The sequence below is a fragment of the Paenibacillus sp. J31R120 genome (genome assembly GCF_056269225.1).
Window position 1 is genome coordinate 1 of sequence record NZ_JBWDNN010000011.1, and the last position, 55,937, is coordinate 55,937.

General features: G+C 51.4%; 63 protein-coding genes (1 of these 63 running past the window's edge). 46 read left to right on the forward strand and 17 right to left on the reverse strand.

The annotated features are described in order from the left end of the window. Both AC0YNW_RS26125 and AC0YNW_RS26130 read right to left on the reverse strand, forming a co-directional pair. Positions 1-871: hypothetical protein (locus AC0YNW_RS26125; protein WP_475834408.1), on the reverse strand; the 871-nt coding region annotated here is incomplete at its 3' end. Positions 872-936: 65 nt separating this feature from the next. Beyond that, complete coding sequence (locus AC0YNW_RS26130) at positions 937-1,176, reverse strand: hypothetical protein (RefSeq protein ID WP_475834409.1); 240 nt, start codon at positions 1,174-1,176, stop codon at positions 937-939. Positions 1,177-1,788: 612 nt separating this feature from the next. On the opposite strand from AC0YNW_RS26130, the gene AC0YNW_RS26135 reads away from it, so the two are divergent. The 9 genes from AC0YNW_RS26135 (at position 1,789) to AC0YNW_RS26175 (ending at position 9,946) form a co-directional block, all read left to right on the forward strand. Continuing rightward, the gene (locus AC0YNW_RS26135; protein ID WP_475834410.1) at positions 1,789-2,613 is read left to right on the forward strand and encodes a MerR family transcriptional regulator; all 825 of its coding nucleotides are present in this window, start codon (positions 1,789-1,791) and stop codon (positions 2,611-2,613) included. A gap of 115 nt (positions 2,614-2,728) precedes the next feature. Continuing rightward, on the forward strand, positions 2,729-3,157 hold the full coding sequence (locus tag AC0YNW_RS26140) for an NfeD family protein (RefSeq protein WP_475834411.1): 429 nt from the start codon (positions 2,729-2,731) through the stop codon (positions 3,155-3,157). Between the two features lie 3 nt (positions 3,158-3,160). Beyond that, complete coding sequence (locus tag AC0YNW_RS26145) at positions 3,161-4,090, forward strand: SPFH domain-containing protein (RefSeq protein ID WP_475834412.1); 930 nt, start codon at positions 3,161-3,163, stop codon at positions 4,088-4,090. A 222-nt stretch (positions 4,091-4,312) separates the two neighbouring features. Then, a complete protein-coding gene (gene hflK / locus AC0YNW_RS26150; protein ID WP_387470508.1) occupies positions 4,313-5,368 on the forward strand; it encodes an FtsH protease activity modulator HflK in 1,056 nt (351 codons plus the stop codon). After that, positions 5,365-6,231 carry a protease modulator HflC gene (hflC, locus tag AC0YNW_RS26155; protein WP_387469059.1) on the forward strand — a complete coding sequence of 289 codons (867 nt, stop codon included), beginning with the start codon at positions 5,365-5,367 and terminating at the stop codon, positions 6,229-6,231. The genes hflK and hflC overlap by 4 nt, the downstream gene beginning before the upstream one ends. A gap of 111 nt (positions 6,232-6,342) precedes the next feature. Further along, positions 6,343-7,116, forward strand: a complete 774-nt coding sequence (locus AC0YNW_RS26160; protein WP_475834413.1) for a YheC/YheD family protein — start codon at positions 6,343-6,345, stop codon at positions 7,114-7,116. Positions 7,117-7,246: 130 nt separating this feature from the next. Beyond that, positions 7,247-7,981 (forward strand): MBL fold metallo-hydrolase, encoded by a 735-nt coding sequence (locus AC0YNW_RS26165; protein ID WP_475834414.1) that lies wholly within the window; start codon positions 7,247-7,249, stop codon positions 7,979-7,981. Beyond that, positions 7,971-8,540 (forward strand): TetR/AcrR family transcriptional regulator, encoded by a 570-nt coding sequence (locus AC0YNW_RS26170; protein WP_475834415.1) that lies wholly within the window; start codon positions 7,971-7,973, stop codon positions 8,538-8,540. Before AC0YNW_RS26165 ends, AC0YNW_RS26170 begins: the two co-directional genes overlap by 11 nt. A 131-nt stretch (positions 8,541-8,671) precedes the next feature. Beyond that, the gene (locus tag AC0YNW_RS26175) at positions 8,672-9,946 is read left to right on the forward strand and encodes an MFS transporter (RefSeq protein ID WP_475834416.1); all 1,275 of its coding nucleotides are present in this window, start codon (positions 8,672-8,674) and stop codon (positions 9,944-9,946) included. Between the two features lie 72 nt (positions 9,947-10,018). Here AC0YNW_RS26175 and AC0YNW_RS26180 read toward each other — a convergent pair whose 3' ends face one another. Next, entirely contained in the window at positions 10,019-10,246 is a 228-nt protein-coding gene (locus tag AC0YNW_RS26180; protein WP_387469049.1) for a 3-dehydroquinate dehydratase, read from the reverse strand. Between the two features lie 380 nt (positions 10,247-10,626). Here AC0YNW_RS26180 and AC0YNW_RS26185 point away from each other — a divergent pair, with 380 nt between their 5' ends. The 4 genes from AC0YNW_RS26185 (at position 10,627) to AC0YNW_RS26200 (ending at position 14,231) form a co-directional block, all read left to right on the forward strand. Next, positions 10,627-11,403, forward strand: a complete 777-nt coding sequence (locus AC0YNW_RS26185; protein ID WP_387469047.1) for a sugar phosphate isomerase/epimerase family protein — start codon at positions 10,627-10,629, stop codon at positions 11,401-11,403. A 17-nt stretch (positions 11,404-11,420) separates the two neighbouring features. Then, entirely contained in the window at positions 11,421-12,446 is a 1,026-nt protein-coding gene (locus tag AC0YNW_RS26190) for a Gfo/Idh/MocA family protein (protein WP_475834417.1), read from the forward strand. 245 nt (positions 12,447-12,691) lie between these two features. Further along, complete coding sequence (locus AC0YNW_RS26195; RefSeq protein WP_387469043.1) at positions 12,692-13,498, forward strand: CAP domain-containing protein; 807 nt, start codon at positions 12,692-12,694, stop codon at positions 13,496-13,498. An 88-nt stretch (positions 13,499-13,586) separates the two neighbouring features. Then, complete coding sequence (locus AC0YNW_RS26200; protein WP_475834418.1) at positions 13,587-14,231, forward strand: 3D domain-containing protein; 645 nt, start codon at positions 13,587-13,589, stop codon at positions 14,229-14,231. 3 nt (positions 14,232-14,234) lie between these two features. Here AC0YNW_RS26200 and AC0YNW_RS26205 read toward each other — a convergent pair whose 3' ends face one another. Beyond that, entirely contained in the window at positions 14,235-15,182 is a 948-nt protein-coding gene (locus AC0YNW_RS26205) for a polysaccharide deacetylase family protein (RefSeq protein ID WP_475834419.1), read from the reverse strand. 150 nt (positions 15,183-15,332) lie between these two features. Beyond that, complete coding sequence (locus AC0YNW_RS26210; RefSeq protein WP_475834501.1) at positions 15,333-16,595, reverse strand: methyl-accepting chemotaxis protein; 1,263 nt, start codon at positions 16,593-16,595, stop codon at positions 15,333-15,335. A gap of 269 nt (positions 16,596-16,864) precedes the next feature. Between AC0YNW_RS26210 and AC0YNW_RS26215 the strand changes: the two genes are divergently transcribed. Next, a complete protein-coding gene (locus AC0YNW_RS26215) occupies positions 16,865-17,278 on the forward strand; it encodes an O-methyltransferase (protein WP_387469037.1) in 414 nt (137 codons plus the stop codon). Positions 17,279-17,423: 145 nt separating this feature from the next. On the opposite strand, the gene AC0YNW_RS26220 is transcribed toward AC0YNW_RS26215, so the two are convergent. Continuing rightward, entirely contained in the window at positions 17,424-17,663 is a 240-nt protein-coding gene (locus tag AC0YNW_RS26220; protein WP_475834502.1) for a permease, read from the reverse strand. A 41-nt stretch (positions 17,664-17,704) separates the two neighbouring features. After that, the gene (locus tag AC0YNW_RS26225; protein WP_387469035.1) at positions 17,705-17,905 is read right to left on the reverse strand and encodes a hypothetical protein; all 201 of its coding nucleotides are present in this window, start codon (positions 17,903-17,905) and stop codon (positions 17,705-17,707) included. 140 nt (positions 17,906-18,045) lie between these two features. Between AC0YNW_RS26225 and AC0YNW_RS26230 the strand changes: the two genes are divergently transcribed. Continuing rightward, on the forward strand, positions 18,046-18,255 hold the full coding sequence (locus AC0YNW_RS26230) for an alpha/beta-type small acid-soluble spore protein (RefSeq protein WP_387469033.1): 210 nt from the start codon (positions 18,046-18,048) through the stop codon (positions 18,253-18,255). A gap of 127 nt (positions 18,256-18,382) precedes the next feature. Here the strand turns inward: AC0YNW_RS26230 and AC0YNW_RS26235 are convergent, their stop codons facing one another. Then, complete coding sequence (locus AC0YNW_RS26235) at positions 18,383-19,369, reverse strand: metal-dependent hydrolase (protein ID WP_475834420.1); 987 nt, start codon at positions 19,367-19,369, stop codon at positions 18,383-18,385. 93 nt (positions 19,370-19,462) lie between these two features. Between AC0YNW_RS26235 and AC0YNW_RS26240 the strand changes: the two genes are divergently transcribed. Continuing rightward, a complete protein-coding gene (locus tag AC0YNW_RS26240) occupies positions 19,463-19,759 on the forward strand; it encodes a hypothetical protein (protein WP_475834421.1) in 297 nt (98 codons plus the stop codon). A 12-nt stretch (positions 19,760-19,771) separates the two neighbouring features. Here AC0YNW_RS26240 and gerQ read toward each other — a convergent pair whose 3' ends face one another. Beyond that, the gene (gerQ, locus tag AC0YNW_RS26245) at positions 19,772-20,227 is read right to left on the reverse strand and encodes a spore coat protein GerQ (RefSeq protein ID WP_475834503.1); all 456 of its coding nucleotides are present in this window, start codon (positions 20,225-20,227) and stop codon (positions 19,772-19,774) included. A gap of 103 nt (positions 20,228-20,330) precedes the next feature. Beyond that, a complete protein-coding gene (locus tag AC0YNW_RS26250; protein ID WP_387469025.1) occupies positions 20,331-20,753 on the reverse strand; it encodes a cell wall hydrolase in 423 nt (140 codons plus the stop codon). A 234-nt stretch (positions 20,754-20,987) separates the two neighbouring features. On the opposite strand from AC0YNW_RS26250, the gene cyoE reads away from it, so the two are divergent. Further along, the gene (gene cyoE / locus AC0YNW_RS26255; protein WP_387470504.1) at positions 20,988-21,866 is read left to right on the forward strand and encodes a heme o synthase; all 879 of its coding nucleotides are present in this window, start codon (positions 20,988-20,990) and stop codon (positions 21,864-21,866) included. A 46-nt stretch (positions 21,867-21,912) separates the two neighbouring features. Beyond that, on the forward strand, positions 21,913-22,521 hold the full coding sequence (locus AC0YNW_RS26260; RefSeq protein ID WP_475834422.1) for an SCO family protein: 609 nt from the start codon (positions 21,913-21,915) through the stop codon (positions 22,519-22,521). On the opposite strand, the gene AC0YNW_RS26265 is transcribed toward AC0YNW_RS26260, so the two are convergent. Both AC0YNW_RS26265 and AC0YNW_RS26270 read right to left on the reverse strand, forming a co-directional pair. After that, the gene (locus AC0YNW_RS26265; protein ID WP_387469021.1) at positions 22,518-22,889 is read right to left on the reverse strand and encodes a toprim domain-containing protein; all 372 of its coding nucleotides are present in this window, start codon (positions 22,887-22,889) and stop codon (positions 22,518-22,520) included. The two genes, AC0YNW_RS26260 and AC0YNW_RS26265, sit on opposite strands and share 4 nt — an antisense overlap. Before the next feature lie 332 nt (positions 22,890-23,221). Next, complete coding sequence (locus AC0YNW_RS26270) at positions 23,222-24,400, reverse strand: MFS transporter (RefSeq protein WP_475834423.1); 1,179 nt, start codon at positions 24,398-24,400, stop codon at positions 23,222-23,224. A gap of 161 nt (positions 24,401-24,561) precedes the next feature. Here AC0YNW_RS26270 and AC0YNW_RS26275 point away from each other — a divergent pair, with 161 nt between their 5' ends. The 16 genes from AC0YNW_RS26275 to AC0YNW_RS26350 all read left to right on the forward strand — a co-directional run bounded on the left by AC0YNW_RS26275 (position 24,562) and on the right by AC0YNW_RS26350 (position 41,408). Further along, positions 24,562-25,011, forward strand: a complete 450-nt coding sequence (locus tag AC0YNW_RS26275) for a hypothetical protein (RefSeq protein ID WP_475834424.1) — start codon at positions 24,562-24,564, stop codon at positions 25,009-25,011. 42 nt (positions 25,012-25,053) lie between these two features. Further along, on the forward strand, positions 25,054-27,126 hold the full coding sequence (locus AC0YNW_RS26280; protein ID WP_475834425.1) for a peptidoglycan D,D-transpeptidase FtsI family protein: 2,073 nt from the start codon (positions 25,054-25,056) through the stop codon (positions 27,124-27,126). A 229-nt stretch (positions 27,127-27,355) separates the two neighbouring features. Further along, positions 27,356-28,318: a metal ABC transporter solute-binding protein, Zn/Mn family gene (locus AC0YNW_RS26285; protein WP_475834426.1), complete on the forward strand. Its 963-nt coding sequence runs from the start codon at positions 27,356-27,358 to the stop codon at positions 28,316-28,318. A 38-nt stretch (positions 28,319-28,356) separates the two neighbouring features. Further along, positions 28,357-29,142: a metal ABC transporter ATP-binding protein gene (locus AC0YNW_RS26290; RefSeq protein WP_387469011.1), complete on the forward strand. Its 786-nt coding sequence runs from the start codon at positions 28,357-28,359 to the stop codon at positions 29,140-29,142. Further along, on the forward strand, positions 29,139-30,077 hold the full coding sequence (locus tag AC0YNW_RS26295) for a metal ABC transporter permease (protein ID WP_475834427.1): 939 nt from the start codon (positions 29,139-29,141) through the stop codon (positions 30,075-30,077). Before AC0YNW_RS26290 ends, AC0YNW_RS26295 begins: the two co-directional genes overlap by 4 nt. Continuing rightward, complete coding sequence (locus AC0YNW_RS26300) at positions 30,074-30,958, forward strand: metal ABC transporter permease (protein WP_387469007.1); 885 nt, start codon at positions 30,074-30,076, stop codon at positions 30,956-30,958. Before AC0YNW_RS26295 ends, AC0YNW_RS26300 begins: the two co-directional genes overlap by 4 nt. A 133-nt stretch (positions 30,959-31,091) precedes the next feature. Continuing rightward, entirely contained in the window at positions 31,092-31,838 is a 747-nt protein-coding gene (locus tag AC0YNW_RS26305; protein WP_475834428.1) for a Cof-type HAD-IIB family hydrolase, read from the forward strand. Between the two features lie 81 nt (positions 31,839-31,919). Further along, on the forward strand, positions 31,920-32,405 hold the full coding sequence (locus tag AC0YNW_RS26310; protein ID WP_387470502.1) for a DUF456 domain-containing protein: 486 nt from the start codon (positions 31,920-31,922) through the stop codon (positions 32,403-32,405). A gap of 46 nt (positions 32,406-32,451) precedes the next feature. Continuing rightward, a complete protein-coding gene (locus AC0YNW_RS26315; protein ID WP_387469003.1) occupies positions 32,452-33,177 on the forward strand; it encodes a ThuA domain-containing protein in 726 nt (241 codons plus the stop codon). Positions 33,178-33,195: 18 nt separating this feature from the next. Further along, positions 33,196-34,875, forward strand: coding sequence for a putative polysaccharide biosynthesis protein (locus tag AC0YNW_RS26320; RefSeq protein WP_475834429.1), 1,680 nt, complete (start codon positions 33,196-33,198; stop codon positions 34,873-34,875). Between the two features lie 130 nt (positions 34,876-35,005). After that, positions 35,006-36,619 (forward strand): copper amine oxidase N-terminal domain-containing protein, encoded by a 1,614-nt coding sequence (locus AC0YNW_RS26325; protein ID WP_475834430.1) that lies wholly within the window; start codon positions 35,006-35,008, stop codon positions 36,617-36,619. 24 nt (positions 36,620-36,643) lie between these two features. Then, a complete protein-coding gene (locus AC0YNW_RS26330; protein WP_387468998.1) occupies positions 36,644-36,991 on the forward strand; it encodes a thioredoxin family protein in 348 nt (115 codons plus the stop codon). 175 nt (positions 36,992-37,166) lie between these two features. After that, complete coding sequence (locus AC0YNW_RS26335; RefSeq protein ID WP_387468996.1) at positions 37,167-38,105, forward strand: COX15/CtaA family protein; 939 nt, start codon at positions 37,167-37,169, stop codon at positions 38,103-38,105. Further along, the gene (locus AC0YNW_RS26340; protein ID WP_387468994.1) at positions 38,102-39,865 is read left to right on the forward strand and encodes a UbiD family decarboxylase; all 1,764 of its coding nucleotides are present in this window, start codon (positions 38,102-38,104) and stop codon (positions 39,863-39,865) included. The genes AC0YNW_RS26335 and AC0YNW_RS26340 overlap by 4 nt, the downstream gene beginning before the upstream one ends. A 25-nt stretch (positions 39,866-39,890) precedes the next feature. After that, positions 39,891-40,604, forward strand: a complete 714-nt coding sequence (locus tag AC0YNW_RS26345) for a Cthe_2314 family HEPN domain-containing protein (protein ID WP_387468992.1) — start codon at positions 39,891-39,893, stop codon at positions 40,602-40,604. Between the two features lie 27 nt (positions 40,605-40,631). Continuing rightward, a complete protein-coding gene (locus AC0YNW_RS26350; RefSeq protein ID WP_387470500.1) occupies positions 40,632-41,408 on the forward strand; it encodes an SDR family oxidoreductase in 777 nt (258 codons plus the stop codon). A gap of 57 nt (positions 41,409-41,465) precedes the next feature. On the opposite strand, the gene AC0YNW_RS26355 is transcribed toward AC0YNW_RS26350, so the two are convergent. Beyond that, positions 41,466-41,711: a NifU family protein gene (locus AC0YNW_RS26355; RefSeq protein ID WP_387468990.1), complete on the reverse strand. Its 246-nt coding sequence runs from the start codon at positions 41,709-41,711 to the stop codon at positions 41,466-41,468. 96 nt (positions 41,712-41,807) lie between these two features. On the opposite strand from AC0YNW_RS26355, the gene AC0YNW_RS26360 reads away from it, so the two are divergent. Further along, on the forward strand, positions 41,808-42,077 hold the full coding sequence (locus AC0YNW_RS26360; protein ID WP_119800677.1) for a YuzB family protein: 270 nt from the start codon (positions 41,808-41,810) through the stop codon (positions 42,075-42,077). A gap of 9 nt (positions 42,078-42,086) precedes the next feature. Here the strand turns inward: AC0YNW_RS26360 and AC0YNW_RS26365 are convergent, their stop codons facing one another. Next, a complete protein-coding gene (locus AC0YNW_RS26365) occupies positions 42,087-43,154 on the reverse strand; it encodes an NAD(P)/FAD-dependent oxidoreductase (RefSeq protein ID WP_387468988.1) in 1,068 nt (355 codons plus the stop codon). Positions 43,155-43,214: 60 nt separating this feature from the next. Beyond that, positions 43,215-44,318, reverse strand: coding sequence for an aminofutalosine synthase MqnE (gene mqnE, locus AC0YNW_RS26370; protein WP_387468986.1), 1,104 nt, complete (start codon positions 44,316-44,318; stop codon positions 43,215-43,217). A 274-nt stretch (positions 44,319-44,592) separates the two neighbouring features. Between mqnE and erpA the strand changes: the two genes are divergently transcribed. The 11 genes from erpA to AC0YNW_RS26425 all read left to right on the forward strand — a co-directional run bounded on the left by erpA (position 44,593) and on the right by AC0YNW_RS26425 (position 54,061). Continuing rightward, entirely contained in the window at positions 44,593-44,955 is a 363-nt protein-coding gene (erpA, locus tag AC0YNW_RS26375; protein WP_475834431.1) for an iron-sulfur cluster insertion protein ErpA, read from the forward strand. 231 nt (positions 44,956-45,186) lie between these two features. Continuing rightward, positions 45,187-45,636: a GAF domain-containing protein gene (locus AC0YNW_RS26380; protein ID WP_387468982.1), complete on the forward strand. Its 450-nt coding sequence runs from the start codon at positions 45,187-45,189 to the stop codon at positions 45,634-45,636. A gap of 68 nt (positions 45,637-45,704) precedes the next feature. Next, positions 45,705-46,361 carry a response regulator transcription factor gene (locus AC0YNW_RS26385; protein WP_475834432.1) on the forward strand — a complete coding sequence of 219 codons (657 nt, stop codon included), beginning with the start codon at positions 45,705-45,707 and terminating at the stop codon, positions 46,359-46,361. After that, positions 46,354-47,463 (forward strand): PAS domain-containing sensor histidine kinase, encoded by a 1,110-nt coding sequence (locus tag AC0YNW_RS26390; RefSeq protein ID WP_475834433.1) that lies wholly within the window; start codon positions 46,354-46,356, stop codon positions 47,461-47,463. The genes AC0YNW_RS26385 and AC0YNW_RS26390 overlap by 8 nt, the downstream gene beginning before the upstream one ends. 92 nt (positions 47,464-47,555) lie before the next feature. Next, a complete protein-coding gene (locus AC0YNW_RS26395; RefSeq protein WP_475834434.1) occupies positions 47,556-48,104 on the forward strand; it encodes a DoxX family protein in 549 nt (182 codons plus the stop codon). Positions 48,105-48,118: 14 nt separating this feature from the next. After that, on the forward strand, positions 48,119-48,421 hold the full coding sequence (locus AC0YNW_RS26400; protein WP_387468974.1) for a hypothetical protein: 303 nt from the start codon (positions 48,119-48,121) through the stop codon (positions 48,419-48,421). A 333-nt stretch (positions 48,422-48,754) separates the two neighbouring features. Further along, positions 48,755-49,285, forward strand: a complete 531-nt coding sequence (locus tag AC0YNW_RS26405; protein ID WP_475834435.1) for a DoxX family protein — start codon at positions 48,755-48,757, stop codon at positions 49,283-49,285. An 89-nt stretch (positions 49,286-49,374) separates the two neighbouring features. Next, the gene (locus AC0YNW_RS26410) at positions 49,375-50,115 is read left to right on the forward strand and encodes a response regulator transcription factor (protein WP_475834436.1); all 741 of its coding nucleotides are present in this window, start codon (positions 49,375-49,377) and stop codon (positions 50,113-50,115) included. After that, positions 50,112-51,245, forward strand: a complete 1,134-nt coding sequence (locus AC0YNW_RS26415) for a sensor histidine kinase (RefSeq protein ID WP_475834437.1) — start codon at positions 50,112-50,114, stop codon at positions 51,243-51,245. The genes AC0YNW_RS26410 and AC0YNW_RS26415 overlap by 4 nt, the downstream gene beginning before the upstream one ends. A gap of 88 nt (positions 51,246-51,333) precedes the next feature. Next, on the forward strand, positions 51,334-52,110 hold the full coding sequence (locus tag AC0YNW_RS26420) for an ABC transporter ATP-binding protein (RefSeq protein ID WP_387468965.1): 777 nt from the start codon (positions 51,334-51,336) through the stop codon (positions 52,108-52,110). Further along, entirely contained in the window at positions 52,085-54,061 is a 1,977-nt protein-coding gene (locus AC0YNW_RS26425; RefSeq protein ID WP_475834438.1) for an ABC transporter permease, read from the forward strand. Before AC0YNW_RS26420 ends, AC0YNW_RS26425 begins: the two co-directional genes overlap by 26 nt. A 76-nt stretch (positions 54,062-54,137) precedes the next feature. Here the strand turns inward: AC0YNW_RS26425 and AC0YNW_RS26430 are convergent, their stop codons facing one another. Beyond that, a complete protein-coding gene (locus AC0YNW_RS26430) occupies positions 54,138-54,881 on the reverse strand; it encodes a metallophosphoesterase family protein (RefSeq protein ID WP_475834439.1) in 744 nt (247 codons plus the stop codon). Positions 54,882-54,890: 9 nt separating this feature from the next. Next, positions 54,891-55,937: the 3' portion of an ABC transporter ATP-binding protein gene (locus AC0YNW_RS26435; RefSeq protein WP_475834440.1), read on the reverse strand. It continues 87 nt past the right edge of the window; 1,047 of the gene's 1,134 nt are visible here — the last part of the coding sequence; the start codon falls outside the window, past its right edge — the gene reads right to left on this strand; it ends in the stop codon at positions 54,891-54,893.

Consider the following 55,937-nt stretch of genomic DNA (forward strand, 5'->3'; position numbering starts at 1 on the left):
CAGAGGGCCCTGTTGGTCCAGTCGCGCCAGTCAGACCGGTCGGTCCTGTGGAGCCAGTCAGCCCTGTTGGCCCAGTCGCGCCAGTCAGACCAGTCGGTCCTGTAGAGCCAGTCGTCCCCGTTGGTCCAGTCGCGCCAGTCAGACCGGTCGGTCCTGTGGAGCCAGACGGCCCTGTTGGTCCAGTCGCGCCAGTCAGACCGGTCGGTCCTGTGGAGCCAGACGGCCCTGTTGGCCCAGTCGCGCCAGTCAGACCAGTCGGTCCTGTAGAGCCAGTCGTCCCCGTTGGCCCAGTCGCGCCAGTCAGACCGGTCGGTCCAGTGGAGCCAGTCGTCCCCGTTGGTCCCGTCGCGCCAGTCAGACCGGTCGGTCCAGTGAAACCAGTCGTCCCTGTTGGCCCAGTCGCGCCAGTCAGACCGGTCGGTCCTGTGGAGCCAGACGGCCCTGTTGGTCCAGTCGCGCCAGTCAGACCGGTCGGTCCAGTGGAGCCAGTCGTCCCCGTTGGTCCAGTCGTGCCAGTCAGACCGGTCGGTCCAGTGGAGCCAGTCGTCCCCGTTGGTCCAGTGACGCCAGTCAGACCGGTCGGTCCAGTGGAGCCAGTCGTCCCCGTTGGTCCAGTGGAGCCAGTCGTCCCCGTTGGTCCAGTGGAGCCAGTCAAACCAGTCGGTCCAGTGGAGCCAGTCGTCCCCGTTGGTCCAGTGGAGCCAGTCAGACCGGTCGGTCCTGTGGAGCCAGTCGTCCCCGTTGGTCCAGTCGCGCCAGTCAGACCGGTCGGTCCAGTGGAGCCAGTGGTCCCCGTTGGTCCAGTCGCGCCAGTCAGACCGGTCGGTCCAGTGGAGCCAGTCGTCCCCGTTGGTCCAGTGGAGCCAGTCAAACCAGTCGGTCCAGTAGCTCCAGACAGCCCAGTAGCTCCAGACAGCCCAGTAGCACCCTTTGGTCCTATTGCTCCGGGAATTCCTCTCTTTCCATCATTGCCCTTTTTTCCTCGGGGCCCTCTTTCTCCTCTTTCTCCTCTTTCTCCTCTTTCTCCTCTTTCTCCCCGTTCTCCTCGTTCTCCTCGTTCTCCTTTACTTCCAGTCGGCCCTGTCGCTCCATCATATCCTTTAGGCCCACGACATCCTTTAGGTCCACGACACCCTTTAGGTCCTCTAAGTGCTTTGAAAACAATTTTTTTATCATTCTTTTTCTTAATGACGATCGCTACTCTCTTTCGTTTGCTTGGGCAGAGTGAAGATCTAGTAACTTTATGTTTTTTGTTTGATTTATATTTACGGTTTGATAAGTGGCTCAAAAGTGGCACCTCCTTATGCTAATAATATAGAGTATTAAAACAGGTATTTAATTGCATGGGCATTGCTAGGTAGAAAGAGGTAATTTTAAGTATTTATATTTTAGAGGTAGAGAGAAGCGTTGCTTGACCTAATAAAAGGCTGCTGCCAACAGTCGAGTAATAGCAAATCTACAATTCAAAGGGACTTATGAGACATTCGAATTTCTCCCCCACTTTTGTGCTTGAGAATAATCCACATTTAGCAAACGGTCCATTTGTATACTCTTTACTACTACATTAGCAATGGAACAAGCTCTTTAATAGGAAGCGATTATTTTTTGGATATAAACTTAACCGACTCTGGAAAAAAAGCTTGATTTGAAGAGCATAACTCTTAATGGCATTTACAATATTGAGGCTTTATGTAAAATTAAGAAGATTAATAGCGGAAAACAGAAAAACGGTTGACACTTCCGTTACGTAAGAGTGTACATTGGCTCGTGAAAGGGGATGGAAACGCCATGAAGATGAAAGAAGTAAGCAAGCAAACGGGCCTAACGGAACGGACGATCCGCTACTATGTGGAGGAGGGGCTTGTCTCGCCCGAGGTTTCGGTCCGCAACGGGCGGGAGTACCGCGAGTATTCGGCGAAGGATGTGGAAGACCTGCACACGATCGCCGGACTTCGAAAGCTGTTTTTTACCATTGATGAAATCAAGGATATGCAGCAGCGGCCGGAACGTATCCAAGAGGTGCTATCTGCTTACAAGTTAAAGCTGGCCAATGATGCGAAAGCCAAGGCGGCAATTGTGGATGCGCTGAACGGTATTGCTCCGGGCGAACTGCGGGATGTGGCAAGCATAGCAAGCAAGCTAAGGGATATGTCCGAGAAGCTGCCGTTGCCGCAGAGAGACATTAATCCGAACTTCGGGAAATTCGAGCAAGGAACGAAGACGGAACGCGAGCAGGAATACGGCCGGTTCGTTGAACGGCAGGCGAAGCAATTTAAGCGGGGGAAAATGATAGTCTACTCAATCGCGATATTAAATATATTAATGGCGGTTTTTTCGTTTTTCTTGAATTTCAATATCTTATCGCTAATCATTCAGATTATACTGGCCATATGCTTGATCTCAGGGGTAACATGGGTACGCTATTTGTTCGCTGTCGGTGCGGCGCTGGCGGTATTCTTAAGTGTACAGCTGCTCGTATTGAGTGTAAGTGAAGGACTTATTGGTTTTATCATCTATTCGATAGTTGTAATTGCCTACTCCGGAATAAGCAGCTTCCTTCTCTTCAAGAGCGAGGCGGTAAGCGAGTTTCTATATGCGCAGAAGAATGGCTGACACTCTCCTCTGGAGAGTGTTTTTTTATTTCTCTTTTTTTCGACATTTCCCGGGTAATTCAGCAGGTCTTAGCCTCTTTCATGCCGAATACACTTATTTGAAGGGGAGGGATAAGATGGACTTGTGGTTAATTTGGCTCATCGTAGCGGGAGTGCTTATTGTAGTTGAAATGCTTACGCTGACCTTTTATCTCTTATGGCTGGGCGTCGGCGCATTGGCCGCGGCAATTGTCGATGTCATTTATCCGGATGCTTGGCTTCTTGAAGTCATAGTTGGATGCGTCGTCGCATTGCTGCTTACCGTATTTACGAAGCCGCTCACCCGCCGATTCCAAGTCGGGAAAGGGTTCCGGGATGCTGTCGATGAATTGGTCGGAATGCAAGGAACCGTGCTTGAAGCGATTGATCCGGATACGCCGGGCATTGTAAAGATCGGCAGCGAGACGTGGAGCGCCAAGTCGAACGAATCGATCGAAAAAGGCGAGGCAATTATTGTCATCAGCCGCGGAAGTGCCTTTTTGCAAGTAAACAAATGGGGAGGTTAAACTATGGGTTGGACTGTAACGATTGTTATTGTTGTGATCGCGGTTGTATTCATCGCGATGTCGGTGAAGATTATTCCGCAGCAGAGAGTCGGCGTTGTTGAACGTCTGGGCAAATTCAGCAAACTGCTGACGCCTGGCATCAATATTCTGATTCCGATTATCGACCATGTGCGAACGTACCACGACTTGCGTATTCAGCAAGCTAACGTACCGCCGCAAACGGTTATTACGAAGGATAATGTTCAGGTCAAAATCGATACGATCATCTTTTATCAGGTGACGGGACCTGAGCAAGCTACATACGGAATTTCCGATTATGTATACGGCGTGCGGAACATCAGTACTGCAACGATGAGGCAGATTATCGGCAAGATGGAGCTCGACGAGACACTGTCGGGCCGGGAGAAAATCTCTTCGGATATTCGGATTGCGCTGGATGAAGCGACGGAGAAGTGGGGCGTCCGGATTGAACGTGTTGAGGTTATTGATATTCAGCCGCCAACCGATATCCAGGATGCGATGGATAAGCAGATGAAGGCGGAGCGTAGCAAGCGCGCCTTGGTTCTGGAAGCGGAAGCTGCGAAGCAGGACATGATTCTTCGCGCGGAAGGCGACAAGCAGAGTAAAATTCTGAAGGCGGAGGGCGAGAAGGAAGCCCGTATCCGTCAAGCCGAAGGTCAACGACAAGCCCAGGAGCTGGAGGCGCTTGGCGAGGCGAAGGCGATTCAATCCATCGCCGAAGCGGAGAAAAACCGGATTGAGCTGCTTCGCTCTGCGGGTCTTGATGAGCAAGTACTTACGTATCGTTCCCTGGAGGCACTTTCCGACATAGCGAATGGAGCGGCCAATAAGGTATTTATCCCGACGCGTGCTGTGGAGACGCTTGGCAGCATTGGAGCAATCGGCGAGATGCTGAAGGAGAGCAAAAAGTAAGAATGCCATTACAAACAGCTTCCCTCCAAGACGGCCAGCCTTGGAGGGAGGCTGTTTTCGCTGACGGATTATTTGATAAAAATCGAGGAATTTCCGCAATCTGATATCCTTATTCGAACATTCACCTTAAAACAACCTTAAAAAAGTGTGACCAAAGACGGAAATAAACGTATATCCCTGTATGAGCAACACATATTGAAAGGAGAGAGTGTTTTGAACTTTATGAACCAGGACCCGAACGGCCAGCCGGCTCCGAATCCCAATCGCAAGCCGCCTGAGCTGAAGCCGGGAACCGTCAAGAAGATCGCGATCGGTGTAGTAGCAGCCGTTGTGCTGTTTTATCTGGGATCGACATCCTTTTACACGGTACAGGAGCAGGAGCGCGCGGCTATACTGACGTTCGGCAAGTATGATCGCGAGACATCTTCCGGCTTGCATTTCAAATGGCCTTCGCCAATTCAGGAGGTTCGAATTGTTCCTGCTGAGCTGACTCAGCATATTACAATCGGTTACCGTGAGAACGGCAATACGGTTACATCGGTAGATGAAGAGTCTATGATGATTACGGGAGACGAAAATATCGTATCAGCCGATGCGGTCGTAACTTGGAAGATTAGCAATATCCGCAATTATTTGCATAATATCAGCAATCCGGAGCAGTTTCTTCGGAACTCGGCCAGTGCGTCGATCCGTTCCGTCATCGGGGCGCAGAAGCTGGACTACGCGATTACGGACGGCAAGACCGCCATCCAGGATCAGGTTCGCGAGAAGCTGATCGAGCTGCAGAACAAATACGAGACTGGCATTCAAATTATTGATTTGAAATTCCAGGATATCGAACCACCGGGCGGAGAGGTTGAAGATGCGTTCCGTGCCGTCACCAATGCCCGCGAGGAGAAGAATACAAAGATCAATAATGCATCCAAATATGAAAATGATCGCATTCCGAAAGCGCGCGGCGAAGCGCAAGCGCTTATCGAGAAGGCAGAAGGGGAGAAAAAATCCCGTATTCTGAACGCGCAGGGCGATGTGGCGAAATTCAATGCCATCTATTCTGAATATGCGAAGAACCCGGGCGTAACCGAGAGCAGACTTATTCTGGAGACGCTGGAGAAAATCCTGCCAAATGCCCAAATCTTCATTACGAACTCGGGCAGCGATACCGTCAACTATTTGCCGCTTAACGAGCTTCTGAAAGGAAGCGGATCTTCATCCTCAAGCAGCAACAATAACAACAATAATGCTAATCAACAACCGCAAGGAGGTGACGGACAATGAAGCCAAAGCACTGGATAGGTATTATTGGCGCCGTCGTCGTGCTTATGATTGTCGCAGGTTCTCTCTTTGTTGTTAAGGAAGGCGAATACAAGGTTGTGCTCCGCTTCGGAGAAGCAAAGAGATCAGTTATGGAGCCTGGACTTAATTTCAAGATTCCGTTTATCGAAAGCACAACGACACTGCCTAAGTATCAAATGACGCTGGAGAGCAAAACGGGCCAAATTATGACGAAAGACAAAAAGCCGATCTTGGTAGATAACTACACGATTTGGCGTATCCAGAATCCGGGGAAGTTTTACCGCAACTTGTACGCAGTAAGCGGGGGCTCGCAAAGGATTGAAGAGTTTGTCTATAACTCTGTCAGAAGAAAGCTTTCAGAAGTTGATTATGATGTCATTATTAGTGAAAACTCGGCAAGAGGAAATATCAATGACGAAATTACGAACGATGTTTCGCTTGCATTGGAGCGTGCTGATTACGGCATCGAGATTATAGACGTCCGTATTAAGCGTACGGACCTGCCGGATAGCAATAAGCAGAGCGTATACAACCGTATGATCTCCGACCGTCAATCCATTGCGGCACGTTATCTGTCCGAGGGCGACGAGGAGTCCCGGAAAATTACGTCCAAAGCAGATCGGACCGCTATGGAGCTGATGGCACAAGCGGAAGCTGATGCGAAGAAGATCATTGCCGAAGGCGAGCAGGAAGCAGCTCAGATTTATAATAGTGCTTACGGCAAGGACGCTCAATTCTACAGCCTGTATCGAACGCTGGAAAGCTATGTAGTGACATTGAAGGATAATCCAGTCATCATGTTGCCGATCGATTCGCCTTATGCGAAAATTTTGTTAGGAAAATAATGAAATCCATTTTGCCGACGCTAGCAATCTCTCAAAAATATGCGGTTGTCCCTGGTTAAGCGTACACGAGTGTCATAGATTCTCTTCATAGGTTATATAGAGGTGAATCGATTGGCCAAAAACTACGCAAGCCGCAATATTAGAGGGAAGCTGCGCGTCTGCAATTACTTGCTGAAGGATGCCGAACTGCGCCAATACGTGCCCAGGACGGTGTCCTTCAGTCGTTCCAACTTGCAAATGATGACAGATGCCTATTCATCCATATATGTGAAGCCGGATATTGGATCATTAGGGATCGGCGTATGCAAAGTGAAGCGAAAAGGAAAAGGTTATGAATTGAAAGCGGTAGATGGCAAGCGGCAATGGAGCGCCCGCTACGATAGCTTCTCGGGACTGTACCAGAAGTTATCCGGCATGAAAGGGAAGCTTATTATTCAGCAAGGCATCAAGCTGGATCGCGTGAACGGCCGTCCTTACGATATAAGAGCCATGGCGCAGCGGAGACCGGGAGGCAATTGGGTCTGTACAGGCTATATGGTAAAGGTAGGGGCTGCGAAAAAAATTGTCACGAACTACTATCAAGGCGGCAAGGTCTATACGCTCGGCAAGCTGCACCGGAAGCTCGGCCTGTCAGTGGATGAGGCAAGCCGCAGAGAACGGACGTTGTCATCCGCATCCTTGCGGATCGCAAGATCACTTAGCCGCAGAAGGTCGGGCATGAACGAAGTAGGCATCGATTTTGCCCGTGATTCGTCTGGCAGTCTATGGGTGCTAGAGGTGAATTCCAATCATCCTCAGTTCCATCCGCTGAGAAATATTGACCCGGAGGCTTATCAGAAAATGAAACGGTATGCGTCTTATTATGGCAGACGGACTGCCAAATAGCGGAGGATTAAAGATCGGGAGATTATCCTGGTCTTTTTTCATGTGCGATCATGTTTGGGGTTGAAAAACTAATGGTATTAGTTTATATTAAAACTAACGACATTAGTTTTAGAAAAAAGGACGTGGCTTAATGAGAAAAATTCATCAACAATCGGTTATTCAACTCACCTATCTGCCTAATTTGTTTCCAGTCAACTGTTATCTCGTAGAGGAGAAAGACAGCCTAACGTTAGTTGATGCCGCTCTTCCCGCCAATGCACCGGCTATTCTGAAGGCGGCTGAGGAGATAGGCAAACCGATTACCCGGATCGTCTTGACGCATGCGCATGGCGATCATGTCGGTTCGCTTGATGCATTGAAGAAACAGCTGCCGGATGTTACCGTCTATATTTCGGACCGAGACGCAAGGCTTCTTCGAGGGGATACAGCGCTGTTGGAAGGGGAGGAGCAGCTGCCGATTCGCGGAGATGTTCCGAAGAACATCGAGACATTACCGGATGTACGGCTTCAAGATGGCGATCGTGTCGGCTCGCTTCTTGTGTTGTCTACTCCTGGCCATACGCCAGGCTCCATGTCCTTCTATGATGATCGGACAGGTGTGTTGATCGCAGGTGATGCTTTCGCGGCACGGGGCGGACTGGCGGTAGCCGGACATATGAAGCTTAGCTTTCCGTTTCCGGCCCTTGCGACATGGAGTCCGCTAGCCAGTCTTGACAGTGCGCGCAAGCTCGCCGATATGAGCCCAGCCTGGCTGGCTGTGGGACATGGCAACATGATCGCTCAGCCTGAGCAAGCCATGAGGAAGTCGATTGCCGAATGTGAACACCGTCTTCTTAAGAAAGGGGTGTTCAAGCATGTCACCTAGAGCCGGATTGGATTTGACACAAATCGTAGTGACGGCGGCGCAGCTTGCCGATACGGAAGGGGTAGAAGCGGTAACGCTAGCTTCCCTCGCCCAGAAGCTGGGAGTCAGGTCCCCTTCACTCTACAACCACATTAATGGGTTGCCTGCGCTTCGTTCTCATCTGGTGCTGTATGGTTTAGAGCAATTGAATGATGCTCTTCGGGAAGCTTCAGGACAGCGGCAAGGAGAAGAGGCGGTGATGGATATCGCGAATGCTTACATGTCATTTGCGAGAAATCACCCCGGACTGTATTCATTAACGCTACGTTCCCCCTCCCATGAGCATCAGGAGCATGTAAAGCTTGGCGGCGAGCTTGTAGAGCGGCTGTTGACGGCATTAAAGCCATATGAGTTGTCGCAGGAGCAAGGCATTCATGCTGTGCGGGGATTACGAAGTCTGCTCCATGGCTTCGCCTCGATTGAAGCGGAGGGAGGGTTCGGCATGCCCCTGGAAGTGACCGAGAGCTTCCGCTTCGCGCTGGGACGATTTTTGGCAGGATTGGCACAGCCGAACCTTTAGTTAACTTTAACTGTACATTTTCGAATCGCTGTAGTAATATCCAATCAAATGACGTGATGAGTGAGGATCCTTCGCCTTGTGCGAAGGGTCCTCCGTCCGTTCACATCCAAGACAAAGAAGGTATCGATGACATGTTGGGACGTATGTCCAAAGCAAGCTCTCACGTCGTAAAGTTCGGTATGCCGATGACAGCCCGGGTATGGCGGAATGCCCGCATTGACCTCGGGGCCTCCTGTTTGTTCGGTCTATTCAATGTTGTCATGAATCAATTCTATGTAGCGTTTGCGATACAACAAGGAGCTAGCAACCTTCAGGTTGGATTGCTTACCGCGGCGCCTGCTGTCGGTCTGATCTTTTCGCCTATATGGGCGAACTGGATTGAGAAGTCTCGCAACCCGAAGCCGTTCGTCATTATTCCAAATGCGATCGGCAGGCTGCTCTTGCTGCTCCCTGCGTTTTTTAGCTATCCATCTGTTTATGTCGTAGCCGCACTGCTGTTCCAATTGCTGATGGGGATTCAATCGCCAGCGTACGCTGCGCTTGTATCCCGCATGTACCCCACGGACATTCGCGGTCGGCTCATGGGCTATGTCCGGGTAGCTATGGGCATTCTCATGATTCCTCTCGCTTATATGGTCGGCGGATGGTCGGAAGCTTTCGGCCCTTCCGGACCGCTTATTGCAGCTTCTATTGCGGGGGTATTGTCCATTGGTTTATTCAATACGCTCAAGCTCTCTAAGAAAGTGGAGCGCAGCTCTCATCCCGCAATGAAAGCGGATGCGGAACCGGATCGGAAGCGACAGAAGTTTTCGATGCGGGAGCAATGGGAGCTTGTCGTATCGAATCGAACACTTGCCGTATTTCTTGCGGCAACGACATTCGCCGGCTTCGGCAACATGCTGGCCAGTCCGCTTTACCAAATTACACAGGTCGACGTGCTTGAGTTATCCAATGTGCAGATCGGATATGCGCGTGTCGCTTACTTTACGGCCTTACTTCTCACGTTCTGGATTGCGGGTCTGATGATTGACCGATTCCATATCAAATATACGCTTATGATCGGTATCGGGGCGTATGCCGTTGTACCGATGCTGTACGGCGTATGGGGGACCTATAGCGCTGTTATTGCGGGCAATGCGATTCAAGGCATTGGCGAAGCGATATGGGATATCGGTATTCTGGCTTTTGTATTCCGGCTGGTGCCGGGCCGTGAGGCTATGGTATTCGGCATTCATCTCATGCTATTTGGTGTACGGGGAACGGTCGGGCCGCTGCTGAGCTCATCGCTGACATCGAGCCTGTCGCTAAGTACGCTCCTGATTGCAGCCTCCATCTGTGGATGGATCGGCACGGCGCTGTTCGTGTTCGGCAACAGGAACCAAAAAGGGCTGGCAGGCTCATCATAGCTAAAACAAAAAAGAGGACATTCTCATTGCTTGCAGCAATGGAGGATGTCCTCTCTTGTTAGATCAGGCAGCTTAATATAACGATATCGTCAGCGTGTCCCGCTCGTAGTACGAATGAAGCGTAGCTTCGCTGCCTACGATCTCGACGCTTATAAGAGAAGTGATACATTTCTTCAAGGCATTTTTCCCGGTAGTGAGCTTACGGTTTAATACAGTGGACAGCTTGTCCAGCGCTTGTTTGTTTGTATCCGTTAAGTATACGGGTATCGTTTTATTTTGGAACATCAGCATAGTTTTCATGGTTTTGACCTCCACCCTACGAAGGATTTTTTTCTAGTCTAACGGATAAATATTAAATAAGTCTTAAAAAACAGTGAGCAAAAGGTTACAAAATCGTCACTTTTCAGTATTCATGCATGATTGCGGGGCCGATCCTCGCCTTAAGCTGTAATTAGTATACTGCAAAGTGATTGGATTGCAAGCTGTTTTTCCCGATCCCGCAAAAAAGAAACAGACGGGGCAACCGAATCAGACATTGAGGCATCAGAGCAAAATTGCATAAAAAGAAACTAATAAGACAACTGTTTTCCGGCAAGGAGGATCGATATAATGGAACTCGTAAGGCAAAATACGACACAACATAAGTAAGCAGAATATAACGAAAAAGGAGTGCGGCTTCTATGACACGGATGGGCATTGGTTTACAGATGTATACCCTGAGGGATGTTACGGCTGTCGATTTCGAAGGCACCCTGCGCAAGGTTGCGGAATTAGGCTATGAAGGCGTTGAATTTGCAGGCTACGGTGGTATTGAGGCGGAGCGTATGCGCGACCTGTTGCAGGAGCTTGGATTGAAAGCAATCGGAAGCCATATCGGCTTGCATCTGCTGGAAGGCAATCTGGAGAATGAAATCGCTTACCTGAAAACAATCGGGGCGAAATATGCAATATGTCCATGGCTGCCTCACGAGGCACGCGATGCGGAAGCATGGCGCGGCCATCTGGTGAAGTTCGAGCAATACGGCAAGCGTTTCCGCGAGGAAGGCATTGCTTTCGCATATCATAATCATGAGTTCGAATTCGAGGTTGAGCTGGACGGCCAGGTCGTATTCGACGCTTTGTACGAGCGGATTTCCCCGGAATATTTGCAAGTTGAGATGGACATTGGCTGGGTACAATATTCGGGTATTGATCCGGTGAGCTACGTGAAGAAATACGCAGGCAGATTGCCGCTGCTTCATCTGAAGGATTTCCGCGGCGGGGAAAAAGGCAAACAGATCGATACGGTTGAGCTTGGCAGAGGCGATTTGCCGCTGGATGCCGTTATTGCTGCTGCTTCTGAGTCGTCCGTGGAATGGATTATCGTCGAGCAGGACGTATGCGCGAATCCGCCGCTCGAATCGGTTGCCACAAGCATGGCGTGGCTGAAAGAAAATTATTTATCCAAATTTGAATAAAGGCAGGGGAATTCTATATGTCTAAAGTAAGAATTGCTGTAATTGGTTGCGGATCGATCTCGAAACATCGTCATATTCCGGAGTATGCTGCGAGCCCGAATGCTGAGCTGGTCGCATTTGTTGATCCGGTTATTGAGCGTGCGCAGCAATTTGCGGATACGTACGGCGCTAAGGCTTATTCCGATTATGAGACCATGCTTGCAGAGGTAAAACCTGATGCAGTCAGCGTATGTACGCCGAATGCGCTTCATGCGCCAATGAGTATTGCTGCGGCCAAAGCTGGCGTACATGTGTTGGTCGAGAAGCCGATGGCGGTTACGGATGCCGAAGCGGAAGCCATGATTCAGGCGGCTAAGGACAATAACGTACAGCTGATGGTCGGCCACAACCAGCGCTTTATGCCTCCACATGTGAAAGCGAAGCAAATCCTTGAATCCGGCGTACTTGGCAAAGTATTGACGTTCCGTACTTCCTTCGGCCACCCGGGTCCGGACGGCTGGAGCGTAGACGGTGCGAACAGCTGGTTCTTCCGTAAGGAAGAAGCATTGATGGGCGCTATGGGTGACCTCGGCGTTCATAAGTCCGACCTGATCCGTTGGATGCTGAATGATGAAGTGGCGGAAATCGGAGCGTTCGTAGGCACACTTCATAAGGAAGGAACGCAGGTCGATGACAATGCTTCCTGTATTCTGCGTATGAACAGCGGCGCAATCGGTACGCTGGTGGCAAGCTGGACCTATTATAGAGGCGAAGACAACAGCACGATTCTGTGGTGCGAGAACGGCGTTATGAAGATCGGCACGCATCCTGATGATCAAGTTATTGTAGAATTGCGCAACGGTACGGTTGAGAAGCATAAAGTAGGCGCAATCTCCACAAACGATAAGCAGGAGTCCAGCGGCGTCGTTGACGCTTTCCTGGAGAGCATCGTGAACGACACAACTCCGGCGGTATCCGGCGAAGAAGGCAGAGCGTCGCTTAAGGTGATTCTGTGTGCCTTCGAATCTCAAGAAACAGGTAAGTTTGTTTCGGTAAACGGGTAATTTTCCAGCCTATTTCAGGCTATGAATACAGCCTCCAATCCTATGCTATTCATAGGGTTGGAGGCTGTTTTTTGTGTATAGAGCCCCATGAGTAGATTCTCATAATGCAGTAATGGCGGGAGGTTCACCCTGATTTCTGCGGGACTGGTAATTTTTGCGCCATGAAAGGGCTTTACCCCCATGCTAAGATAAGGGACATCGAGGGCCGATTCGATAAATTCTAGCAATTTGGGAGGAATGAAAGAATGAAAATGCAGCCAATACGCATAGGCGTAGCTAGCATTCTAGCGGCAACGATGATCGGAACAGGTTGGGCAGCTCCGAAAGCAGATGCCGCTAATGCAACACCGATCGATATGAATGCCCAAACGTACTACATCAATTATGAAGCCTTAAATACAATTGCTCAAAAATACGGCATTAACTTGGACAAGCTGAACATTAAATTTAATGGCATTGTCATCAAGTGGCCATCGTTCGGCGGTACTGCACCAACACCGACCGTGAAGCCAACACCGACCACAAAGCCAACGCCAACACCGACCGTAAAGCCGACACCTACAGCGAAGCCAACGCCGACACCGACGGTGAAGCCGACTCCTAAACCAACCACGAAGCCAACGCCAACACCAACGGTGAAGCCGACGCCAACTCCGGCGCCAACGCAAACACCGGCTCCTGAGACGGGCACATTGCAAACTCAGGTTGTAAATCTGGTGAATCAAGAGCGTGCGAAGCTGGGTCTGCCGGCTCTTCAAACAGACGCTTTGCTCAATAAAGTAGCGACTGAGAAGGCAAGAGATATGGATGTGAACAACTACTTCAGCCATACGTCCCCAACGTACGGTTCGCCATTCGATATGATGCGTACCTACGGAGTGAAATACTCGTATGCCGGAGAGAACATCGCATCCGGACAACGTACGGCAGCACAAGTCATGAATGATTGGATGAACAGCCCCGGACATCGCGCCAACATCGTAAACAAAAACTTTACGAAAATCGGCGTCGGTTATGTGAATGGCAAATGGGTTCAAATGTTTATTGGCTAATGAATAATAAATCGGGTTTGGGAGCGCCTACGGACAAATGTCCGGACGCTCCGGACCTGAACTAAAATCATGTTGGAGGTACTACGTTTTGAAGAAAGCTTTTCTGGCAAGCGCAGCAATTGCATTATCGATCACTTTATCCGCTGGTACGGCACACGCATCGGCAGGCACACATACGGTAACAAACAAGGATACATTCTGGACGTTGTCTCAGCAATATAAACTTCCGCTTCAAACGCTGATGAACGCCAACGCTTCCGTCGACCCCATGAATTTGCAAATCGGAATGAAGCTGGCTATTCCAGGCCAGGGTCAATCTACTGAGTCCTTGAAGGCGATGGCCGACTCGTCTGCTGCAGTTCCGCTTGGAAGTGGCGGTCATGTACAAGGACCAGGCGGCTATGACTACGCCTATACGGATCAATTGTCGCTTAAGGCTACGGCCTATACGGCAGCGGCATCCGAGAACGGGAAATGGGGCGGCGTGGATTACTTTGGCAATAGACTGAAGGTAGGCACGATTGCAGTCGATCCGAAAATGATTCCGTTAGGCACGAAATTGTTCATCACCGGCTACCAGTACAACGGATTGCCAAGTGTAGGCATTATCGCAACTGCAACGGATATGGGCGGTTCGATTAAAGGCAATCGCGTCGACATCTTCGTACCGGGCTCCACACAACAAGCGATGAAATTCGGCGTTCAGAATATAGAAGCTTATATCCTGAAGTAACGTCTACCGATAGGCTTTTCTTCCGAGCAGCTCAGGCAAGGTTACGATATCGTAGCCTTTGCCCTGCAGCATCTCGATCAGAACGGGAAGTGCATGGATCGTTCCCGACAGATCCTGGCGATCCCCGCCTCCGGCATGCTGGAGAATGATTGAGCCAGGCTGCAGCGTCTTCTTAATGTTCGCGAGGACGCGTGCGCTGCTCGGATTATTCCTCCAATCCTCAGAATCCACATCCCAATTCACAACGGTGAAACCATTTTCTTTGCCCCACGCAATCTGTTGAGGCTTCATCTCTCCGTATGGCGGTCTTACCAGTCTTGGAGAAACCCCCACAATCCGCTTGATGATACCATCGGTTTTCCATATTTGCTGTTGGAATTGCGCAATCGGCAGCTTGGACAATACCGCATGGTTATACGAATGATTGCCGATCACATGCCCTTCTCTCATGATCCGTTTCACAAGCTCGGGATGCTTGGCAGCCCGGTCACCCACGATAAAGAAAGTGGCACGAATGTGATATTGGCTTAATGTATCCAGGATTTCAGGTGTTACACGCGGATCAGGTGCGTCATCGAATGTCAGAGATACGTTGCGCTTATCCCGGGAACCGCTCATGACGAAGGTGCCGGGGTATTTATTTTGCATATTGACCCATGACATGTCATCATTGCGTTTATTAGCCCGCTTGCTATTACGCTTGCCTGAGCGATTTACTTTCTTTGATTTTGTCCGATTCTGATTTGGTTTTGTGCTCTTATTTTTTTGACGTACGGTAGACTGCTTTTGTTTCGTCTGCGGATTGGTAAGTTGTTGCTTGGCCGGTTCTAATATCCATGTTGAGATTTCGCTTACGGATGAGGCAGAAGCGGATGAACCGACTCCCGCCAAGCTGCCTGTGGCTAGGGTTACTGAGAATACGATTTTTAAAAGCGTTTTTAGTGTTGGCATACCTGCTTCATCCCGTTCTTCTGGCTTAGTTTGCTTGATGCTCTACATATAACCTTTCCGGCAAGGATTAGGTTCATGCACAGGATGATGGTTTCGCGTGTTAACAAAAAAAGACTCGAACCGATTACGGTTCGAGTCGATAGCGACTTCTTATTTCATTTTGAATACTTGAATCGTACGCTGCAGCTGTGTAGCCATCGTAAGCATACGTTCTGTCTCTTGGACAACGGCTTGTACGGAAGCGATCTGCTCATTCATGGAAGCCGATACTTGCTCCGTGCCGGCAGCTGATTGCTGTGTGATGGCGGAGATATTCTGAATCGCTGCGGAGATCTTTTGCGCGCTTTCCAGCATTACATCGCTTTCTTGGGAGAACGCATAGATCTGATTCGTAATAAACCCGATGCTCTCTTCAATCTCCTTGAATACATGCTCCGACTGGCGGATATGCTCCGTCTGAAGATTAACGACTTCCTCGTTGACTTTCATATTATTAATGGCTTGCTGAATGCCCTCGTCAATGCTCTTCACGAGATTGAAGACTTGCTTCGTTGAAGTCGTCGATTCCTCAGCGAGCTTCCGTACCTCTTGAGCAACAACGGCAAATCCTCTGCCATGCTCTCCTGCACGCGCCGCTTCGATGGACGCATTCAAGGATAGCAGGTTCGTCTGCTCAGCGATGTCGGAGATCGTCGTCGTTATAGCCGAGATGCCTTGCGCCTTTCGGGCCAGATCCTCGATAGTCTCACCGACCTTCGCCGTAGCCTCTACGTTGCGCTGCATCCCCTCTGCCTGAACTTCAAGGGCATTGCGGCCCTTCTCCACCAGCAGGATCGTCTGCTCGGAACGCTCGTTCATTTCTTTGGTAGATGTGGCGTATGATGAGACTTTCTCTTCGATCTCGGTGATAGACGCGCTCATGTCGGTCACATCCTCGGAGATCTCGTTGGCGCCGGTTGCGAGTTCGTTTGCGGATGCGGCTACTTGCTCCATTGCTGTTTGAATTTGGTTGTTCTTCTCGAAGATGCTGCGGCTTGTATCCGCGACATGCTTGATGATGCTGGACGTCTCCGTCAGGATGTCGCGCAGCTTGTCCACCATACTGTTGAAGGAATGGCCAAGCTCGCCGGAGCCGGAGCTTGCGGAAGTGTCGATCTTCTGGGTGAAGTCGCCCTTGGATATCCGATAGGCTGCTCCGGATATTTCTTCGAATGATTGCGTAATGGATTTCTCAATAAAGGATACAATGGGAAGCGCGGCAATCGCCAGTACGGCAACCCCGATCAGGATCGGAAGAATCTTGCCTCCGAGGATCGCTGTCATCAGGACCGTGACAATGGCAAATAGTACTAGATTGAAATAAGTGGTAATCAACAGTTTACTGCGTACCGACTGAGAATAGTACCATTGAATCATTATGTAAGCGCTCCTTTATATGGAATACCCATATTATAACACCGTGGACGAAAATGGTCTATAATTGTCGAACGCGTTTTCAGGGTCTTTAGTCTTAATTTAATAGGTCTGAAAGCGCAATCCTGAATTCGGAAATTACCAATAATTTTTTCGGTGAACATTCGTATAGGCGATGCTACCATTATAAGCAATTCGATGTTTGATTTAGAGGAATTTTGTCGGATTCACCATCGTTATGTCGAACTTAAAGAGGAGGATTACGGGAAATGGAAACAAGCTCGGTATCTTTGGCGCGTCAGGTAGACTTTGTATTTAGACAGCTTGAGGGAGAGCTGACGAACGCAGCGGCTGGTACGGTATTAATCCACATTCGCAACAACTCGGTAGGGAAGTTCGGCTTGCGGCATCACCCGATCGAGACGAGAAACGGCAAGATTGAAGGAACGGAGAAGGGGCTGTCAAGCGCACAGGTACAAGCCTTCAGGCAAATGGCAATCGATGCGCTGAAGCTTCGACAGGATTGGACCCACGGAGAAATATTGTATGACTTCACGGTTCGTCCCAGCAACAATTCTTGGTCGGCGAGTATCCTGTACGAATCGAATTACAATATGGCCACGTGGAGCAATCGTTATGTTCCGCAGAATCGGCCTCAGCATATGCTGCGCGAGTATTATTAGCGCAGACCAGAGAGCAATGGCTGCGATGCGGAGCCATTGTTTTTTTTGGCCGCCGAATTCGAGAAAGGCAAGCAGCGGTCCTTACAGGAAAGTGCCGCAGTGACGATGAAGCATCTGATGTGGAGCAGAGCGAGATAATATAGGCTTAGAGCATCATAAAACCATAGGCGATTAAAGGGCTGCCCGGCCATTCGGCTAGGACATGGCGGCTAATGGAGGCTTTGCCGCAATCGCATAGCGGAGCCATCATGCCGAGCAGCGCGCCGAATATGACGCCGGCAAGGGGGCGTTTTGGCCTATAGCGGCGGATCAACTTATCGGGGACGAATACATGCAATAACGCAGAGAATAGCAAGCCGAGCAGCATGAAAGGTATCGCTTCTATTTAAAAGCCGATAATGCGTTTAATGCCGCGGTTGGGCAACCTCAGCGCTGGTTGTCGGATGAGCCGCTTTGTTCGGAACGTCTTCTGAGCCGGGCTTTCACAATAAATCCGGCTCCTACGCTGAATAGCGAGAGCAAGCCAAACAGAAGCACGAGCCAGACGCTATGGCTGATGGAGATCGCGGTCGCACTAAGGAACAGAATGGACAGAGAGGCGAAGAACAATGAAAGTGATTTTGACATATCGATTAACTCCTTATAGATAACCTTTCAAAAAGGTTAAAATATTTTTTGAATCATTAGCATAGATTCTGAAGCGATGCACATAATAACTTTGCAAGCTTGCAACACACAACGTGCAGAGGACGAAAGGAGATATCCCTATGAGCAGAAGCAACCAACTAATTGTCCCACAAGCAAACCAAGCACTGAATCAATTGAAACTTGAGGCAGCGCAAGAGCTGGGTGTACAAATTCCAGCTGACGGCTATTATGGCAACGTATCGACACGCGACGCAGGTTCGCTTGGTGGATACATCACGAAGAAGCTGGTTCAAATCGCTGAACAACAACTGTCCGGCGGCATCCGCTAAACGCTTCTTATACACAACGTTGCATTAACCAAGAAGTCCAAGGGAAACCTTGGGCTTTTTTAATTGGAAGCAACCCAAAAGCGGAGCCCCTTCCCATTGTGCAGGAAGGGGCTCCGCTCCGTCAATGTCAATACGTATCCATTCGCAGCCTTTTCATCAGCCGTTCATCACTCAGCCAGCCGACGTATGATCCAACCGTTTCAAATTGTTTATTCATCATCAGCACGCCAACGAACGGATATTGCTTGCGGTGGCGATAACGAACATCGGCCCAGCGGACTTCATATCCCCAAGTATGCTCCTTCACGTCCGCGCAGGCGAAGTTGGTGAAGTATAGAAAGGAACGAATGGCGGGATCATTTTTTGATTTTTCGACCGCGGGGTGACTGGAACACTTTGTTTTGTCCAGCCATTTGAGCTGTCCGTTCCGAAGATTGCCAATATGGAATGTATGATCTTCCGATTGCTTGACGACATTCCAGATGGAGAGCGAGATGGTCGGAATGGCGATATAGCTGTCGCTCTTGTGATAGCCGTGATCGAGCCGGGGCAGCTTGCGCACAATTTGCCGTGCGGAGTAAGTTCGCCATACGTAATATACGACCAGAAGCAGATACATGAGCGGAAACAAAACTGCGGGATTTACGAGACCTGCCGCCCACAGTAAAATGGCTATGAGATGTACGGTGAAGATAACGGGGTCGAAGATATGGATAATATTCCAGGATATCCATTTTTCATTGAACGGCCGCATGGCTTGCGTGCCGTATGCATTGAACAAGTCGGTTAAGACGTGTACGGCTACCGCCAGCAGAACCCAGCCGCCTACATGAAGCCAAGGCAGGCTTCCCCTGTAGAGGAGCTGAAGCAAGCCTGTAATCGCGATCGTCCAGAGCAGCACCGCGGGAAGCGAATGAGACATTCCCCGATGATTGCGAATATAACAAGCATTGCCTTTCAGCCGCAGCAAATTGTCCAGATCCGGCGCTTGGGAGCCGGCTATTGTGCCGATCAGCACAGCGGTGTGCACGGCCGGGCTCGCCGCGACGATCGGGTCGACCATCGCAAGACCGGCAAGTCCAATGCCCATGACAAGATGCGTTCCAGTATCCATGAGATGTGCCCCCCTGATTGAAGTGGATGTTAAGCGTAGTATCGGCGAAGCAGGGGAACTTTATCAATTGATTCGAGAGGAGACTCACGCCAAATGTACATTTGTTTTGCAGAATATAAGATCAAGCAAGAAAACAGGGAAGCCTATTTAAAGGAAGTGGATAAGCTGCGCTTGCAGGAAGCAGAGCTTGTCCATGTATATGAGGGAACGGATCAGCCTTCCTTGTTCGTAGAGGTCTGGGATTGCAAGGACGAGGCGCATGCCCTGCGCGTCAAGGAGGAACGTTTGAGCGGACGCTCTCCTTGGTTCGCGCTCTCAAGCTGGATAGAGGGGGGACCGGCCAAGCTGCACGTCTGGACGTTCAAGCCGGTTGCATCCAGCCTGACATAGGGAGGATTAGCTTTATTCGCTGACTGGCGAGCTTTCAGTAACGGTCGCGCCTTGGAACGGATATTCATATTTGATCGGCTCATCAAAGGTTACATAATCGAGGTTAAGCATCAGTAGAAGGTAGCGCATGCCAGTATTGGGATCGCTTATGATGATATGATCGCGTCCGGCCGCTTCAATTCTGCCCTTGAATATTTTTGCATTCCATTCGCGGTTGTTCTCATACGTCATGTAGAAGGTGCCGATTTTGCCTCTGTTCAGGCGCAGAATGTTCTCGACGTATGATTCTTCATTACCGGGTACCGTTACAATATTGCCGCCGCCGGGTGTGACGACCGAGCCGCTTGGGACCTGCGGAGGCATAGTGCTGGCAGCTGTATAATTGGAGACCGCAGCTTGCTGCGAATATGGCTGTGCATACGGCTGCGCATAACCGCCGCCGTATCCGTATGCGGCTCCATAACCCATATTGGGTCCTGCATTGGCCATGCTGACTTGCTGCTTATAACCGTAATTCGACATACTGTTAATCCTCGCTTTCAATCGTTAAGAATGAAATAATTCGACAACACTAATAAACGGAAGGACAATCTGCTGACGTTGGCACATAGAAGCAATGAGCCTTGAAGCGGCCGCTATGCGATTGATCCCACCATGTGTCAGGACAGGCGCCTGACGGACGGAAGAACCACAGCGCATTGGAAGCGGGATGCTGGCGCTCTCCTCCGATTACCCGTTTGGCAAGGCGAACGTCGCTGTCCCTTGCCTTCTGGTAGAAGTAGCCCTTTGTACTGGCTTCAAAACCTCCTGGGCTTTGATAGACCATGTCGGGAATGGAGCGTATGTTTTTGAAGTCAAGGCAATTGCCGCGGACGCGGTTGACACCGACGTTGCCAACCATCAGCATGCCGAGCTCACCTTCGCCCTCGGCTTCGGCCCGCATGAGTCTTGCGAGCATTTTCGTCTGTTCCGCGTTTGCTTTGATAACGGCCATAATGGAGCGGACTCACATCCCTTCAAAATCGTCGTAATCTGATAGGCGTTTGCCACATGGTTATTGTATGGATGGGCGGGCAGAATGGTTCCAGCTCAATTACAAATGATTTGTCACATTTTGAGTGTCGAATTCATGAACAAGGGGCATGAACGTTGTCACCGCTCTGTTTTTTCGGTATGATTAGATTCGATTCATCAATGAAAGATAGACGCGCCCGGCGCGTCTTGTCGCATAACTCGGGAGGCTAGCTTTGTGCTGAAGGACTTGATTGCTTTAACGAAACCGCGGCTCCTTCGATTGAATATGTTCGCTGCGCTTGGCGGTTTTTGGGTAGCTTCGAAGTGGGATATTGATATCGCGCTTATGATATGGATGCTGATTGGCTCCACCCTGACGATGGCTTCGGCTACCGTTGTGAACAATTATTGGGATCGTGAATTGGACCAGAAGATGGAACGCACTAGAAATCGTACGCTGCCGATGGGCAGAATGACGCCGTCTGCCGTCCTGGCTTACGGCCTTATTCTTGGTGTCACGGGCATTGCGTTATTATTTTTAATGGTTAATCCGATTACAGGCTGGCTTGGACTGCTGGGATGGTTTGTCTATATTGTCATCTATACGATGTGGCTGAAGCGTACCTCGACATGGAGCACGTCTATTGGCGGCATATCTGGCGCCATGCCTCCGGCTATCGGTTATTGTGCCGTTACAGGCGAGATTGACGCTGGTGCGTGGATTTTGTTTGCTCTGCTGTTCCTATGGCAGCCTGCGCACTTCTGGTCGCTTGCGATCCGCCGCGTAGAAGAATACCGGGAAGCGGGTTTCCCGCTGTTGCCTGTTGTGAAGGGCATTCAGCGCACCAAGTTGCAGATGATTCCATACGTTCTGCTGCTTCTGCCGTCGGTTATTCTGCTGTACTGGTATGGATACGCGGGCATTTATTTTCTTATTATTTCCGTCGTACTCAGCCTTGTATGGCTTGTCCATACGCTGCAAGGCATTAAAGCCAAAGATACGGACAAATGGGCTAAGGTTAACTTTTTAATTTCTGTCAATTATTTAATGGTTGTCTTTATTGCCATGATCGCGAATACGACTTCGGTGTAATCAGAGCCAGATCGGGTGCATGAGGACCAAGGGGAGAGGAATAAAGATGAGTTTTCTGCGCAAACACAGCTTTAAGATCGCCGTGCTGGCATTATGTGCGGCAATGGGCATTTATTTATTGTATATGTACGGTCCGAAGAAAGCGGAGCCGCTGCCATTGCTTCAGGCAGCACCTGCTTTCGAGATGAATGATATCGACGGCAAGCCGGTATCGCTGGAGTCGACCAGCGGCAAAGTTCGTATCGTCTACTTCTACTTTGCCAATTGCCCGGATGTGTGCCCGCCGACCACCTTTATGCTGGGTGAGGCGCAGGACATGCTGAGGGAGCAAGGCACGCTTGGAGACAAGGTCGAGCTGATCTCGATTACATTTGATCCGGAGCGGGATACGCCGGACGCGATCAGACAGTTCGCGGAACGCACTTCGGTTGATACGGACGGCTGGCACTTCCTGCGCGGCGAAGAGGCTGCTACGATTCAACTGGCCCGCGATTTTGAGGTTGGTGTCATTAAGGTAGAGAAAGAAAATACCTTTGCTCACTTCAACGTGATTACGCTGGTCGATCAGAACGGCCAGATCCGTGAATGGATTAACGGCAATGACGAAGAACTGACGCCGGAATATATCGTTCAGCAGATTAACAAGCTGCTCTAAAATTCATCTTTCATCCACCTGGAAGCGGGATCGGTCGCAGGATATACAATATGCGCATCGAGGCCCGCTTTTTCTAATTGCTGGATCAAATACTCGTCCGGCGTATGCTCGACGCCCGCATATCCCCGGCGCGTATAGATATGTTCTGCATCGGGAAACAGATCTCGGAGCATCCCGCGAATGCGCTTGCCCGATGAATCGTTATCGGTAAAGATATAGACGGCAAGTCCTCCGATATCCTTGCGAAGCTTCTCCAATTGATCCGTCCCCGGCGTCCCGTACGTACAGTAGATGCCTACTTCTTCATTCAAAACTCGTCTGAGCTTGCTTCTGTCGTTTTTTCCTTCCACTACGATGGCGTATTCCATATTCAATCCCCCTGTTCAACCTATAGTGTACCATCGCGCGAGCCGGAATAAAAAGCAAACGGCCCGACATGCGGGCCGCTGCTTATATGCTATGGTTTACCAAAAACCTGCACACACAATGATTACGAGCAGGATAAACAAGACGAGAATTGTGCCTACGTTATTGTGGCCGTGATGACCAAAGCCTCTGTGATCTACGCCTCCCATGGAGTCACCCCTCTCATTCGTTCAACGTCAAGGCATCAACCGTGCCACTCTCGCGCTGCGGTAGTCACTTGACACAATGTATCATATGAGCAGAGATGACAAATGCCTTGTGCATTTACCTATATTCAGGAAAAATGGGTGTTTGGCGTCATCGTTCTTATTTTATAGAATGGCAGCAGGGTTAGGCCGATCATGAGTCCTAGAAAAGCAATGTAATAAGGCGATACATGGCCGCGCAGCTGTCCCGCCAGCATCGGCCCCAGGAAAGCCCCTACCGAGAAGGCGATCGACAGGATGGAGAAGGTGCGGCCGTAGCGGGCGCCGCCGCTCAGCTCGATCAGCAGCGTAGACAATGCTGGCAAAACGATGCCCTTCGCCATCCCGATGCCGAGCAGCATGACTGGCAGCGGCAGTGGCACATCGGCGGCAATGCCGAAATACATCAGGGCCAGGCATACCGAACCAAACAGGGTGCGGGAGAAGGCTGGGAACCGGTTAAGGAACATCATGCTCAGTGTAATGAGGGCGCCTATGCTGATTACGGAGAAGAGAAGCCCGGTTGTCATCATCGCTTCCTTGGTTTTCGCCATAAGCGGCAGCTCGAAGGAGAGGATGCCTTGGGCGCAGCTGATACCAACAGGCAGCAGGAAGATAAGCCAGGGCAAGGCTGGTATGGGCTCGGCTTGCTTCTTTTTCTTCAAAGCGGCAGGCGCCGGGGGTTCCCCATCCGCTGCAACCTTCGTCTCGTCAAGCTTGCGGTTTATATCTTTGATGAAGAAGAGAGCGCATATGGCCGTTATAACAAGGACCCATCCCAGGACGGTAAAAGCAACGGCGAAGCCGATCTTGGCAACCAGATATGCTCCAGCAGCAGGGGATACGACAGAAGCCAGCGTATGAACTAATCCGTTGCCCGCCATGAGCTTGCCCTGCTCGGTTCGATCATCCGTAAGGCGCGCCAGCAGCGCAAGGCAGGCAGGCGAGAGGAAAGCGAGCACAAAGCCGCTGATCGAACGAAGCAGCAGCAGCTGCCAAGGGTCCGTCACATTGGACTGGAAGAGCAGGATCACCCCTGCAGCGAGCAGACTGAACACGATAAACAAACGGCTGCCGTAACGGTCGACCCCGAATCCGGCAATCAGATTGCCCGGAAGATGGGTGATCGAATACATGCCCATCATCAATCCAATGAATGACGGAGCAGCTCCGATCGAGATGGCGAACGGCGTCAGAATCGGATATTGCGCGTGCAAATCAAAAAACGCGACGAACAAAAACAAGTAAAGCCAAACAGCGGTTTTCATTGGCATATATCTCCTTTGCTCGGTCCCTTCTATCTACTTGTACGTCACGATGGGACAGGATATGTCTGCCTGTATTGGAAGTGAGCGTTTACGCCCTTTCGCCCGTAGGCTATAATATTTTGTAATCGCGTTTTGTACGAGATATAATGGAGGGGATCGTAATGAGTTTTTTGGATTTTACATCGTATGACACAGAGACATGGACAACGTTTTTCAAAGATAACTGGCTGGTGCTCGTCATAGCGCTGGTTGTGCTGTTTTTGGTCATTCGAATTGTGAAGACAGTCGTAAAGTGGGCCATCGTTGCCGCACTCGTTATTGGCCTTGTGCTGTACAGCGGATATACACTGGACGATGTCAAGGATATCGGCTCTAAGGTCATGGACAATGTGAAGCAGGAAGCGCTCAATGTAATGGTTGGAGACGGGAAAGATGCGGACTACAACCTGAATGAAGACGGGACCTATACGGTCAAAACCAATAATGTAGAGTTGAAAGGCGAGGTCGGAGCGTCGGAAGTAAAGGTATCTGTCCACGGTGCGCCGTATATTACGTTCCAGATTGACGGTGTAATCCAGACATTTATCGATCAAGCAAAGCTAAACGGTTAGCCTGCAGGTTTCTTACGCCTGCATGGGTTGGGAGTGGATAACATGCAGGACGATCCGCAGAAGCGGGATATTGACAACCGGCGGAATTTCACATTCCGCTTGAACTTTTTTTTCTTTATCACATTTGCATTATTCAGCTTGCTCATCGTCCGATTGGCGGTGCTGCAATTTGTAGAGGGCCCATCGCTTAGCGCGATCGGAGTGGATACAAGCACAAGGAAAAACCAGATTCCGCCGATACGGGGCAATATCTACGATGCCAATGGATACCCGATCGCATTCTCGACATCAACACAATCCTTGTACTATAGCATTCAACCAAGCACAAGATCGAAGAAGTATGATGACGCTGCGAAGGAAACAGCGGAGAAGCTTGAGGAAGTCTTCCAGAAGTTCGGCGATCCGAAGCTGGAGATGTCGGTTGACGATATCATTCGCCAGATGGACCTGGACTTCCAGCGCAATTATTTGTATGTGCCTAGACGGATCAAGTCGGGACTGACCAATGCAGAAGTCGCTTATTTCATGGAGAATCTGTCGGATTTCACCGGCATTGAAATTATGGAGGAGAGCGTCCGCAATTATGACCAGAGCTCGATTGCGGTGCAGCTCGTCGGATATTTGAAGAAATATAAGGGTGTCCGCCTCGACAATGAGTTCTATAAGAACAAGATGAATGAGACCGACCCTACCCTCAAATATTTGGAGGAAGAAGAGGTAGGTCTGGACGGACTGGAGTTCATGTACCAGGATGTGCTTCGCGGGAAGAACGGCTTGAAGACTTATCCGATCAACAATCAGGAGCATATTATCGGGCCGATGCGCATTACGAACCCGGAGAAGGGCTCCGATCTGTACTTGACGATCAACAAGGACGTTCAGCTTCGAACCGAAGAAGCAATCATGACCCACCTGGAGAAGATCCGAACCTCAAGCAACAGGTACGAGCGCGCGGAATTCGCCCAGACCGGTTTTGCGGTTGCTATGGAAGTGGATACAGGCAAAGTGGTGGCGATGGCCAGTATGCCTGACTATGATCCCAATATATGGGCAGGCGGCCGAATTAGCCCTGAGGATTACGAGAACTTCGGTTACGTGCTCTCGAACGGTACCATTCGTACCGTCTACGGGCCTTACAAGACGACGGAAGAGCGGAATCGCCATCCTTCCTCCATCGTGCCGCTCGGCTCAACCATGAAGCCGCTCACGGTGCTCCTGGGATTGAATGAGGGTCTGTTCACGACGGAGACCCGCTACAACGATACCGGCGCGTTCTATTATGGCCGGGCTGGCACTCATCAAGTGCGGATCGGTAACTCACAGGGCAAGGTGTACGGCTCCATCGACGGGGCGAAAGCGATCGAAAAATCGTCCAATCCGTTCATGGCAGCAATGATTGGCAATGCGCTTTATATGCGCGGACCGGTGAACGGCAAGTCCAGCGTTGAGATTTGGGACGAGTATATGAAGCAGTTTGGTCTTGGCGTGTCGACGGAGAGCGGACTGCCTGGAGAGTCCGCCGGGGTCATTGAGTACTTTGGGGAGGCCGAGCGAGCGAGTGAGCAGTCTGCGCTTGTCCAGGCTTCCTTCGGACAGCAGGGCCGTTATACGACGCTGCAGCTTGCCCAGTATGTCGCGACGCTTGCGAACCGCGGCGCAAGGGTGAAGCCGCAGTTCGTGAGTGAAATTCGCGATGCTGACGGCAATGTAGTCCAAGGCTACACGCCAGAGATTCTGAATACGATCGACATTCCGGAGAAGTACTGGAAGGAAATCGAGACAGGCATGTCCAAGGTTGATGTGCAGGGCTTTGAAGGCTTCGAGCATAAGTTCAACCGGAAGACAGGTACGTCCGAGCAAGAGGTGTCGAAGCGCCGGGCGAATAACGCCGTATTCATCGCGTATGCCCCTGCGGACAAGCCTAAGCTTGCCGTAGCGGTAGTTGTGCCGGACGGCGGCTTCGGCGGCTACGGTGCAGCTCCGATCGCCAGACAGATCTTCGATGCCTACGATGCAGAGATCGGATTGACGGGCGTTCCGAACAAAGCGCTGAAAGCCAAGCTGTCGCTGCAAGACCAGAATGGCGGCGCAGCAGACGTTAATGCACAGGACTAAGAAGAGTATAGGCAATTAATCAATAGCAGGATGAAAAAGCTGTTCGTGACGAATTCGTCACGTGCGGCTTTTTTTTGTAGGCGGAATAGTCAGAAAATCCAAAAAATAAATGTTGCATAAGAGAAACATTTTTGTGTATTATTAAAAAAGAGGCGTTAGGCTAAATGAAATGGATAGAGGCAAATCCAATTTTGTTCTTATCGTGATTGGTTTATGGGGAGGCATACTTATGAAAGTGCGTATATTCGGTTATTCAGCTATTCAAAGATTAATGATCACATTAGCGTTTTTGACTGTATTCATTCTGGTATTGTCGGCTTGCGGTAGCGAAACGGGTTCCAATGACAGCGGCAAGCTGCGCATAACGGCAACGACCGGGATGATTGCGGATGCGGCCAAGCAGGTCGGCGGTGAATATGTGGAAGTGACGGGATTAATGGGGCCGGGCATCGATCCCCATCTATATAAGGCATCACAAGGCGATGTTCGGAAGCTTGATCACGCAGATATTATTTTCTACAACGGTCTTCATCTGGAAGGCAAGATGGGAGAAATTTTCGAAAAGCTGGAGAAGAGCAAGCCGGTTGTAGCGGTTGCCTCCAGGCTGGTAGAGTCCCAGTTGCTTGGCGATCCGGCTGCGACGGGGGAAGCCACGCATGATCCGCATATCTGGTTCGATGTGAAGCTGTGGATGTCCGCTGTTGAAGTCATCAGAGACTCGCTTGCCGAGAAGGACCCGGCACACGCGGAGCAATATGCGGCGAATGCCAGCGCTTATCTGGCGGAGATGGAGAAGCTCGACGCGTACGCTCGCGAGCAGATTTCTTCTATTCCGGAGAAGAGCCGCATTCTGGTAACGGCGCATGATGCTTTCGGCTATTTCGGCAAAGCATACGGGCTGCAAGTCACAGGCCTGCAAGGCATGAATACGATGTCGGAATACGGCTCCAAGGATGTAAGCGAGCTGAGGGAATTTTTGGTGGAGAACAGCATCAAAGCGGTATTCATCGAATCGAGCGTATCCTCGAAGTCGATCGAATCTGTCATTGAAGGAGCCAAGAAGCTAGGCCATGAGGTTCGGATCGGAGGAGAATTGTTCTCCGACGCGATGGGCGATAAGGGAACGCCGGAAGGCACTTATCTGGGCATGGTGAAACATAATGTAGATACGATTGTTGAATCGTTGAAATAACGTTTGATAGTTAGAGAAAGAGAAAGGGAGTGGCCTATATGAGTCAGACAGCAAAATCGATGTTCACGTCAAGCGAGGCTGCGGCGCCATTGTCCGTAAGCGGGCTTAGCGTAGCTTATCAGAAAAAACCTGTGCTTCGGAACGTTTCCTTTCAAGTAAAGGAAGGCGAACTAATCGGCATCATCGGTCCGAACGGAGCAGGGAAATCTACGATGATGAAGGCGGCCCTCGGGCTGATACCGTCCATTAGCGGAGAAGTACTCGTCTATGGCAAGTCTTATAAGGAACAGCGCAAGCTGATCGGCTATGTGCCGCAGCGGGAATCCGTTGATTGGGATTTCCCGACGAACGCGCTCGACGTAGTGCTAATGGGAACGTACGGCAGGCTCGGCTGGTTCGGCCGGCCGAGAGCGAAGGACAAGGCGCTTGCGCTGGAATGTCTGGAGAAGGTCGGCATGGCGGAATTCGCCGACCGGCAGATCAGCCAATTGTCCGGAGGACAGCAGCAGCGCGTATTTCTGGCAAGGGCGCTAGCGCAGAACGCCAAGCTGTATTTCATGGATGAGCCCTTCGCCGGCGTGGACGCTGCTACGGAGAAAGCGATCATCACGCTGCTGCAGGAGCTCAAAAAGCAAGGGAAGACGGTCATCGTCGTCCATCACGATCTTGCGACCGTCGAGCAATACTTCGACTCCGTGCTGCTGCTTAATGTAGAGCTGCAGGCGTTCGGACCGACGTCTGAGACATTCACGCAGGAGAAGCTTCAGCAAACCTATGGGGGAAGATTGGCATTTCTCGATCAGAGCCGAGGTGATCGGTCATGAAAAACTTTATGGAGATGATGGCCGATCCCAATATGCAGTGGATTTTCTTCGGCTGCATGCTGCTGGGACTCAGCAGCGGAGTGATCGGAAGCTTCTCGTACCTTCGGAAGCAAAGCCTTGTTGGAGATACGTTAGCGCATGCGGCGCTGCCGGGCATATGTATCGCATTCATGCTGACCGGCGTCAAGTCGATCGGCGTGTTTCTGATCGGAGCCGGAATCGCGGGCGTGATCGCGACCTTCGGAATCGGCTACATTACGCGCCACTCCAGATTGAAGCAGGATGCGGCGCTTGGCATCGTGCTGTCGACGTTTTTCGGATTAGGCATTGTACTTCTTACCTTTATTCAACACGGCGCTTACGGCAATCAAGCAGGTCTTGATAAATTTCTGTTCGGGCAAGCGGCTGCAATGGTAGGATCAGATGTCGTGACGATGTCGATCATCTCGGTAGCGTTAGTGACGATCTGTACCTTGTTGTTCAAGGAGTTCAAGCTCATTTCCTTTGATCCCGGTTTTGCCAAAGGAATCGGCTATCCGGTGGCGTTCCTGGAGCAGCTGCTTATGCTGCTGATTGTAGTAGCTGTAGTTGTAGGCATACAGGCGGTTGGCGTTGTACTGATTGCTGCCCTGCTCATTACACCCGCGGTATCGGCGAGATATTGGACGAATCGTCTGGGTGTTATGGTTGCTTTATCCGGCGTATTCGGCGCACTTAGCGGTGCGCTGGGCACATGGATCAGCTCCTCGGTATCCAATCTGCCGACAGGTCCTGTAACGGTGCTTGCCGCGACCGTGTTTTTCCTGCTATCGATTTTGTTCGGTCCTCAGCGCGGCTTGATTGCAAGACGGCTGCTCCGCCTTCGCGTAAAGAAGCGCTATATGATGGAGGGAGAGCTGCGGGCTGAACGCATGAAAGGAGAGACCGCTATATGAGCGACTTTTGGATATTACTAACCGGTTCTCTTGTTGCCGCATGCTGTGGCATTGTAGGTGTTTTCCTTGTGCTTCGCAAGATGGCCATGATCGGAGACGCCATCAGCCACTCCGTTATGCCGGGCATTGTGATTGCCTTTCTCATTAGCGGCTCCAGAGATTCGCTGCTGATGATGTTCGCCGCACTTGTATTCGGGGTGCTGACCACCTTCTTAATCGGCATGTTCCAGCGAAGCGGCATTCAATCGGATGCTTCGATTGGCGTTGTATTTACTGCATTGTTCGCCATCGGAGTCATCTTGGTCAGCTTGTTCGCACGGCAGGTGCATCTGGATCAGGATGCGATTCTGTATGGCGAGATTGCATTCGTCCATTGGAATGTGTGGGAGATTGGCGGCGTCAGCATGGGACCGAAAGCGGTATGGCTGCTCGGTGTTACGCTTGCTGTCATCATCGCAGTGATCTACTTCTTCTACAAGCAGTTCAAGCTATGTTCCTTTGATCCGGCATTGGCTGCGGCGATTGGGATTCCGGTTGCGTTCTTCCACTACCTGCTTATGGGGCTGGTCTCCATGGCAACGGTCAGCTCCTTCGAGAGCGTGGGCGCAATTCTCGTCGTAGGTCTGCTAATTATTCCGGCATCAACCGCTTATCTGCTGACGGACCGGCTCAGCGTCATGATTCTGATCAGTGTTGCAGTCGGCGTAGCCAGCACATTTTTGGGTTACGGCGTATCGGTATTGCTGGACGCTTCGATTGCGGGCTGCATGGTATGTGCCGCAGGCTTGCTCTTCGTGCTGGCCTTCCTGTTCTCACCGTCTCATGGTTTAGTTATTCGGAAGCTGAGACAGCGCTCGATGGCTTCATCGGTGAATGTCTGACGATAGTTATAGAAGCGAAGAGACCGTCCACCGGACTTGCCGGGCAGGACGGTCTCTTTTTCGTTTGGTTGTTTCGGGTCTTAATATGTTAAAATAGGCTGGTACGTTAGGAACGGATAAGGAGATGGGCACCATGACGAAGTACAAATTGATTGCACTGGATATGGACGGAACGCTATTGAACGAGCAGAGCGAAGTCAGTAGAGAGAACGCCGAATGGGTGCAGCGTGCTCTTGACGCTGGCATCACGGTCAGCTTCTCCACAGGCAGAGGTTTCGCCAGCGCGCTGCCATATGCGGAGCAGCTAAAGCTTACGACACCGATGATTACCGTCAACGGCGGCGAGATCTGGACAAAGCCCCATGTGCTGTACAAACGGACGGAGCTGAGCCCGGTCTACATACAGCGTCTGCATGAGCTGGCGCAGCAATATCCCGAAGTGTGGTTCTGGGCCTATACGACAGGTGAGATATACAATAAGGAGCGTTGGTTCGACGCAACTCATAACTACGATTCCTTTCACTGGCTCAAGTTCGGCTACTATACTGAAGACGATCGGGCGCGGGAGCTTATTCTGGCCGAAGTGCAAAGCTGGGGCGGACTGGAAATTACGAATTCCTCCTTGCAAAATATCGAGCTGAATCCGCTGGGCGTATCCAAGGCGAGCGCGCTTAAGGATTTGTGCGAGTGGATGGATATTGATATGTCACAGGTTGTAGCGGCTGGAGACAGCCTTAACGATATTGCAGCGATCCGCGAAGCGGGCCTCGGGGTTGCGATGGGCAACGCGCAGGATGCCGTGAAGGAAGCGGCTGACGTCGTGACGCTGTCCAATCAGGAGCATGGAGTGGCAGAATTGATCAAGCGCTACGTTCTGTAGCGACATCCGTATACTTAAATAGACACAAGGATAATGCCTGTGCCGAATCTTCATAACCTTAAGGGGAGATGAAACATGTTTTTGGATATTTTGGGATGGACGCTTATTGTATTGCTGTTCATCATCGGCATGGCGGGAACGATTTATCCGATACTGCCGGGGGCTATCGCCATATATGCGGCTTATTTTGTGTACGGGCTGTTTTTTTCGTTTGAGCCGTTTGGCGTATTTTTCTGGATCATTCAGTCGCTGATCTTTATCGTGCTGTTCATCGCGGATTATGCGGTGAGCGCATGGGGGGTCAAGCGGTTTGGGGGAACGAAGGCTTCGGTGATCGGAAGCACGATCGGACTCATTGCGGGACCTTTTGTCATTCCGGCTTTTGGTCTCATTATCGGTCCCTTTGCGGGCGCCGTCATCGGAGAGTTGATCGCAGGCGCCAACTTCGAGAAATCGCTTAAGGTAGGCTGGGGCTCGCTGGTGGGATTATTTACAAGTGTCATCGTTAAAGTGATTCTGCAAAGCGCCATGATCATTCTGTTTGTATTGTGGCTGATCTTCAACTAAGTGGATGGCATGAGAAACTAGACTACATTAAAGGCGGTTATTGGATATGGTAAAAGTAACGGTATGGAATGAATTTCTGCATGAGAAACAGCATGATGAAGTGAAGAAAGTCTACCCGGACGGCATTCATCAGGCGCTGGCCAAAGGCATCGCCGCAGGCGATATCCAGGTCGCTACCGCAACGCTGGAAGAGCCGGAGCACGGCTTGACAGAAGAGCGCCTTAACGAGACGGACGTGCTGATCTGGTGGGGCCATATGGCTCATGACCAAGTAGATGATGCCATCGTGGAGCGGGTGCAGCAGCGCGTGCTGAACGGCATGGGGCTAATCGTCCTTCATTCCGGGCATTTCTCTAAAATTTTCAAAAAACTGATGGGCACAGGCTGCGACCTGAAGTGGAGAGAAGCAGGGGAGAAGGAGCGCCTGTGGGTCGTTAATCCCGCGCATCCGATTGCAGCAGGCTTGCCTGAATATATTACGCTTGAGAACGAAGAGATGTATGGCGAGCACTTTGACATTCCGGCGCCGGATGAGCTGATCTTCGTCAGCTGGTTCGAAGGCGGAGAAGTATTCCGAAGCGGCTGCACGTTCAGCAGAGGACAAGGCAAGATCTTCTACTTCCGTCCAGGCCACGAGACCTATCCGACTTATTACAACCCGCAAGTTCTGCAAGTGATTCAGAACGGCATTCGCTGGGCGGCGCCTTCTCTGGCAGCTGCTCCTGTACGCGGCAACCATCAGCCGCTAGAACCGATCTCAAACCAATCGTAAGGGGACGAGCCGACCGTTATGCTGAAGAAAGAATCCCTATTAAAGGGCACGATCATACTGGCGGCGGCAGCGCTCGTCGCCCGGTTTCTCGGCTTGTTCCAGCGTATTCCGCTGGACTATATGCTCGGGAACGAAGGCAATATTGCCTTCACGAATGCGAATCAGGTCTATATGATCGTACTTATGATCGCAACGGCAGGCTTTCCGAGCGCCATCAGCAAGATGGTGTCAGAGCGGTATGCGCTGGGAAGACCTGATGAGGCCCAGCGCATCTATCGCGCAGGTCTCTTGTTCGGACTTATAGCGGGCTTCGTGCTGGCTGTCGCCCTGTTCGTGCTGGCGCCGCTGTATGGCGCCATATCCAAGGAGCCGGGAAGCGTCATGGCTATTCGCGCGATCGCGCCGGCACTCTTGTTCTTCCCTCTCGTTGCGATGATGAGGGGCTACTTCCAGGGACGGCAGATGATGTCCGTCGGCGGCACCTCCCAGATCGTGGAGCAATTCGCGCGCGTTATTCTGGGCTTGCTGCTCGGCTGGCTTGTGCTGGAGCTGGGCTGGGGCGACCGCTGGGCGGCAGCGGCCATTACATTCGGCAGCGTATTCGGTGGCATCGCGGCTTTCGCCGTGATGCTAAGATTCGCCCGCAAGCTGAAGAAGCAGGACGCTTCCACCAGAAAGCCTGCCCGCCGGATGAATGCGGAGGCCTCTGCTGCGCTTAGACCTTCATTTAGCTCCCCATCTGCTAAGACACCGTCCGGTACGTTGACCAATCGGGGAATCTACAAAGAGATTCTGAGCATGTCGATTCCGTCCTTAGTCACGTCGATGTCAATCAATTTGGTTCTTCTATTCGACGTGATGCTGTTCAACCGGCTGACTAATAATTTCTATACGATGGTTGAAGCGAAGGCGGTTGCCGCCGACTATGGCATTAAAGCGATCTCCCTGGCGGGCATACCGCCCATTCTGGCTATCGCGCTTGGGTCGTCCATTATTCCGATTATCTCATCCGCCTTCTCTCTGAAAAATATGGACGAGGTGCGCCGCCAGGCATCCATGGTGATGCGGATCGTATGCTTCACGGGCGTGCCTGTTGCCCTGCTGCTGGCGGTAGCTTCTTATTCCGTCACGGGCCTCCTGTTCGCGGGGCCAAGCGGCAGCGGACCTGTAGCGGCGTTGTCGGCTGCAGCTATCCTGCAAATTACGATGATGACCTCCAATTCGATCATCTATGGCATGGGCAAGCCAAGGCTGTCCATGACTCATACGCTAATCGGACTGGGCCTTAAGGTTGCCGTCAGCATTGCGCTAGGGCCGTTTCTTGGCATCTATGGACTTATTATCGGCTCTGCCGTATGTTTTATCGTAGTTACCATGCTCAATCTGAGAAGCATTAACGGCATCGTGAAGCTGCAAGTGCTTGGCGCGCGCTGGCTGCCGTACATTGCTGCAGTGGCGCTATCCGCTTTGGCAGGTTGGGGTGCTGAGCTTGGCGTCTTGACGCTGACGAGCGCTTGGCCTAACAAGCTGTCGTATCTTCTTGCAGCTATAGCTGCCGCGGCAGTAGTGGGCGGGCTGTACGTTGCGCTGCTGCTCATCCTGCGAGTGATTAGGCCAGAGGACGTATCGGCGCTGCCAAGGCCGCTCAGAGGGCCGTTCAACAAGCTTCTCCGCGTATTTCAACGTGCGGGAGCTTAATGTGCCATAATTTAAAGGCTTGAATTAGAAATAAACGCCAAATTATACATTCCAGACGTTTACAATCCTCAAACCTCTCAAGTACAATGAATTCAGTTCATTTATATGTACATAAGAGGGAGAGATAGGGATGAAGAAATGGCTGAATGCCAGACGATTATCTATGCTGCTGCTCGCCATGACGATTTTGATCGCGGCGGGCTGTCAGTCGGTTGGGGGACTGGATCTCAACCAGACGCTGAAGAACTCGCTGAAGACGACTTCCAGCGAAAGCAAGAGCACGCTTGAATTCAAGCTGAATCTGGATGAGAAAGCAATTAAGGATGCAATTGAAAATGAAGAAGCAACAGACGAAGATGTTGCGTTGATCCGCTTGTTCTCGAATGTAAAGCTGGAGCTTCACCAATTGCAGGCAAGCCATACCCGCCTGTCCGTTGAGGGCAAGCTGACGCTTGGCGAGCAACCGGTATCGGTAGGCTTCTCGGCGAAAGCGGATGAGAAGACGCTAGTGGTCGAATTGGAAGGTGCAAAACAGCCGTTCACCTTCGATCTGACAGGCGAGACATATTTGGAGCTGAACGGGATTGATGCTGAAGAAGCAGCCTTGCCTGAAGGCGCCGAGGAGTCACTGACTAAGCTTGGCTTTGATATGATGGATATTGTTTCTCATTACGGCATAACGAACCTGCCTAACCCGAAAGACCTGAAGGTTACGCCTGTATCGGAGCCGATCAACGGCGTTGAGACAGGGCTGATGCATGTTCAGTTCAGTCTGGACAGCAAAGGACTATGGGATTGGGCGGGCTCGTACCTAGATGCGCTCATTGCCGACCGTGAAGGCTTGCAAGCCATGGTCAAGGGCATATTAGAATTGTTCGAATCGAACAAGGCGCTGCTGGAGTCGCTTGGCGAGACTGATCTGCTTGGCACGGGCACGCTGGACGCGCCTACGCTGGAGGAACAGGCGGAAGAGGCGGCTGGGATGCTTACGGAAGAGCTTGTGTACCTGCGGGATGAAATGAAATCCTTGGAGAAGGAAGACAAGGAGTCCCTTGATGCCTTCTTTAACGAAGCGCTTAAGCTGAATGTAGACGTCTACGTGGACAGCAGCCTTCATATTCGCAAGACACAATATGACCTGAGTTATACGTCTGCGGACACCGTTCAAGAGATGGGATTGCCTTTCACAGGACTATCGCTGAAGCTTAACACCGAGCAGTGGGATGTGAATGGCGATGTGAAGCCTGCAGCGCCTGTGGTTACAGAAGATGCCATTACGCTTGAAGAAGCGGAATATATGCAAGGCTACGATGTTGTGAAGCTGTTTGAAGAGGATTCGTTTATTTATGACCTGTTGAAAAACAAGATGCACATTACGTATCAGGCTTACTATGGATTTCCAGAATCGTTCTATAACCCGCCGATTGTGATGCCGGGCTATATTACAATGGTAGCTGTCCGTGACGTTGCGGAAGATTTTGGCGCTGAGGTCACCTACGATCCGAAGACGCGTACCATTACAGTTGCAGACCGCGGCACGGACACGAAGATCCAGTTCCAATCGGGCAGCGACAAGGTCATCGTGAACGGCGTCAAGGAAGTATGGCCGCTTCCGGCCACCGTAATCGAAGGCACAACTTATGTGCCTGCACGGAAGCTGGCTGAAGCATTAGGGGCAACGATTGAGTGGCAAACGTTCTACGAGGATGGAGACAAAGTTCTCGTCATCGAGCGCGAATTGTAAAATAGGGCTGGAGGTTGTACATCCATGAACAAATTGAAGACGGAAGCCGAGTTCAGAGAAGCGGTCTCGGGCGGAGAATTGACTATTGCTGTATTCAAAGCGGTATGGTGCAAAGACTGCCACTTTATTGATCCCTTTATGCCGGATGTGGAGAAGCAGTATGAGGGCCGTGCGCGTTTCTTCGAAATCGACCGCGACGATCTGCCTGATCTATGCTCGGAATTGAATATTCTGGGCATCCCGAGCTTTATTGCGTTCAAGGACGGCAAGGAATTGATCCGCTTCGTCAGCAAGCTGCGCAAGTCCCGCGAAGAAATCGAAGAGTTCGTGGATCGCGCGATTGCGGTTAGCGATAATCTGGCACAAGCCTAAAGTTAAAGGATTGGCATACTAAATCCGTATGGGAGCGGCGCGATTGCAAGCCGCCTCATACGGATTTTGTTTTTATGGGATGAAAGGCCGAATCGTCACATTTTCAACATGGCTTTTGCCCAAGCTTATCGCTATAATTGAAGGGTCATAACTTACGGAAAATAGGTGATTTTTTATGGTAACCGGCCGTTTTCGCGCGTTTGCTATCGCATCGTGCATCGGAATGCTGCTTGTACTTTTAGCCGGGGCTTTGGTCACGAATACCGGTTCTGGCAGAGGCTGCGGCGACGATTGGCCGCTCTGTCACGGCAAATTCATTCCTGCGTACACATTCGAGTCTATGCTGGAATACTCCCATCGTGTTGTCAGCGCCCTGGAGGGCATCCTTGTTCTTGGCGTTACGATCGCCGCGTATCGCATGTACAAACGTAATCCTGATGTGTACAAAGAACCTTATTACTATGCGGGATTTGCGCTTTTGTTCACTGTTATACAGGCGTTTATGGGTGCAGCTGCCGTCTTATGGCCGCAATCGCCGCCAATCATGGCTATTCATTTTGGCATATCCATTATTGCCTTTGCAGCTACGATGCTGCTCGTCATCTGGACGTATCGCGTGCGCAAGGGGCCGCAAAAGACCTTTGTTGTGCCGAGGTCCATTCTTCCACGCGCCTTGATTACATCGGTATATTGTTATGTCGTGATCTACCTTGGCGCTTTCATCCGTCATACCGAAACGGCGGGCGGCTGTGAAGGATGGCCGCTATGTAACGGCCAGGTCATCCCGGAGATGACGGGCGCTACGGGCATCGTCTTTATCCACCGGGTAGCCGCATTGATATTGGCGCTCATGATCGCCGGATTGTATTATCATGTGCGCAAGGTTAGTTCCGACGGCGAAGGCCTGACAAGCTCCGCTGGCTGGGTGCTGCTGCTAATCGTTGCTCAAGTGATGAGCGGGGCTTGGCTGACATCCACAGTCGGGGACGAGAACTGGTTTATCTTTACGAGCTTGATTCATAATTTGATTATCGTAGGCCTATTCGGCATATTAATGGACATTGTCATTCGTTCATGGCGGCTTAGGGAGCGGGAAGGAAGTGGGAAGCTATGACGTTCGGGAATTTGCGCGAGTTTCTGGAAGTACTGAAGAAGGACGGCGATCTGAAAATCATCGAAGCTCCAGTTGATCCTTACCTGGAGCTAGCTGAAATTCATCGTCGCGTCATCGAACAGGAAGGACCGGCGCTGCTCTTTACGAATGTAAAGGGCAGCCCTTTCCCTGTCGTGACGAATCTGTTCGGGACAAGCAGAAGGGTTGACCTTGCTTTCGGACCAAGACCAGAAGAGCTGATGAAGCAGATCGTAGGCGCGACAGAAAGAATCATGCCGCCGACACTGAAGGCCATCTGGGGCGAGAAGCAATTGATTCTGGATATGATGAAGGTGGGCATGAAGGATGTGCCGGCTTCTTCCGCGCCGATTCTGGGTACGCTCAAGAAGGAGCGTCCGCTGGCAGGATTGCCAGCCATCACAAGCTGGCAGGAGGACGGCGGGCCGTTCGTGACGCTGCCGCTGGTCTATACGGAGAGCATGGCTTCACGCAAGAAACATAATCTCGGCATGTATCGGATGCAGATTTTCGACGACTCCACGACCGGCATGCATTGGCAAATACATAAAGGCGGCGGCTTCCACTATTACGAAGCGGAGCAGCGGGGCGAGGCGCTTCCTGTAACCGTATTCCTGGGCGGGCCGCCGGCTTTGATCGCTTCGGCGATCGCTCCGCTGCCGGAGCACTTGCCGGAGCTGCTGATGGCTTCGCTTATTCTTGGGGAGAAGCTTCCCGTCGTTCAAGATCCGCAAGGCGGCCACCGCATCCCGGCGCAAGCGGAATTTGCGATCAGCGGCAAGGTACCTCCGCATCTGCGCAGGCCAGAGGGGCCATTCGGAGACCACTTCGGCTATTATTCCCTGATCCACGATTTCCCTGTATTTGAGGTCGACCATGTGTGGCATCGTAAGGATGCCATCTATCCGGCTACAATTGTCGGCAAGCCTAGACAGGAAGACTACTATTTGGGCGAATACTTGCAGCGGCTGCTTGCGCCGGCGTTCCCGATGGTGATGCCAGGCGTGAAGGAGCTATGGGCATATGCAGAGGCCGGCGTACATGCGCTTGCGGCGGCAGTCGTCAGAGAATCGTATTCCCGAGAGGCGCTCTCTACGGCATTCAGCATCTTGGGCCAGGGCCAGCTGACGCTGACCAAATTCCTTATGCTGACGGACCAGCCGATTGACTTGTCGCGCTTCGATGTCCTGCTTGAGACGGTGCTGGAACGCTTCAATCCCGCGACAGACCTGTTCGTATTCGATGAGACATCACATGATACGCTGGATTATACAAGCGGCAAGCTGAATCACGGCAGCAAGGCGGTTATGCTTGGCGTAGGCGAGCCTGTCCGTAAGCTGCCAAGGACTTATACAGAAGGCGCAATAGGTGAGATCAACAACGCACAGGTGTACTGCCCGGGCTGTCTGGTCGTGTCAGGCGCTTCCTATGAAGCGGAGCCGGCACTCGCCGAGCGGCTGCTTGAACGACTGAGCGAGAAGGGAACGGACTGGCCGCTTGTTATATTGGCGGATGACGCCAATATTGTGACGGGGCAAACCGCTTTCCTATGGACCGTATTTACTCGCTTCAATCCGGCTGACGATATCTACGCGTTGTCTGACGTACGGAGACATCACTTCGGCTACAAGCTGCCGATCGTAATCGATGCGCGTATGAAGCCAGGATATCCTGATGAGCTGTTCCCGCGCGAAGATGTTGTGAAGCTGGTTGATACACGCTGGAACGAATACAAACTATAATTGCTTGCGGCAGGAGGCGTTAGTCATGCTACATTTCATGTTCGACGAACCGGAGAGAATAGCGGACGGCGCGTTAGCTGAAACATTCGTCCTGATGGATCAATTTGTAGATATGGTGGCAAGCCGTATTCGGAGCGGACAGGATACGGACCAGAAGCTGCGCAAATATGAAATATGGACGAAAGGCTTGCGCTCCTCGCTCATTGAGCTGGAGCAGAGCCATTATGCGGCAAGCCGCTTCAAAGATAAGGTCGCTTCAAGATCGGTGGACGACATGTCCAAAGACGAAAAGCTGGATTATGACCGCTATGTTTATTTTGATAAAAACAGTTTTATACGGGTCTTTTCCTTATTGGATAAGATGGGCACTCTGCTGAATGAATTGCTGGGGATGCGCACGGAGAAGATCAAACCTCATTTTTCCTATTTTACGGTACTGCGGAATATGCGGGAGCGGAAAGCGCATCCCGGCTTGACCTGGAAGCTGAACGATGTGAAGGAACAATATAAGGATTCAATGAACCGGTTGCGCAAGCGCAGAAATACGGAAATCCATTATATGAACTCTGAAATGCATGACGATCTGATCCAGAGCCAGCGCATGTACGGCGAGGAAGCGCGGCTGGAAAATATCGCGCAGCAGTCGGAAGATTTGACGAATTGCTTGCATATGTCTATAGAATCATTAAGGCTTACGTTCCAATATGCTTGCGCGCTTCTGCGCAGCAAGTCCGTATAATCCCGGGAGAGGGTGATATAGGTGGAGCTGAGGGGAAGAACAGCGCTCGTAACAGGCAGCGCCAAAGGGCTCGGGAAGCGAACGGCGCTGCAATTGGCCGAGCAGGGCTGCAATCTGATTATCAATTATTTGGAGAGCGAGCAGGAAGCGCATGAGGTGAAGAGCAGCATTGAGCAGCTTGGCGTAAAAGCCATCACGGTGCAAGCGGATATCGCTACGACGGATGGCGCGCATAAGCTGGCTGACGAAGCGGAGCGCTGGGCGGGCGGCGTCGATATTCTGGTGAACAATGCCGGGCCGTTCGTACGCAAGAGAAGGCTGTACAGCGAGTATGATGAGGAGACGATCATCAGACTGATGAACGGCAATCTTCTTAGCGTCATGCTGCTGGATCATCGCTTGCTGCCGCGCATGCGCGAGAACAAGTGGGGACGTATTATTCATTTCGGCTTCGGTCATGCCAATGAAGCCCGCGCATGGCCTCATCGGGCCGTATATGCCGCCGCGAAGACGGGGCTGGTTTCCTTTACGAAGTCGCTTGCCGTTGAAGAAGCGCCCTTCGGCATTACGGTCAATCTGATTGGTCCTGGAGATATACGGGGCGCTAATAAAGAGAAGTCCATCGAGGAAGTGGAGAATGAGCATGATTCAGAATCTCCGCTGGGCCGTCCGGGCGTCGGAGAGGACGTCGCACGCGTCATCCTCTTCTTATGCCAGCACAAGTCCAGCTTCCTGACCGGCAATGTTATCGATGTAACCGGCGGATTCGATCCCATTAGAGCCAATATTAAAGGCATGTTTTAGCACAAAAAAAAGAGTCTTATCCTGCAGCAGGGTGCCGCAGCGATAAGACTCTTTGCATTAAAATACTTGTACGACTTCTACGACGCCATCTACCTCTTCAAGCAGCGCGCGCTCGATACCAGCCTTGAGCGTAATCGTGGAGCTTGGGCAGCTGCCGCAAGCACCCATCAAGCGGAGCTTGACAATGCCGCCTTCCACATCGACCAATTCCACGTCGCCGCCGTCGCGTTGCAGGAACGGGCGAAGCTTATCAAGCACGTCCAGCACTTCGTCATACATTGTGTCTTGTACTTGTTCACTCATTGCAATCAACTCCTTTCTCCCCTATTATAGTACAAAGCGAAGCAATTGAAAATGGTTCGCAAACCGCAATCATGAAAAGTAAGGTGATCTACGATGATGAAACCGATGATCGAATTTTGCGCCAGCAATATGCACCATGGAACGGATGAAATCATGAACCGGCTGGAGCAGGATGATTCCTATGAAGTCATAGAATATGGCTGCCTGGGTAATTGCGGCGAGTGCTACTTAAAGCCTTATGCGCTTGTCGACGGCACGATTGTGGCTGTCGATGATGTAGATGAATTATATGACGCTATTATGAAAGCGATCGATCAGCAGCAAGCCGACCGCGATGCGCTGGACAAGCTGCTGGATGATCTATAATGAATAGCGTTAGCCAAGATGGCGCTTGGACTTCCACAATACGCCGCTCTTGACCAGACGCGGCACGCGGCCGAGGATCGGGGTACCGCCCATGATGCCGAAGCCGCTTTTTTTGCCTAGTGAGCCGAGTACGCCCTTAAGCTTGATCTTGCCTAGTCTTGGTGTCTTATCATGCCAGATGGCGTACAGAACTTCTGCAATTTGCTTGCCTTGTCCGCCTGCTGCTTGCGCACTTGGCGAATAAGGCAAGGAAGCGCAGTCGCCTACAACGAAGACATTCGTATAATCCGGCAGCTGATGATATTCGTTAATCATAAGCCGTCCTTGTGAATCCTTCGGCAGCGCTAAGCGTTGGATGAGCTCCACAGGCTGGATACCAGCTGTCCATACTGTTACATCTGTGCGAATTTCCTCGCCGCTGTTGGAGTCATATAGCATGCCTTGCTCCAGACGAGTGAGTGAGACATGGCCACGCATCTCGACATTATGCTCCATGAACCAGTCAGCTACAAAGTCCTGCAGCTTGCCCGGGAACGCCGACAATACCTTCGGTCCGCGGTCCAGAAGCCGAATATTCAGATCAGGTCTGCTCTCGCGCAGCTCAGAAGCCACTTCCACGCCGCTAAGGCCGCCCCCTACGATCGACACTTGGCCATATGGCTTAATGTCGTTCAGCAAGGCATAGGTTCTTCGTGTAGCGGAGAAGGATTGAATACTTGTTGAATATTGCTCTGCGCCTTCAATGCCATGATATTTGTCCGTACAGCCAAGCCCAAGGACCAGCCAATCGTAAGCAATCGGATCGTGACCTTCCACCCTAACGAGCTGCTGCTCCAAGTCGATATCCGTAATGTTGCCGAATGCCAGCTGCAGTCTGGGATCAGACGGGAATTTAACCCGAATCTCCAGATCCGATGCCGTACCGGCAGCAAGCGCGTAATATTCCGTTTTCAGCCCTTGGAAGGGCTGACGGTCCACTAACACAATGGATACATCATACGGCAGTTGCTTCTCAAGCAGATCGTTCGCAATGGCAAGGCCGCCGTAACCCCCGCCTAAGATGACTAATTTTCTCATGAGTTCCCCAGCTCCACGATTCGTGATGATTGTAGGTTATGCCTACGACCTCTTGTTTAATCATTCATAAATTTTGATTTCGTTATAGAACGTATCCCGCTCGACAGGTATTCTTCCGGCGCCTTTGATCAGCCAGATCAGATCCTCACGCGTAATGCCTTCCGGTGTAAGCGCGCCAGCCGCATGGCTGATTTTCTCTTTCACGATGGTGCCGTGCGCATCCGAAGCGCCCATGGTCAATGCGACTTGCGTCAATTGAACGCCGATGTTGATGAAGTACGCCTTGATATGCTGGAAGTTGTCCAGCATCAAGCGGCTGATCGCAATCGTCTTCAAGTCCTCGAATGCGGAATTCCGTCTGCGGATTCCCGCTTTTGGATTGATGGGCTGCATCGAGAGCGGAATAAATACCAGGAAGCCGTTCGTTTCATCCTGAAGCTCACGGATTTGCATCAAATGCTTGATCCGGTCTTCCTTTGATTCGATCGAGCCGTAAAGCATCGTCGTATGCGTGCGAAGTCCGAGCTGATGCGCCGTGCGGTGAACGTCCAGATATTGCGACACATCCGCTTTATCCACGCGCATTTTTTTGCGGTAATGGTCGGACAGAATCTCTGCGCCGCCGCCTGTCAGCGATTGAAGGCCGGCTTTCATTAGTTCCTCCAGCACTTCCTTGTAGCTGAGACCGCTGATGCGGGAGAAGAAATCAATCTCCGCAGCCGTATAGGCTTTCAGCGTAACCTCTGGATACTTCTCCTTTAATGCTTTAAGCGAGTCAACGTAATATTGAAACGGCACATTCGGATTATGTCCGCCAACAATATGGAATTCGCGCACGCCCGGATGGATATGCTGCTCGACGTATTCAATCATTTGCTCGCCGGAGAGCGTATAGGCGCCAGGAGCGCCCTCATCTCTGCGGAAGTTGCAGAATGCGCAATGCGCTTCGCAGACATTCGTGAAATACAGGCTCATGTTCTCGATAAAATAAACTTTTTTCCCGTTTTTGCGCAGCGCGACTTCATTGGCGAGCTGGCCAATCGTCAGCAAATCCTCGGACTGGTATAGGAAGACGCCGTCTTCAAGCGTTAGACGCTGTCCGTGACGCACTTTTTCGATAATATGGCCCATCTGGCTTTCTTGTGTGGGGATGATGACGTTCATGGAAGGCCTCCTTTTATAGATAGTAAGCAGCTAAGTTTGTGAAAAAAATAACTTGAAAAAACGTTTAATAAGCTGTAACCATTATAAACCTCACACGTAGTAGGGGCAATAGAAAGTCTTGTCTTGTTACCCAAATACGGCGGTGACGCGGCAAAGTGGATGAGAGCCTGCACGGGCCAATCCCCTTGAGCAACGGCGCAATGTGGGGTATACTATGGATAAGTAAGTGGTAAGTGATGAGGAATGGTTCGTTACATGAATGGAGGGATGTAGGATGATCACGATCAGTGAGCTGGCATCTGAAAAAATAAAAGAAATGCTGGAGCAGGAGGCGTCTCCTGACTTGTTCCTGCGCGTCGGGGTGAAGGAAGGCGGCTGCAGCGGCTTCTCTTATGGCATGGGCTTCGACGATGAAGTGAATGAAGGAGACCAGGAGCTGGAGGCGCAAGGCCTTAAGGTTATCGTGGACAACGAAAGCATCAAGTATCTTCGCGGTCTTGTTATTGATTACAAGGAGTCTGCTATGGGCGGCGGGTTTACGATCGAAAATCCGAACGCAAGCGCAACTTGCGGCTGCGGATCTTCATTCCGCACGGCGAGTGACGCAGGCAAGCCAGCTGCGGCAGGCGAGTGCTAATCGAACTATCCCGCGAATAATGGCAAGCGGCATAAGGCTCTCTGCACGGTGGTGCAGGGAGCCTTATTTGTTATATAACCAAGCAGTTGTAGAACCTCTGAGCCTTCCTATCGGGGGAAACCCTGACTCAAATATGCGGTTCTCCCCGACATACAAGCGATTCCCTTCCTTCTATAATAAAGATACAAAGGAATGGATTCATGCTGCCCGCATGGAAGGGGAGAGGGAAAGATGACAAAAGAAGAAAGGGATATGACCGCTGCTGAGCTGCTGAGGCTGCTGCTGTCCAGCACAGATAGCGATGTTGCCGCGCTCGGGGAAGCCGATGCCGTGACCCGCAAGCTCAAGTGGCTGCTTGTGGAAGGCGGCGCTAGCGTACGGACGGAGCGCATCAGGCAGAAGCTGTCCGACGGATTGACAGGCTCGGCTCTCCGATCGGGACGAATGATCAAGCTCGACAGCGGATTAACCGACAAGGAGTTTTTTAAGCTGGGAGAAGCCATTGTGCTTACGGAAGGGCTGCGTGCCGCAGCCGCATTGCCGCTGCATCCGTCGAAGCATCATGCGCTTGTTGCGTTTATCGGCCGGAGAAGGGACGAGAGCTATTCCGCCGCCGCCATGTCGCAAGCAGATGAGGTCGGCCGGCTTCTGACCGCTTGCTGGCGATCGGATGTGCAATAATAGCTGGCTAAGTTGCGGTTAGAAGCTATAATGGTAGAAAGAAATGAAAACGTCACTGGAGGGATTTAATGATTAAGCTGCTGATCGTGGACGATCATGCCATGGTCCGATCCGGCTTGTCCATGCTGCTTCACGGCAAACATGGGATAGAAGTTGTAGGAGAAGCGTCGGAGGGTGACGAGGCGATCGCCAAAGCAGAGGAGCTGCGTCCCCATGTTGTGCTGATGGACCTAAGTATGCCGCATGGCAAAGACGGAATGACGGCAACGACGGAGCTGAAGCAGAAGCAGCCGGAGACAGCGGTTCTCATACTGACGATGCACGATGATGATGAATATTTGTTCCGGGCGATCAGTATCGGGGCTTCAGGCTATATATTGAAAAATGCGCCGCATCACGAATTGGTGTCGGCTATTCAGTGCGTCTCCGCAGGAGATGCCTATCTGTATCCGACAGCGACCAAGCGGCTGATGGGTGAATATATGAGCCGCATGAAGGATGGGACAGATTCGTCGGAGCCATATGGCTCTCTGTCTGAGCGGGAGAAGGAGATATTAGGCTGGCTCGCCAAGGGGTACACGAACAAGGAAATCGGGGAGAATCTTTTCATTAGCGTCAAGACGGTAGAGACGCATCGCAGCCACCTCATGGAGAAGCTGGGTTTGAAAACAAGGCCGGAGCTCATCAAGTTCGCCGCCAAGAAAGGATTGTTGAACTTTGAATAGCGATCCCAGGAATCTGAGGCAAACCCGTATCGACTCGGATGTAAGCAGTCTTCTGACCTCCTTGTCGGAGCAGCTCGGCAGCGAGGAGCTGCTGGCACGAGCCAGACTCTCGCTGACTCAGCTGGCAGATATCCAGTTCGCCCTGGATGAATCGTCGATTGTGGCGATTACGGACGCCAAGGGCGTCATCCGTTATGTGAACGATAAGTTTTGTGAAATATCCAAGTACGAGCGGGAAGAGCTGATTGGTCAAGACCACCGAATTATTAACTCCGGCTACCATGACAAGGATTACTTCCGCAATCTATGGAAGACGATCTCATCCGGCAGTGTCTGGCGCGGTGAGATCAAAAACAAAGCGAAGGACGGCAGCTATTATTGGGTGAATACGACGATTGTGCCGTTCCTTGGCGATGAAGGCAAGCCATATCAATTTCTTGCTATTCGCTCGGAGGTTACCGCACTAAAGGAAGCGCAGCGTGAACTGAAGCATCTGATGGAGAAGATTCTGCTTATTCAGGAAGAAGAGCGCAAGCGGATATCAAGAGAGCTGCATGACGGTGTTGGCCAAAGCCTGTTCTCCTTGCTCATCTCACTGGACCGCATCATTGGCGGACAGGAGGGGCAGGACGATCTGGAGAAGCTCCGAGGCGACGTATCCGCATTAATGGAAGACGTTCGCGGGCTGGCGTGGGAGCTGCGCCCTTCCGTATTGGACGATCTGGGCGTGAAGCCGGCCATCCGAACGTTCACCGAAAACTATATGCAGCACTTCGGTATTAAGGTACAGCTTGATATTCGGCTGACGAGCAGATTGGGAACGCTAAAGGAGACGGTTATCTATCGCATCATTCAGGAAGCGCTCACGAACGTAGCCAAGTATGCCGGGGTAGAAAGCGCGGAGGTGCTGGTCGAAGAGCGTGATGACGACATTGTGGTATGTATTCGCGATGAAGGAGCGGGCTTCGTCAGAAACGCCAGCGAAAGCGGCGTCGGGCTGTTCAGCATGGAAGAGAGAGCCGGCAGTGTGAATGGGAGCTTGTCCATTCAATCGGAGCCGGGCAAAGGCACAACCGTGCGTCTGATCGTCCCTAAGCCATAATTCGACAAATATTTCGCAGTTGTGATAAAAATCACATAATTCTCCTGATGGTCCTATTATACTAAAGACATCAAGAGAAGGAGTGATCAGAGATGATGGAACTATGGAGAAAGAATCGCTGGGCAGCAGGATTGGTAACCGTTATTCGAATCGTATTGGGGTATCAATGGCTGACGTCGGGCTGGCATAAAATAACGGGTGAAGTCGCATTCAATGCCAGCGGATATCTAGGAAACGCAGTAACGAATCCTGTTATGGACAAAGCGACAGGAGAAGCGCTCTACCCGACATACAACGCCTTTATTGAGCATTTCGCACTACCGAACGTTAAGCTGATTAACCTCATTATCCCATTGGGAGAGTTCCTTGTAGGCCTTGGACTTATTCTAGGCACATTGACCGTAACAGCCGCATTCTTCGGCTTAATGATGAACTTCATGTTCATGTTCGCGGGAACGATCAGCACCAACCCGTGGCTGGCCCTTCTGGGAGTAGCTGTACTTATAGCAGGAGCAAACGCAGGACGCTTCGGCGGAGACCGCTGGGTACTGCCTTGGCTGAAAGCAAATATCGGCAACAAACTATTTGGAAAACTCGGCAAGCCGGATCGTGGGGTTGCCGGTAAGACGCCGAATGTGTAAAGGAGAAGCAAGCGATGAGAGAATGTATCTTTCACTTTAAAGTCATCCGGGGAGGCAGCAGCAAGCTTCTCCGAGCGTTAATCATGCTGGATGGAGAGCGTCAGCCGACGATTGCGGACTTCACGAACGCATTCCAGCAGCTAGGCTACCGCGTCAAGCTGGAGAATGAGCGCGAGCTGATCTTCGCCCCGACGAACGGGGAAGATTACAAGCTGGACGTAACCCGCATCGAGATCAAAGGCGACGATAACGAGCAAATGCAGCATGACGGAGAGCTGAAAGCGATCGTAGAGCACTTGGTTCGCACCACTTGGTAATCTTCTAAAATAAAGGTTATGAGCACGAGAAACAGCCGGAAGGGTTCGCCGGCTGTTTCTTTTTCGTTGCGGCACATGTCCACTCAGGAGTCATTTATAAGCGTTTTATCAATTTTATATACAAATATGAAAATTTTGTCTATTCTATAGTCGTATTCAACTTTGATAGCCGGAAAGGAGGACATCGATAGCTTAGAAGCTATAAAAGTTCAGAGGAAGGAGGATGTGTGACAGACGATAAGGTTTTCGCTTTATGTAAGCGGTTCATAAAGTGTCAAATAAGTTTCACTTATTAGGATTGATATTAGGTTTTATAGGAAAGGGAGATGGCGAATGAAGTTTTGGAGCGAAAAAATGTGGTCGGCTTTTCTTGTCACCTTTATCCGGATTTTTCTTGGTTACAACTGGCTGATGTCAGGTTGGGGCAAGCTGTCGGGGGACAAACCGTTTGATGCTTCCGGATTTCTGAACAATGCGCTTGCCAATCCCGTGATCGACAGAGCCACCGGCGAAGCACTGTATCCGACATACTTGTCCTTCTTGGAGCATGTAGCCTTGCCTCAGGTTAAGATCATTAATATTTTGGTGCCGTGGGGCGAATTTCTGGTTGGACTCGGGTTAATTGTAGGAGCGCTTTCGCTTACAGCCGCTTTTTTCGGTCTGCTGCTTAATTTTATGTTTATATTCTCCGGCTCCGTCAGCAATAATCCGTGGTTCCTTCTGCTGGGCATTCTGATCGTACTCGCGGGAAGCAATACAGGACGCTTCGGCGTCGACCGTTATTTGCTGCCATGGCTGAGGGATGCTGCCGGCAGACTGGCAAGAGGCCAGCGCAAGACGGAGGGAGCGGGCTCGGGAATGTGACGGACATTCGACTATGCCGCTTAAGGAAGATTATAATAAGTGAAAGGGCGTGCCGCACATGATGAGAGTTCAATAGGGGGAACGATGGGATGTACCGCGTGTTTATTGTCGAGGATGACGGCAAGATTGCCGCTATTCTAAAAAATAAGATGGAGCAATACGGTTATGCAGCTGAGGCGGCTTCCGACTTCCGCGATCTGCTGCCGGAGCTGGAGTCATTCGACCCTCAGCTTGTATTGCTGGATATTAACCTGCCGTATTTCGACGGCTATTACTGGTGCAGGCAAATCCGCTCGCGCTCGAATGTGCCGATTATTTTCATTTCAGCCCGGGCGGGCGAGATGGATCAGGTGATGGCAATCGAGAACGGCGGGGATGATTACATTACGAAGCCAATCCAGCTTGAGCTGCTCATGGCGAAGGTCCGCGGCGTCTTGCGAAGAACCTATGGGGAATATGCCATTACGGAGGGACGAGAAGGCGGAGACTATTCGGAGAGTGTCTCGATGGAGCTGAGCGCTGGCGGCCTGCGCTTGCTGATGAGCCGCAACGAGCTGGATTGGGAAGGCAAGCGGGTTGAATTGACGAAGAACGAAGGGCTGCTTGCGGAATGCCTGATGCGCAGGCCCGGACATATCGTGGCGCGGGAGACGCTGCTTGAGGCGCTGTGGGACGATGTGCAATTCGTCGATGACAATACGCTCACGGTTAATGTGACGAGGCTGCGCAAGAAGCTGGAGGAGCTTGGCTTGCCGAAGGCGATCGAGACGATCAGAGGACAAGGCTACAAGCTGTCGCTGGAAGGGTCAAAATCAGGTGGAGTACGATGAACGATGAATTCGGACGCTGGTCTTCTGTCCTTATGTTTCTGAAGGACCGTCTTCTTAATATGCTGTGCGCGCTGACGATCATTGGCTTGGCTTGCTGCTTGTATTTGCTGGAGCAGTACCGTTATCCCGGCCTTATTGACACGCAGACGATCTATTATTTCATCTTGCTTGCCGTATTCGTATACAGCATATGGCTCGCTGTTGATTATTTGCGCATGCGTTATTATTACAAGCAATTGCAAGAAGCAATGGAACGTTCGGATGAGCTGGGCGCGGTGACGCTGATCCAATCCGCGGCTACCGGGGAGCAGCGGCTCGCTGCACGGCTGCTGCAGGATCAGCACCGCGCTTATTTGAATGAATTGAACCAGCATAAGCGGCAGCAGGAGATCCATAATCACTTTGTGATGCAATGGGTCCATCATATGAAGACACCGGTATCGGTGGTTGATCTGCAGGTGCAGGAAGCGTTCAGACAGCCGCCGGATACCGAGCGGGAGTGGATGGATCTGATCGGCAGCGTCAGGGAAGAGACGGAGAGGTTGACGCGCGGCCTTGAGATGATGCTATATACCGCCAGACTGGATAAGTTCGAGCTGGATGTACATATTCGGAAAACTTCTTTGCATGATATGATTCGAAGCGCGATCAACGCGCACAAGCGCCTGTGTATTCAGTATTCTATCTTCCCGAGAGTGGAAGGCGAAGCATGGGCGGAGACAGACGACAAGTGGATGACATTCGTGCTGAACCAACTGATCAGCAACGCAATTAAATATAGCAAAAACAAGCCCGGTACCAAAACCTTGCAGTTTCGATTGGAGCAGTATTCGGACAGCAGCGTGCGGCTCCGGGTGACGGATGCCGGCATCGGCATCGCTGCCCACGACATCCCTCGAATCTTCGATCCGTTCTTCACAGGCGAGAACGGCCGTACGACAGGGGAATCGACAGGCATGGGGCTGTATCTCGCCAAGCAGGTATGCAGCAGGCTGGGGCACACACTGCAAGTAGAGTCGGAGCTTGGCGTTGGCACTACGTTCACCATTCTATTTCAGACCCGGGGCATTCACATTATGGAATCGCAGCGCTTCGGTGACAATATTGTAAGGTTGCAAGGAACGGATTGAAAGACAAATCGATGGGTAGCAAGGCTCCCCGGAAGTATACTTTAGCTATAAGATACACAACGATGCATTCCGGGGAGGAACGATAGTAATGAGCGTACTGAGAGCGCAAGGGTTAGGCAAAATATATAGCACCAAAGGCAATGTCGTCTATAAAGCGCTGGAAAATATCGATCTGGAGGTTGAAGCGGGCGAGTTTGTCGGCGTTATGGGACCTTCGGGCAGCGGCAAGACGACGCTGCTGAATTTGCTGGCGACAATCGACCGGCCCACATCGGGAGCGATTGAGATTAACGGCGTGAATCCGACGAAGCTGAGCGACAACAAGCTGGCTTTGTTCCGCAGACGGGAGCTGGGCTTTGTATTTCAGGACTTCAATCTGCTGGACACGCTGTCCATTAAGGAGAATATTATCTTGCCGCTCGTTATGGAGGGCATGGCGCCGAAGCTGATCGAGCAGCGGCTTGGACCGATCGTGGAGATGCTGCAGATCGCTGCGATTCTGGATAAGCGGACCTATGAAGTATCGGGCGGACAGAAGCAGCGCGCGGCAATTGCGCGAGCGATTATCCATCAGCCTTCGCTTGTGCTTGCAGATGAGCTGACAGGCAACCTGGATTCCAAGGCTGCTAAGGATGTTATGGATGCGCTTAAGGAGATGAACGAGAAATTCAAGGCGACCGTTCTGATGGTGACGCATGATCCGTTCTCCGCCAGTTACTGTCAGCGCATTGTGTTTATTAAAGACGGCAAGTTTTTCTCGGAGATTCGCAGAGGTTCGAACCGCCAGGCGTTCTTCCAACAAATATTGGACGCGCTAAGCGTGCTGGGAGGGAATTTCGATGACGTTCCGTTCGCTCGCGCTTAGTAATGTACGGGGGAATTGGCGTTCATATAGTGCGTTTTTCCTTAGCAGCGTATTTTCGGTATTGATCTTCTACTTGTATGCGTCCTTCCTGAACCATCCGGATGTGGTCAATGGCCATATTTTGGGCGCGGCGAAGGTGCGCGACGGCATGCAATTTTGCTTATATATCATAATCATCTTTTCGTTTCTGTTCATCCTGTATTCCAACTCCGCATTCCTGAAGACGAGGAAGCAGGAATTCGGCTTGTTCTCTTTGTTCGGCATGACCAAGTCTCAGCTTCGCAAGCTGGTCATTTATGAAAATATCGTAATTGCCATCATGTCCATTGCCGTTGGCATCGGACTCGGCATTCTGTTCAGCAAGCTGTTCTTCATGGCGCTGGCTGCCCTGCTGGGCATGAGCGATACAATTGCCTTCGCGATTCCGATGAAAGCGGTATGGCTGAGCGCGGGCGGATTTTTTGCTCTGTTTCTGCTGATTTCATTCTGGACCGTGCTCAGAATGGGCCGCACTGAAATTATCGACCTGCTGAAGGCGTCGAGACAGCCGAAGGGCAAGCTGGTCTACTCTCGCTGGCTTGTGATCATCGGGGCCCTAAGCCTTGCAATAGGATATGGCATGGCGCTTATGATGGACAGCTATAACTTTGTCTTTCTGGCGCTGCCGATATTGATCACGGTCGTTGTCGGAACGTATTTCTTGTTCACGCAGCTCAGCATTGTCATTCTGAAATTCATTCAGAAGCGGCATGGCTTGTATTACAAACGGACCAATATGCTGATCTTCGCGCAGCTGGGCTATAAAATTAGAGATAACGCCCGCATTCTGTTCGTCGTATCGATCCTGAGCGCAGTCATTATGACGGCGCTGGGCACCGTCTATATTATGCATGTCCAAGGCAAGCAGGATCTCGTGAGCAGCTCGCCATTCTCCCTTGCTTACGTAGAGAAGGGGCTTCACACGCATAACGTCATTAATCCGGACGATCTGCAGCGAATTGTGAAGGAAGGCGGCTTCTCATACGATTACGAAGCCAAAGTAGTCGGTATTGGGTTGGAGAAATACTCCATCACGTTCGACGGAAATACATCAACCCAGTTGGGCAACGGACATGACGAAACAAATGAGTACCAGCGACACGCCATGATTATATCGGCCTCGGATTACAATAAGCTGGCCAAGCAGCAGGGCAAGCCGCAGATTACTGTAGAGAGCGGCAAGCTGACGCTGCTGTACCGCAACTTTGACAAGACGGTATTCGGCAGCGGGAAGGCTGCAGGATATGTGAACGGAGAGAAAGTCGAGATTCCCGTATCGGGGTCTATCGATACAAGCGTTATGAACAACTGGATTGAAGTCAATTCGCTGACGCTGGTGATGGATGACCTGACATTTGTTAATACGATCTCGGGGATCAGCGAAGAGAAGCAGCTTGCGTTCTATGGCTATGAGCTGAAAAACTGGGAAAAAGCCGCTCCAATCGTGGAGAAGCTGGTTAAGCTGGTCCCGGACGACATGAAATACGAAAGGGATTTCAACCGCCCGCTGAGCTATTCGGAACTGAATGAGACGGTATCCTTAACGCTGTTCATCGGTTTGTTCATTAGCTTGCTGTTCTTTATTGCCGCGGGCAGCATGATCTACTTCAAGCTGTTCACGGAAATCCAGGAGGACCAGGCTCAATTCAAGGGTCTTAGCCGCATCGGCATGACGAAGAAGGAAGTTCGCCGCGTCGTCGTCTCGCAGATCGCGATAATCTTCTTCATTCCATGTGTTGTCGGCATCAGCCATGCGCTGTTCGCGATGCGCTCGCTGGACAATATGATGAATACATCCAACTGGTTCTATTCATTTGTAGTTATCGGCATCTATGTGGGCATGCAGACGATTTACTTCCTGCTTGCTAGCAACAGCTACATGAAGAGCATGCTTCGCGGCTCGGCAGCATAGGCTGAATTAAAGAAACTCCCGAATCCACAGAATATGTGGAACGGGAGTTTTTTGCTGTCAGCTTAATTGCCCGGTGTCAGGGGAGAGCCGGATTTTTAACTCCCCGGGCGATACCCTGTGAACACTCGCCGCTGCGGTAGCCCGGCTCCGTAGGGCATGAATAGGTGATCCCTTCACGAACATCGAGCAGTGTGAGACGCTGTCCGTGCTTGGCGCCTGTATCGATGCCGATTCGGCGGCCGTCGGTCCAGATATCGCCGGGAGCAGCGCCGAGCTTGCTGGTCGGCGTATGGCCGAACATAATTCGGCGCCACAGGGGCTTGCTCCGGTTGCTTTCGTCGTTGTCGATAAGCGAAGCGAGATGCCTTAGCGGATAGGTATAAAAGTCTTCGCGGATCTCCGTCATGTCGCGGACGGACTGCTCGCGAAGCGGGATGCCAGGCCGCAGCCCGGCATGCACAAACAATATTTCATGATCGATGATGCAGAGGGGAAGCGAATTAATCCATCTCACATAATGGCGCTGCTGGCCGGTAAGTCTTCCTCGATCCCGATGCCGCTTGGACAGAGCGACCAGCTTCAGCTCCTGATTGCCGGGAATGGCTATGGCCCCTTGCGAGACCAGTTCCCTTACAACTTCCAGCGTCCCCCAGGAGACGGGATTGTCGGCATCGATATAATCGCCAAGCAGCAGCAGCTGGTCCTGTGAAGGATCATAGGCTGCCTCATGCAAGAGTCGCATGAGGCCATCATGATGCCCGTGTATATCCGATATGGCCAGCAGCCTCTTGGCGCTGGTCATGTTGTTGTCATTGTTCATGTCAATCGACTACCTTTCGTCCTCATCCCTGTAGATATAAGCGGATTGCAAGGGCAGACGGACTGCCATCCGCTCTCCTGCGGCCAGAGGGGTCTCATGAACAATATATAACTTCTGGCCGCATTCGGTCTCGGCTACTGCACGCCATCTGGTGCCTTCGAAGGAACAGTGAACAATTTGGACGTTCAGTTGATTGTTCAGAGAGCCGTCTGCAGAGCCTTCCTGCAGGGAGATCGGCGTCAACTCTTCCGGCCGTAACATGAGCAGCCCGTCCATAGTGCTTAGGCTGCTGGTTGTCCCAGAGCTATCTGCGGGCATAATGCCCCGGATCGTCTGGCTTCCAATTTGAATGACAGGAGTATCGCTTGCAGCATCGATAATTTTGCCCTTTAATGTGTTGAACGCCCCCATCAGGGAGGCGGACCATCGGCTTGCAGGCCGCTTGAAGCATTGCTCCGGCGTGTCGAGCTGGTCAATCCTGCCTGCTCTCATGATGAGCAGACGGTCCGCCATGGCGAATGCTTCGTCGGGATCATGGGTGACGTGGAAGACGCTGATGCCCAGCTTCCGGAACAAATAGGCCATCTCCGTCCGCATCTCCACGCGCAGCCTCATATCCAAGTTGGACAGCGGCTCATCAAGCAGCATCAGCTTCGGCCTTGTCGCAAGCGCTCTGGCAATGGCGACACGCTGCTGCTGTCCTCCGGAGAGCTGAGGCGGAAGCCGCTTCTCCAGCCCCTCCAGATGCAGCAGGTTAAGAAGCTCGCCAACGCGAACGTTCATCTCCTCCTTGCCTAGCTTCATGCGCTTCAGTCCGTATTCAATATTGTCCTTGACTGACATATGGGGCCAAAGCGCATAGTCCTGAAACACCATATTGACGCCCCGCTTCTCCGGTGGCACAAGCGTCTTGGATGTTGCGACGATGTCGCCGCCGAGCCGGATCGTGCCGCCATCGGGCTGGGACAAGCCTGCCACAAGCTGCAGGAGCGTAGACTTGCCGCAGCCTGACGGCCCGAGCACGCTAATAATTTCTCCTTGCTGCATCGATAGCGA

Bases quoted from the DNA above. Each gene is read 5' to 3' on its own strand.
- AC0YNW_RS26130 (WP_475834409.1), bottom strand. From the start codon at position 1,176: ATGATAAAAAAATTGTTTTCAAAGCACTTAGAGGACCTAAAGGGTGTC.
- AC0YNW_RS26135 (WP_475834410.1), top strand. From the start codon at position 1,789: ATGAAGATGAAAGAAGTAAGCAAGCAAACGGGCCTAACGGAACGGACG.
- AC0YNW_RS26140 (WP_475834411.1), top strand. From the start codon at position 2,729: ATGGACTTGTGGTTAATTTGGCTCATCGTAGCGGGAGTGCTTATTGTA.
- AC0YNW_RS26145 (WP_475834412.1), top strand. From the start codon at position 3,161: ATGGGTTGGACTGTAACGATTGTTATTGTTGTGATCGCGGTTGTATTC.
- hflK (WP_387470508.1), top strand. From the start codon at position 4,313: ATGAACCAGGACCCGAACGGCCAGCCGGCTCCGAATCCCAATCGCAAG.
- hflC (WP_387469059.1), top strand. From the start codon at position 5,365: ATGAAGCCAAAGCACTGGATAGGTATTATTGGCGCCGTCGTCGTGCTT.
- AC0YNW_RS26165 (WP_475834414.1), top strand. From the start codon at position 7,247: ATGAGAAAAATTCATCAACAATCGGTTATTCAACTCACCTATCTGCCT.
- AC0YNW_RS26170 (WP_475834415.1), top strand. From the start codon at position 7,971: ATGTCACCTAGAGCCGGATTGGATTTGACACAAATCGTAGTGACGGCG.
- AC0YNW_RS26175 (WP_475834416.1), top strand. From the start codon at position 8,672: ATGTTGGGACGTATGTCCAAAGCAAGCTCTCACGTCGTAAAGTTCGGT.
- AC0YNW_RS26180 (WP_387469049.1), bottom strand. From the start codon at position 10,246: ATGAAAACTATGCTGATGTTCCAAAATAAAACGATACCCGTATACTTA.
- AC0YNW_RS26185 (WP_387469047.1), top strand. From the start codon at position 10,627: ATGACACGGATGGGCATTGGTTTACAGATGTATACCCTGAGGGATGTT.
- AC0YNW_RS26190 (WP_475834417.1), top strand. From the start codon at position 11,421: ATGTCTAAAGTAAGAATTGCTGTAATTGGTTGCGGATCGATCTCGAAA.
- AC0YNW_RS26195 (WP_387469043.1), top strand. From the start codon at position 12,692: ATGAAAATGCAGCCAATACGCATAGGCGTAGCTAGCATTCTAGCGGCA.
- AC0YNW_RS26205 (WP_475834419.1), bottom strand. From the start codon at position 15,182: ATGCCAACACTAAAAACGCTTTTAAAAATCGTATTCTCAGTAACCCTA.
- AC0YNW_RS26215 (WP_387469037.1), top strand. From the start codon at position 16,865: ATGGAAACAAGCTCGGTATCTTTGGCGCGTCAGGTAGACTTTGTATTT.
- AC0YNW_RS26225 (WP_387469035.1), bottom strand. From the start codon at position 17,905: ATGTCAAAATCACTTTCATTGTTCTTCGCCTCTCTGTCCATTCTGTTC.
- AC0YNW_RS26230 (WP_387469033.1), top strand. From the start codon at position 18,046: ATGAGCAGAAGCAACCAACTAATTGTCCCACAAGCAAACCAAGCACTG.
- AC0YNW_RS26235 (WP_475834420.1), bottom strand. From the start codon at position 19,369: ATGGATACTGGAACGCATCTTGTCATGGGCATTGGACTTGCCGGTCTT.
- AC0YNW_RS26240 (WP_475834421.1), top strand. From the start codon at position 19,463: ATGTACATTTGTTTTGCAGAATATAAGATCAAGCAAGAAAACAGGGAA.
- gerQ (WP_475834503.1), bottom strand. From the start codon at position 20,227: ATGGGTTATGGAGCCGCATACGGATACGGCGGCGGTTATGCGCAGCCG.
- AC0YNW_RS26250 (WP_387469025.1), bottom strand. From the start codon at position 20,753: ATGGCCGTTATCAAAGCAAACGCGGAACAGACGAAAATGCTCGCAAGA.
- AC0YNW_RS26260 (WP_475834422.1), top strand. From the start codon at position 21,913: ATGAGTTTTCTGCGCAAACACAGCTTTAAGATCGCCGTGCTGGCATTA.
- AC0YNW_RS26265 (WP_387469021.1), bottom strand. From the start codon at position 22,889: ATGGAATACGCCATCGTAGTGGAAGGAAAAAACGACAGAAGCAAGCTC.
- AC0YNW_RS26270 (WP_475834423.1), bottom strand. From the start codon at position 24,400: ATGAAAACCGCTGTTTGGCTTTACTTGTTTTTGTTCGTCGCGTTTTTT.
- AC0YNW_RS26275 (WP_475834424.1), top strand. From the start codon at position 24,562: ATGAGTTTTTTGGATTTTACATCGTATGACACAGAGACATGGACAACG.
- AC0YNW_RS26280 (WP_475834425.1), top strand. From the start codon at position 25,054: ATGCAGGACGATCCGCAGAAGCGGGATATTGACAACCGGCGGAATTTC.
- AC0YNW_RS26285 (WP_475834426.1), top strand. From the start codon at position 27,356: ATGAAAGTGCGTATATTCGGTTATTCAGCTATTCAAAGATTAATGATC.
- AC0YNW_RS26290 (WP_387469011.1), top strand. From the start codon at position 28,357: ATGAGTCAGACAGCAAAATCGATGTTCACGTCAAGCGAGGCTGCGGCG.
- AC0YNW_RS26295 (WP_475834427.1), top strand. From the start codon at position 29,139: ATGAAAAACTTTATGGAGATGATGGCCGATCCCAATATGCAGTGGATT.
- AC0YNW_RS26300 (WP_387469007.1), top strand. From the start codon at position 30,074: ATGAGCGACTTTTGGATATTACTAACCGGTTCTCTTGTTGCCGCATGC.
- AC0YNW_RS26305 (WP_475834428.1), top strand. From the start codon at position 31,092: ATGACGAAGTACAAATTGATTGCACTGGATATGGACGGAACGCTATTG.
- AC0YNW_RS26315 (WP_387469003.1), top strand. From the start codon at position 32,452: ATGGTAAAAGTAACGGTATGGAATGAATTTCTGCATGAGAAACAGCAT.
- AC0YNW_RS26320 (WP_475834429.1), top strand. From the start codon at position 33,196: ATGCTGAAGAAAGAATCCCTATTAAAGGGCACGATCATACTGGCGGCG.
- AC0YNW_RS26325 (WP_475834430.1), top strand. From the start codon at position 35,006: ATGAAGAAATGGCTGAATGCCAGACGATTATCTATGCTGCTGCTCGCC.
- AC0YNW_RS26330 (WP_387468998.1), top strand. From the start codon at position 36,644: ATGAACAAATTGAAGACGGAAGCCGAGTTCAGAGAAGCGGTCTCGGGC.
- AC0YNW_RS26335 (WP_387468996.1), top strand. From the start codon at position 37,167: ATGGTAACCGGCCGTTTTCGCGCGTTTGCTATCGCATCGTGCATCGGA.
- AC0YNW_RS26340 (WP_387468994.1), top strand. From the start codon at position 38,102: ATGACGTTCGGGAATTTGCGCGAGTTTCTGGAAGTACTGAAGAAGGAC.
- AC0YNW_RS26345 (WP_387468992.1), top strand. From the start codon at position 39,891: ATGCTACATTTCATGTTCGACGAACCGGAGAGAATAGCGGACGGCGCG.
- AC0YNW_RS26355 (WP_387468990.1), bottom strand. From the start codon at position 41,711: ATGAGTGAACAAGTACAAGACACAATGTATGACGAAGTGCTGGACGTG.
- AC0YNW_RS26360 (WP_119800677.1), top strand. From the start codon at position 41,808: ATGAAACCGATGATCGAATTTTGCGCCAGCAATATGCACCATGGAACG.
- AC0YNW_RS26365 (WP_387468988.1), bottom strand. From the start codon at position 43,154: ATGAGAAAATTAGTCATCTTAGGCGGGGGTTACGGCGGCCTTGCCATT.
- mqnE (WP_387468986.1), bottom strand. From the start codon at position 44,318: ATGAACGTCATCATCCCCACACAAGAAAGCCAGATGGGCCATATTATC.
- erpA (WP_475834431.1), top strand. From the start codon at position 44,593: ATGATCACGATCAGTGAGCTGGCATCTGAAAAAATAAAAGAAATGCTG.
- AC0YNW_RS26380 (WP_387468982.1), top strand. From the start codon at position 45,187: ATGACAAAAGAAGAAAGGGATATGACCGCTGCTGAGCTGCTGAGGCTG.
- AC0YNW_RS26385 (WP_475834432.1), top strand. From the start codon at position 45,705: ATGATTAAGCTGCTGATCGTGGACGATCATGCCATGGTCCGATCCGGC.
- AC0YNW_RS26395 (WP_475834434.1), top strand. From the start codon at position 47,556: ATGATGGAACTATGGAGAAAGAATCGCTGGGCAGCAGGATTGGTAACC.
- AC0YNW_RS26400 (WP_387468974.1), top strand. From the start codon at position 48,119: ATGAGAGAATGTATCTTTCACTTTAAAGTCATCCGGGGAGGCAGCAGC.
- AC0YNW_RS26405 (WP_475834435.1), top strand. From the start codon at position 48,755: ATGAAGTTTTGGAGCGAAAAAATGTGGTCGGCTTTTCTTGTCACCTTT.
- AC0YNW_RS26410 (WP_475834436.1), top strand. From the start codon at position 49,375: ATGTACCGCGTGTTTATTGTCGAGGATGACGGCAAGATTGCCGCTATT.
- AC0YNW_RS26415 (WP_475834437.1), top strand. From the start codon at position 50,112: ATGAACGATGAATTCGGACGCTGGTCTTCTGTCCTTATGTTTCTGAAG.
- AC0YNW_RS26420 (WP_387468965.1), top strand. From the start codon at position 51,334: ATGAGCGTACTGAGAGCGCAAGGGTTAGGCAAAATATATAGCACCAAA.
- AC0YNW_RS26425 (WP_475834438.1), top strand. From the start codon at position 52,085: ATGACGTTCCGTTCGCTCGCGCTTAGTAATGTACGGGGGAATTGGCGT.
- AC0YNW_RS26430 (WP_475834439.1), bottom strand. From the start codon at position 54,881: ATGAACAATGACAACAACATGACCAGCGCCAAGAGGCTGCTGGCCATA.